The 40,519-nt window shown below is 66.6% G+C and carries 32 protein-coding genes; 27 read left to right on the top strand and 5 right to left on the bottom strand.

All coding sequences use genetic code 11. From position 1 onward, the window contains the following. Positions 1-118 precede the first annotated feature (118 nt). Positions 119-385: a DUF4148 domain-containing protein gene (locus H7U20_RS00490; protein WP_199517657.1), complete on the bottom strand. Its 267-nt coding sequence runs from the start codon at positions 383-385 to the stop codon at positions 119-121. 328 nt (positions 386-713) lie between these two features. On the opposite strand from H7U20_RS00490, the gene H7U20_RS00495 reads away from it, so the two are divergent. From H7U20_RS00495 to H7U20_RS00510, 4 genes are all read left to right on the top strand, one after another. Then, on the top strand, positions 714-1,118 hold the full coding sequence (locus H7U20_RS00495; protein WP_233410400.1) for a hypothetical protein: 405 nt from the start codon (positions 714-716) through the stop codon (positions 1,116-1,118). A gap of 131 nt (positions 1,119-1,249) precedes the next feature. Next, positions 1,250-3,736, top strand: coding sequence for an ABC transporter permease (locus H7U20_RS00500; protein WP_199517658.1), 2,487 nt, complete (start codon positions 1,250-1,252; stop codon positions 3,734-3,736). 57 nt (positions 3,737-3,793) lie between these two features. Next, a complete protein-coding gene (locus tag H7U20_RS00505; RefSeq protein ID WP_199517659.1) occupies positions 3,794-4,504 on the top strand; it encodes an ABC transporter ATP-binding protein in 711 nt (236 codons plus the stop codon). A gap of 9 nt (positions 4,505-4,513) precedes the next feature. Further along, on the top strand, positions 4,514-5,272 hold the full coding sequence (locus tag H7U20_RS00510) for a hypothetical protein (RefSeq protein ID WP_199517660.1): 759 nt from the start codon (positions 4,514-4,516) through the stop codon (positions 5,270-5,272). 326 nt (positions 5,273-5,598) lie between these two features. Here H7U20_RS00510 and sodB read toward each other — a convergent pair whose 3' ends face one another. After that, on the bottom strand, positions 5,599-6,177 hold the full coding sequence (gene sodB, locus H7U20_RS00515; protein WP_199517661.1) for a superoxide dismutase: 579 nt from the start codon (positions 6,175-6,177) through the stop codon (positions 5,599-5,601). 154 nt (positions 6,178-6,331) lie between these two features. Continuing rightward, positions 6,332-7,312, bottom strand: a complete 981-nt coding sequence (locus tag H7U20_RS00520) for a LacI family DNA-binding transcriptional regulator (RefSeq protein ID WP_199517724.1) — start codon at positions 7,310-7,312, stop codon at positions 6,332-6,334. Positions 7,313-7,766: 454 nt separating this feature from the next. Here H7U20_RS00520 and H7U20_RS00525 point away from each other — a divergent pair, with 454 nt between their 5' ends. The 8 genes from H7U20_RS00525 to H7U20_RS00560 all read left to right on the top strand — a co-directional run bounded on the left by H7U20_RS00525 (position 7,767) and on the right by H7U20_RS00560 (position 17,434). After that, entirely contained in the window at positions 7,767-9,023 is a 1,257-nt protein-coding gene (locus tag H7U20_RS00525; protein WP_199517662.1) for an extracellular solute-binding protein, read from the top strand. A gap of 15 nt (positions 9,024-9,038) precedes the next feature. Next, entirely contained in the window at positions 9,039-9,995 is a 957-nt protein-coding gene (locus H7U20_RS00530) for a carbohydrate ABC transporter permease (RefSeq protein WP_199517663.1), read from the top strand. Further along, positions 9,992-10,891, top strand: a complete 900-nt coding sequence (locus tag H7U20_RS00535) for a carbohydrate ABC transporter permease (RefSeq protein ID WP_199517664.1) — start codon at positions 9,992-9,994, stop codon at positions 10,889-10,891. Before H7U20_RS00530 ends, H7U20_RS00535 begins: the two co-directional genes overlap by 4 nt. Before the next feature lie 186 nt (positions 10,892-11,077). After that, the gene (locus H7U20_RS00540) at positions 11,078-12,460 is read left to right on the top strand and encodes a GH1 family beta-glucosidase (RefSeq protein WP_199517665.1); all 1,383 of its coding nucleotides are present in this window, start codon (positions 11,078-11,080) and stop codon (positions 12,458-12,460) included. 2 nt (positions 12,461-12,462) lie between these two features. Beyond that, positions 12,463-13,509 carry an ABC transporter ATP-binding protein gene (locus tag H7U20_RS00545; RefSeq protein WP_199517666.1) on the top strand — a complete coding sequence of 349 codons (1,047 nt, stop codon included), beginning with the start codon at positions 12,463-12,465 and terminating at the stop codon, positions 13,507-13,509. Positions 13,510-13,635: 126 nt separating this feature from the next. Then, the gene (locus H7U20_RS00550; RefSeq protein WP_199517667.1) at positions 13,636-16,092 is read left to right on the top strand and encodes a TonB-dependent receptor; all 2,457 of its coding nucleotides are present in this window, start codon (positions 13,636-13,638) and stop codon (positions 16,090-16,092) included. A 64-nt stretch (positions 16,093-16,156) separates the two neighbouring features. Further along, positions 16,157-17,149, top strand: coding sequence for a glucokinase (locus H7U20_RS00555; RefSeq protein WP_199517668.1), 993 nt, complete (start codon positions 16,157-16,159; stop codon positions 17,147-17,149). Positions 17,150-17,236: 87 nt separating this feature from the next. Beyond that, positions 17,237-17,434, top strand: coding sequence for a type II toxin-antitoxin system MqsA family antitoxin (locus H7U20_RS00560; protein ID WP_370593040.1), 198 nt, complete (start codon positions 17,237-17,239; stop codon positions 17,432-17,434). Between the two features lie 60 nt (positions 17,435-17,494). Here the strand turns inward: H7U20_RS00560 and H7U20_RS00565 are convergent, their stop codons facing one another. Both H7U20_RS00565 and xseA read right to left on the bottom strand, forming a co-directional pair. After that, positions 17,495-18,532, bottom strand: a complete 1,038-nt coding sequence (locus H7U20_RS00565) for a PDDEXK nuclease domain-containing protein (RefSeq protein ID WP_199517670.1) — start codon at positions 18,530-18,532, stop codon at positions 17,495-17,497. A gap of 144 nt (positions 18,533-18,676) precedes the next feature. Beyond that, positions 18,677-20,038, bottom strand: coding sequence for an exodeoxyribonuclease VII large subunit (xseA, locus tag H7U20_RS00570; protein WP_199517671.1), 1,362 nt, complete (start codon positions 20,036-20,038; stop codon positions 18,677-18,679). A 712-nt stretch (positions 20,039-20,750) separates the two neighbouring features. On the opposite strand from xseA, the gene H7U20_RS00575 reads away from it, so the two are divergent. From H7U20_RS00575 to H7U20_RS00645, 15 genes are all read left to right on the top strand, one after another. After that, positions 20,751-21,083 carry a hypothetical protein gene (locus H7U20_RS00575; RefSeq protein WP_199517672.1) on the top strand — a complete coding sequence of 111 codons (333 nt, stop codon included), beginning with the start codon at positions 20,751-20,753 and terminating at the stop codon, positions 21,081-21,083. Positions 21,084-21,744: 661 nt separating this feature from the next. After that, the gene (locus H7U20_RS00580) at positions 21,745-22,350 is read left to right on the top strand and encodes a MotA/TolQ/ExbB proton channel family protein (RefSeq protein WP_199517673.1); all 606 of its coding nucleotides are present in this window, start codon (positions 21,745-21,747) and stop codon (positions 22,348-22,350) included. A gap of 12 nt (positions 22,351-22,362) precedes the next feature. After that, on the top strand, positions 22,363-22,800 hold the full coding sequence (locus tag H7U20_RS00585) for an ExbD/TolR family protein (protein WP_199517674.1): 438 nt from the start codon (positions 22,363-22,365) through the stop codon (positions 22,798-22,800). Between the two features lie 11 nt (positions 22,801-22,811). Continuing rightward, a complete protein-coding gene (gene lpxK / locus H7U20_RS00590; RefSeq protein WP_199517675.1) occupies positions 22,812-23,852 on the top strand; it encodes a tetraacyldisaccharide 4'-kinase in 1,041 nt (346 codons plus the stop codon). Beyond that, positions 23,833-24,009 (top strand): Trm112 family protein, encoded by a 177-nt coding sequence (locus H7U20_RS00595; RefSeq protein WP_082219489.1) that lies wholly within the window; start codon positions 23,833-23,835, stop codon positions 24,007-24,009. Before lpxK ends, H7U20_RS00595 begins: the two co-directional genes overlap by 20 nt. 1 nt (position 24,010) lies before the next feature. Continuing rightward, positions 24,011-24,790: a 3-deoxy-manno-octulosonate cytidylyltransferase gene (gene kdsB, locus H7U20_RS00600; RefSeq protein ID WP_199517676.1), complete on the top strand. Its 780-nt coding sequence runs from the start codon at positions 24,011-24,013 to the stop codon at positions 24,788-24,790. Between the two features lie 200 nt (positions 24,791-24,990). Continuing rightward, complete coding sequence (gene adk, locus H7U20_RS00605) at positions 24,991-25,647, top strand: adenylate kinase (protein ID WP_199517677.1); 657 nt, start codon at positions 24,991-24,993, stop codon at positions 25,645-25,647. A 233-nt stretch (positions 25,648-25,880) separates the two neighbouring features. After that, a complete protein-coding gene (locus tag H7U20_RS00610; RefSeq protein WP_199517678.1) occupies positions 25,881-28,025 on the top strand; it encodes a sodium-translocating pyrophosphatase in 2,145 nt (714 codons plus the stop codon). A gap of 219 nt (positions 28,026-28,244) precedes the next feature. Beyond that, positions 28,245-29,390 (top strand): acyltransferase family protein, encoded by a 1,146-nt coding sequence (locus H7U20_RS00615; RefSeq protein ID WP_199517679.1) that lies wholly within the window; start codon positions 28,245-28,247, stop codon positions 29,388-29,390. Between the two features lie 126 nt (positions 29,391-29,516). After that, complete coding sequence (locus H7U20_RS00620; RefSeq protein ID WP_199517680.1) at positions 29,517-29,981, top strand: hypothetical protein; 465 nt, start codon at positions 29,517-29,519, stop codon at positions 29,979-29,981. Between the two features lie 317 nt (positions 29,982-30,298). Further along, complete coding sequence (locus tag H7U20_RS00625; RefSeq protein ID WP_199517681.1) at positions 30,299-31,057, top strand: SDR family NAD(P)-dependent oxidoreductase; 759 nt, start codon at positions 30,299-30,301, stop codon at positions 31,055-31,057. A gap of 213 nt (positions 31,058-31,270) precedes the next feature. Beyond that, positions 31,271-33,061, top strand: coding sequence for a gamma-glutamyltransferase (gene ggt, locus H7U20_RS00630; protein WP_199517682.1), 1,791 nt, complete (start codon positions 31,271-31,273; stop codon positions 33,059-33,061). Positions 33,062-33,130: 69 nt separating this feature from the next. Further along, positions 33,131-34,300 (top strand): patatin-like phospholipase family protein, encoded by a 1,170-nt coding sequence (locus H7U20_RS00635; protein ID WP_199517683.1) that lies wholly within the window; start codon positions 33,131-33,133, stop codon positions 34,298-34,300. A 223-nt stretch (positions 34,301-34,523) separates the two neighbouring features. Next, positions 34,524-39,452, top strand: coding sequence for a two-component regulator propeller domain-containing protein (locus tag H7U20_RS00640; RefSeq protein ID WP_199517684.1), 4,929 nt, complete (start codon positions 34,524-34,526; stop codon positions 39,450-39,452). 181 nt (positions 39,453-39,633) lie between these two features. After that, positions 39,634-40,431, top strand: a complete 798-nt coding sequence (locus H7U20_RS00645; RefSeq protein ID WP_199517685.1) for a response regulator — start codon at positions 39,634-39,636, stop codon at positions 40,429-40,431. The last annotated feature ends 88 nt before the right edge of the window (positions 40,432-40,519 follow it).

Below are 40,519 nucleotides of genomic sequence, written 5' to 3' on the forward strand. Positions count from 1 at the left end.
AACCCCAGCGGCAAAGAGCCGGGGTCGGACCCGCGGGGTCCGACCCCAGTTTGTGCCGCTGGGTTTTGCCGGCATCCCGGTACTCGGCGAAGAACCTCGCTGCGCCGGAGCGTGCCGCTTACTTGGCGAAGTGCTTCTTGGTCTGGGCGACGTCGTAGTCGGCCTCGGTTTCCGGGATGCTGCCGTTCTTGCGCGCTTCGAGCAGCTCGGCGATCACCTGGGCGCGGGTCACGCCGCTGTTGGCCGCCTTTGGATACTCGACCTGGTTGCCGTTGCTGGCTTTTACATCGTTGGCGCTCTTGTCGCCGGCGGGCGCCGACTGGGCGAAGACGCTGCCGGCGGCGGCGAGGGTGACGAGGGCGGCGATGATGTGTTTGCTGTTCATGGTGTTGCTCCTGATGAGGTAAGGGCGGCGCCCGCAAGTTGCGGAACGGCCTGCCTAAGGCTTTGTGGCGCTACAGACTTGCTGGCCGGACTGCCACTTACCGGTCGTCGAACTTGCTTCCGACCCGATCCCAAGGGCGCTGTGCGCTCTGTATCGCGTTCGGATGTAAGTACTATATCTATGAATAGTACATTTGTAAAATAAAAAATTACTATCGGGCACATAGCAATCGACATGAAGCGGCTAGGCGAAGTGGCGCACCGACGGCGGCGACCGGGCTTGTTCCAATGAGGCTTCGCAATGTTACGACGCATACAAGGAGGTTTTCATGTCCGGCAGCACACTAGACCCCGCCAACATCCCCGTTGGCACCGACCGCACGCTGGGGCGCGGTCACGGCACGGGCGCGCTCGGACCGAGCGATAGTTCCGACAGCGGCAGCGATGTGCATGGCGGCGCCGGCCTGGCGCCGCAGCTCGACCCGGCGCTGGGACGCGGCAGCGACGACGACACGGAAGTCGGCGGCGTGGTGGCCGATGTCTATCTCGACAGCGACACCGACGCCGCCGGCACCGGCGAGCGCGCCAGCGCCGGCGGCGACATCCTGGCGCCGGTCGGCGCCGACATCGACGTCGACCACATCGAGTCGATTCCGCTGTTGGATATCGACGTCGACCTCGACCTCGACCTCGACCTCGACGCGGCGGCCGAGGGCGGCAAGCACCGTCGTTGAGGCGGCGGTCGGCGGCTATCCACTCCCCGAAACCTGCAGTCCGTCGCGCCAAGTCGCGTTCCGTCGCACGGCCGGGATGACGGGCGGCGGGCGCTGACATACTGCGGGCTTATGTCATCATTTGGATAAGCATGTTCCGACTCTCGCTGAGAATGACCCTGCGCGACTGGCGCGCCGGAGAATTGCGCTTCCTGCTGGCGGCGCTGACGCTGTCGGTGGCGGCGCTGTCGGCCGTCAACTTTTTCGTCGACCGCATGGGCGCCGGCTTCAACCGCGACGCCCACCAGACGCTGGCGGCCGACCTGCGGCTGGAGTCGGAGCAGCCGCTGGCGCCGGAATGGCGCGCCGAGGCGCTGCGGCGCGGCCTGCGCGCGGCCGACACCGTCACCATGTTGAGCATGGCGGTGGCGGGCGAGGGCGAGCAGGCCGAGTCGCTGTTGGTGGCGCTGAAGGCGGTGGGCGAGGGCTATCCGCTGCGCGGCAAGCTGAGCTTGGCGCGCGGCGACGCCGCCGTGGCCACCGCCGCGCTGCCCACCGCCGGCACCGTCTGGGTCGACCAGGCGCTGATGTCGAACCTGAACCTGCGCGTCGGCGCGCGCCTGCGCATCGGCGACAGCCAGCTGCTGGTGGCCGAGCGCATCGCCGCCGAGCCGGACGCCGGCATCGCCTTCATGAACCTGGCGCCGCGCGTGCTGATGGCGCGCGCCGACCTGGACGCGGCCCATCTGCTGCAACAGCACGCGCTGGCCACCCACCGCCTGCTGCTGGCCGGTGAACCGGCCGCCGTCGCCGGCTTTGAACAATGGGCCAGGGCGCGCAGCGCCACGCCGCAGGGCGGCGGCGTGCAGATCGAATCGTTCGAGTCGCGCCGCTCCGAGGCCAACACCATGCTGGAACAGGCGCAGCAGTTTTTGTCGTTGGTCGGTCTGCTGTCGGCGCTGCTGGCCGCCGTCGCGGTGGCCATGGCGGCGCGCCGTTTCATGCTGCGCCACGTCGACGCCTGCGCCATGCTGCGCTGCCTGGGCATGGCGCAGGCGCAGGTGCTGCGCCTGTACCTGATCGAGTTCCTGCTGCTTGCCCTGGCCGGCAGCGTGGCCGGCGTGCTGTGCGGCTTCGCCGCCCACTTCGTGCTGATCGAGTGGCTCGGCAAGCTGGTCGCCGCCGACCTGCCGGCCGCCGGCTGGCGCCCCGCGCTGCAGGGGCTGGCCACCGGCCTGGTGCTGTTGGTCGGCTTCGCCCTGCCGCCGCTGCTCCAGCTGCGCAACACCTCGCACGTGCGCCTGCTGCGCGGCGACGCCGGCGCGCCCAAGGCGCTGAGTCTGGCCGGCTACGGCCTCGGCCTGGGCATGTTCACCGCACTGCTGCTGTGGCAGACCGGCGATGTCATGCTCGGCCTGGCCGGCGCCGCCGCCTTCCTGCTCGGCGGCCTGTTGTTCGGCCTGTTGGCCTGGCTGGCGCTGCGTCTGTTGCGGCGCGTGCGGCCGCTGCTGCGCCAACCGGCCTGGCGCTTCGCCATCACCGACCTGCTGCGCCGTCCCGCCGCCACCGTCAGCCAGATCGTCGCGCTGGCGCTGGGCCTGACCGCCTTGCTGCTGTTGACCGTGGTGCGCGCCGACCTGCTGGCGTCATGGCGCCTGGCCACGCCGGCCGGCGCGGCCAACCACTTCGTCATCAATATCCAGCCGGAGCAGAAGGACGCGGTCGAGGCGCGCCTGCGCGCGGTGGGCCAGCCCGAGCTGCGCGCCAGCACGCGCGGCCGGCTGACGCTGATCAACGGCCGCGCCTCGGTCGACGCCGCCACCGCCACCGAGGCCAAGCAGAACCTGGAGCGCGAGTTCGACATCGGCCAGGCCAGCGTGTTGGATGCCGCCAGCAGCGTCACGGCGGGCGCGTGGTACGGCCAGCGGCACGGCGAGGTCTCGGTCGAGGAGAAAACCGCGCAAAGGTTGAAGCTCAAGCTGGGTGACCAGCTGAGCTTCGACGTCGCCGGCCAGGATTTGACGGTGCGGGTGAGCAGCCTGCGCAAGGTCAACTGGCGCCTGCGCCGCGCCAGCATGGTGTTCGAGGTCCATCCGGACACGCTGGCCGGCCTGCCGCTGTCGTTTGTCTCGGCGCTGTACGTGCCGCCGCAGGACAAGCGCTTCGCCCACCAGCTGGCGCGCGATTTCCCCAACCTGAGCGTGTTCGACGTGGCCGCCTTCATCGAACAGATGCAGCGCACCCTGGACCAGGTCAGCCGCGCGGTGGAGTTCCTCTTCCTGTTCACACTGGCCTCCGGCCTGATGGTGCTGTACGCCGCGCTGGCCGGCGGACAGGACCAACGCAGCCGCCAGGCGGCGCTGCTGCGCGCGCTGGGCGCCACCCGGCGCCAGCTGGCCCGCGCCCAGTGGGTCGAGCACGGCCTGACCGGCGCGCTGGCCGGCCTGCTGGCCGCCGCCGGCGCCAGCGCCGCCAGCTGGGCGTTGGCGCGCTACGCCTTCCACCTGGAGTGGCAGTGGTCGGCGCCGCTGTGGCTGGGCGGCTTGCTGGCCGGCGCCGTCTGCGCCATGGCCGGCGGCTGGCTGGGCCTGCGCCATGTGCTGAAGCTGCCGCCCCTGCACAGCCTGCGCCAGGCCTGAACCGATTACGCGTGACCAAACGAAGCAAACCAATTTGAACCAGAACGAGGGACACCCATGACGAATATGAACCTGGATCGAACCGCGCTGCGGCCGGCCATCGCGGTCGGCAAGCTGTCCAAGCGGGTGGCCGACGCCACCGGCGAGCTGACCATCCTGCACGAGGTCGACTTCGCCGTGCAGTCCGGCGAGACCCTGGCCATCGTCGGCGCCTCCGGCTCCGGCAAATCGACCCTGCTGGGCATCCTGGCCGGCCTCGACACGCCCAGCGACGGCACGGTGGCGCTGGACGGCGTCGACATCTTCGGCCTCGACGAGGACGGCCGCGCCGTCTTCCGGCAGAACAACCTGGGCTTCGTGTTCCAGTCCTTCCAGCTGCTGGCCCATTTGACGGCGCTGGAGAACGTCATGCTGCCGTTGGAGCTGCGCGGCTTCACCCATGCCAACGCCCAAGCCAGGGCCGAAGCGATGCTGGCGCGGGTCGGCTTGTCGAGCCGCCTGGGGCACTATCCCAAGTACCTGTCCGGCGGCGAGCAGCAGCGCGTCGCGCTGGCGCGCGCCTTCGTCACCGAGCCGCCGCTGCTGCTGGCCGACGAGCCCACCGGCAGCCTGGACGCGGCAACCGGCGCCGCCGTGGTCGAGCTGATGTTCGCCCTCAACCGCGAGCGTGGCTCGACGCTGGTGCTGGTCACCCACGACCTGAACATCGCCGCCCGCTGCGGCCGCACGCTGACGATGGCCGCCGGCCGTCTACACCAAGAAAACTAAGGACTCCCGATGCGCATCTCCCACACCATGTTGTTGGCGGCCCTGGCGCTGTGCGGCCACGCCGCCCGCGCCGACGGCCAGGCCGACCTGAAGACCGCGCTGGAGCGCTGCCAGGCGCAGACGCCCTTGAAAGCGCTGTTGGAAACCAAGACCTGGCGCCGCGCCGGCGAGGGCAAGGACGCCGAGGAGACGCAAGGCATGGCCAGCGTGTTGATCGACGACAGCGCACGCGGCATGCAACTGTCCTACGGCCGTGAAATCCTGGCGCGCATGGACGTCGAGGCGCACGCCCAGGCGAAGAATCCGAACGCCAAGACGCCGACCCTGATGGCGGCGCGCGAGTTCGCCCCCAACGACCTGCGGCCGATGATCTCGGCCGCCAGCGAGCTGCAGCGTGTGCTCGACAAGGCGGTGTGGAAGAGCGAGAAGGCCGACACCTACAACGGCAAGCCGGTGCGCCTGCTGACCTACGAAACCTCGATCGACACCTTGAGCGACCGTGACCGCAAATACGTCAAGGACTTCGAGGGCGTGCTGCACGTCTGGGTCGGCGCCGACGGCGTGCCGCTGGCCAGCCGGCTGACGCAGAACGCCTCGGGCCGCGCCTTCATCGTCATCAGTTTCGAGGCCAAGAACGAAGACCAGAGCGTCTACAGCCTGGTCGGCGACCGCCTGATCACGATCCGCAAGGAGAGCAAGAACAAGGCCTCCGGCGCCGGCGAGCGCGACGAATACAAGGTAACCAAGACCTTGCAGCTACAGTCCTAACGTAAAGATCCGGGGTCAGTAAAGATCCGGGGTCAGAGATCCGGGGTCAGTGCCGACATTCGGACACGACCTCAGCCATAACCCCATCCGGATCCGGGGTCAGTGCCGACATTCGGACACGACCTCAGCCATAACCCCATCCCACTGAACATCCGTACTGTTGTGCTCGTGTCCGAATGTCGGCACTGACCCCGGTGGTGCTGACCCCGGTGGTGCGGTGGTGGCTGACCGCGGTGGTCTCTGCGCTTCGACGAAAAAAAAGCCTGCGCCGCGAGGCACAGGCTTTGTCGCACCCGCCATGTCGGCGGGTATCAAGCTGAAATCGATCAGGCGAAGTTGGCGCCGGCGAATTCCCAGTTGACCAGTTTCCAGAACGTTTCGACGTATTTTGGACGGGCGTTGCGGTAGTCGACGTAGTAGGCGTGTTCCCACACGTCGCAGGTCAGCAGCGGCTTGTCGGTGGTGGTCAAAGGGGTCAGGGCGTTCGAGGTGTTGACGATGTCAACCGAACCGTCGGCCTTTTTCACCAGCCAGGTCCAGCCGGAACCGAAGTTGCCGACGCAGGACTTGGTGAACTCCGCCTTGAAGGCGTCGAACGAACCCCATTTGGCGTTGATCGCGTCGGCCAGCGCGCCGGCTGGTGCGCCGCTGCCGGTCGGGGTCAGGCCGTTCCAGTAGAATGTGTGGTTCCATACCTGGGCGGCGTTGTTGAAGATGCCGCCGGAGGATTTTTTGATGATCTCTTCGAGCGACAGGTTCTCGAACTCGGTGCCCTTGATCAGGTTGTTCAGATTGGTGACATACGCTTGGTGGTGCTTACCGTAGTGGTATTCCAGCGTTTCTTGCGAGATGTGCGGCGCCAGGGCGTCGATTGCATACGGCAGAGGAGGCAGGGTATGTTCCATTTGTTATTCCTTAGTGGTTTGAGACAGAAGATGATTTTTGCCGAAACGACCATCATTGTAAAGCGGATGCGCGAACGGTGCAGGAGTGCTTGCGATTGTCGCGCCGTGGGAACAGCGCCCCGGCCACGTCCAAAAACGCCGGCTTGGCGCCGGCTTAGCGCACCCGCCGGGTGGTCTCGCGCACGATCAACTCCAATGGCGGCACCTGGCTGTCGACCGTCTCGCCGTTGATCAAACGCAGCAGCGCGTTGGTGCTGAGCAAGCCGATCTCGTATAGCGGCTGGCGAATAGTGGTCAGCGGCGGCGTCGTATAGGAGGAGCCGGGCAGATCGTCGAAGCCGACCAGCGAGATGTCGTCCGGCACGCGGATGCCCTTGCGGTACAGGCACAGGCGCACGCCGTAGGCGCTCTGGTCGTTGGCGGCGAAGATGGCGGAGAATTGCTGCTGGGTTTCGAACAGGTGGTTGATCGCCAGCAGGCCGCCGCTTTCGATGAAGTTGCCTTCGACCACCAGCTTGGGGTCGAACGGCAGGTCGGCCTCGCGCAGCGCGCGGCGGTAGCCGGCCAGGCGCTCCTCGCCGTCGATGTTGTTGGGCGGGCCGGCGATGAAGGCGATGCGGCGGTGGCCCAGCTCGATCAGGTGGTGGGTCGCCATCCAGGCGCCGTGTTCGTTGTCGAGCTTGATGCCGAGCGCGCTGCGGGTGTGCAGCTCGCGCCCGGTCGAGACGATGGGGCGCTGCAGCGAGAAGGCGCGCACGGCCTCGTCGGACATGCGGCCCGACAGCAGGATGATGCCGTCGACCTTGCGCCCCAGCAGCAGGCGGATGCGCTCGGCCTCCTCCTCGGCGTTCCAGTGGCCGCTGACGATCACCGAGGCGTAGCCGGTGCCCTTCAGGCCGTCGTCGATGCCGCGCAGGTTTTCATCGAAGAAGGCGCTGGAGATGTCCTGCACGACGATGCCGATGGTCATCGAGCGGCCCTTCTTCAGGGCCTGGGCCATCTGGTTGGGGGCGAAGTTCATCTGCGCGATGGCGGCCAGCACGGCCAGGCGCTTGTCCTCGGAAACGCGGGCGGTGCCGTTGAGGATGCGCGACACCGTGCTCGGCGACACCCCCGCCAGGCGTGCGACATCCATCAGGGTCGATGGCGGGGTGGGCTGGTCGTCGTGGGTCAAAGTGGTTCCTGTCAAAGCTGGGCGCGGTCTCAGGTCGGGCCTGAAAACCTTTTCAGCGAAAGGGTAACATACATCCCCACAGTCCTGGCCGAAATGCATCGCAGAGGGCGGTTTTGGCCCATTTCGGATATCGCTGGGCATATTCGTGAAAACGGTTTCAAGTATTGTTGCATATTTTTCACAACCGGGCGAGCGCCCATGGCGCGCCGTGCGCGCCGCCGTCGGGCGGCTTTTCATAGGGCCGGCCGGCGCCAATGGGCGGGCGGGCGCGCTGGCCGGACTTGCGGCGCTTTAATGCGCCATTCCGGCGATCCGGATTGGCGATTGACTTCCAACAAAAAGCGGTATTTAATGAGCGCATGATGTGAAAACGTTTTCAAGATAGAAAACGCAAACAATAATTGGAGACAAAGCAATGACCTTAAGGATATCCAGCGCCCTGGCCGCCACGGCGGCCTGCTGCGCCCTGAGCGCCTTGGACGCCGCCGCCGCCCCGGCGACGATCACCGTGGCGTCTTTCCCCGACCTTGATCGGGCGGTGAAGGTAGCGCTACCTATGTGGGACAAGCTGCACCCGGAAATCAAGATCAAGCTGGTCAGCCTGCAGATCGAAGACCACCACAATTCCATGACCACCGCGCTGGCGGCCGGCGCCCACCTGCCCGACGTGGTGGCGGTCGACTTCGGCTACATCGGCATCTTCGCCGAGTCGAAGGGGCTGGAGGACCTGCTGGCGCCGCCCTACGCGGCCGAGCAGTACCGCAAGCAGTTCGTCTCCTACACCTATCCGCAGGCCACCAACTCGCGCGGCAACCTGGCGGCGATGCCGGCCGACATAGGCCCGGGCATGCTGTTTTACCGCAAGGACTTGATGGACAAGGCCGGCATCAAGGAGGAGGAGCTGACCCGCTCGTGGGAGTCCTACATCGAGTCCGGCAAAAAGCTCAAGGCCGCCACCGGCGCCATGCTGCTGGCCCGCGCCGGCGATTTGAAGGACATCTACATCCGCGCCAATTTGAAGGACGGCGAGGGCATCTACTTCGGCGACAAGGGCAGGGTGCTGGTCGATTCGCCGCGTTTCGTGCGCGCCTTCGAGCTGGCCAAGGCGGCCCGCGTGGCCGGCATCGACACCAAGACCGTGGCCTGGACCAGCGAATGGTCGGAGGGCTTCAAGCGCGGCAAGGTGGCCAGCCAGATGAGCGGCTTCTGGTTCGGCGGCCACCTGGTCAAATGGCTGGCGCCGGACTACAAGGGGCAGTGGCGCAGCAGCGGCCTGCCGGGTGGCGCGCTGGCCTCCTACGGCGGCTCCTTCTACGCGATTCCGAAGAAGGCCGCCAACAAGGCCGAGGCCTGGGAGTTCATCAAGTTCATGACCGCCAACAAGGACGTCCAGCTCAGCGCGCTGCGCGAGATCAGCGCCTATCCGTCGTTGATCGCGGCGCACGCCGATCCGGCGATGGACGAGGCACAGCCTTATTTCGGCGGCCAGAAAACGCGCCAGCTGGCGCGCGACACCGCCGTCAAGATCCCGGTGATCCGCGTCGACAAATACGACTGGATGGCCAATGAGGTGGTCAACAGCGAGCTGGAAAACGTCCTGGAGCAGAACAAGGACATCAAGACCGCGCTGCGCGACGCCAAGGCGCTGATCGAGCGCCGCGCCCGCCGCTGATGAACGGAGACCAGCATGCACCAGATCACACCAGGGACCATCGCACGGCGCCGTTTCGACTCGAAGAAGTGGGCGCCGTATCTGTTCATCAGCCCCTTCTTCATTTTGTTCGGCGCCTTCAGCCTGTTCCCGCTGCTGTTTTCGATCTACCTGTCGTTCAACCAGTGGGACGCCGCCAGCGGCATCACGGCCATGCAGTGGGTCGGGCTGGACAACTACATCTTCGCGCTGAACGACCCGTGGTTGCTCAAGTCGCTCGGCAACACGCTGTGGCTGGCGCTGGCCTCCGGCGTGCCGCAGCACTTGGTGGCGATCCCGCTGGCGGCCTACATCCACAACACCTTCAAGCGTTCGCGCAACCTAGTGATCGGCGCCTACTTCCTGCCCTTCATCACCTCCAGCGTGGCCATCGCGATGGTGTTCAACACCTTGTTCTCGCGCCAGTACGGCGAGATCAACCTGCTGCTCAAGGCGCTGGGCGAGCTGCCGCTGCTCGGCGCGCTGATGCCGGCCGAGCCCATCGACTGGCTCAACAACTCGCAGTTCATCAAGCCGGCCGTGGCCTTCGTGATCTTCTGGCGCTACCTGGGCTGGAACCTGGTGCTGTACATCTCGGCGTTGCAGGTGATCCCGCGCGACCTGTATGAGGCGGCCACGCTGGACGGCGCCAGCAAGCGCCAGCAGTTCTGGCACATCACGCTGCCGCAGCTGCGGCCGATGATGTACCTGGCCGTGACCATGACCATCATGGGCAATCTGCAAACCTTCGAGGAACCCTTCATCCTGGTCGGCGAGTCCGGCGGGGCGGGGCAGGCGGCGCTGACCACCGCCATGTTCGTCTACAAGACGGCCTTCTCGTCGGGCGACTTCGGCACCGCGTCGGCCATCTCCTGGCTGCTGTTCCTGCTGATCGCCAGCAGCACCTGGGTCAACAACCGCATCTTCAGTCGCAATGAAAGGGGCACGGCATGAGCAGCGCATCGGCAGCATCGGCGGCATCGGTAATATCGGCCGCGCCGCGTTCGGGCGGCGGTCTGGGCGCCGCCACCGCGTGGGGCGCCAGGTTCGGCGCCTACGCCATCGTCGGCGTCGGCGCACTGATCATGTTCACGCCGTTCTACTTCATGTTCGTCTTCGCCACCCACACCAGCGCGGAGATCTTCAGCTTCCCGCCGCCGGCCTGGTTCGGCGCCTCGGCGCTGGACAACCTTAAGCTGCTGGAGGAGCGTCTGCCGTTCTGGCGCAACATCGGCGTCAGCCTGTATGTGGCGCTGATGCAGACCGCGCTGACTTTGTTTTTCTGCTCGCTGGGTGGCTACGCTTTCGCCGTCTACGAGTTCCGCTTCAAGCAGCCGCTGTTCGCCGTCGTCATGGGCTCGATGATCATCCCCGCCTTCATGGGCATGGTGCCGACCTTCATGCTGATGGACTTCATCGGCTGGCTCGACCAGCCGCGCGCCCTTTACGTGCCGGGCGCCTCGGGCGCGTTGGGCATCTTCCTGATGCGCCAGTACATCGGCACGGCGATCCCGCGTGAACTGGTCGAGGCGGCGCGCATCGACGGCTGCGGCGAGTTCGCCATCTACTGGCGTGTGGTGCTGCCGCTGATCGGCCCGGCCATGGGCACGCTCGGCCTGATCACCTTCATCAACTCGTGGAACAACTTCATCACGCCGCTGGTGGTGATGCGCTCGGTGGAGAACTACACGATACCGGTGGCGCTGCGCAGCATCCAGGCGCCCAACAACACCGAGTGGGGCGCCTTGATGGTGGGCGCCGCGATCGCCGTGCTGCCGCTGCTGCTGATGTTCTTCGTCGCCGCGAAGCGCTTGATCGAGGGCTTGACCCAGGGCGCAGTCAAAGGCTGATGCCGCCAGCAAATTGCGTAAACCCAGCGGCAAGACCTGGGGTCAGACCCGAGGGTCTGACCCCGGCTCTCCGCCTTTGGGTGGTGTTGTGGCCGCCAGCGCCCCAACCGGGGGAGGCGCGCGCCGGCGCAACGCCAACCCGATAGATCCAACAACCTTTAACCGACCTTTTTCGACTCGACGACCATGCCAAACCACACCGACAAGCTTGATTTCCCCGCCTCCTTCACCTGGGGCGTGGCCACCAGCGCCTTCCAGATCGAAGGCGCCGCCGCCGAGGATGGCAAAGGCCCCTCGATCTGGGACACCTTCAGCCACACGCCCGGCAAGGTCATCGACGGCAGCAACGGCGACATCGCCTGCGACCACTACCACCGCTACGCCGAGGACGTCGACCTGATCGCCTCGCTCAACGTCAACGCCTACCGCTTCTCGGTCGCCTGGTCGCGCGTGCAGCCGGCCGGCCACGGCGCTTGGAACGAGCAGGGCTTCGACTTTTATTCGCGCCTGCTCGACAAGCTGCGCGAGAAGAACATCACCGCCCACCTGACCTTGTACCACTGGGACCTGCCGCAGGGCCTGCAGGATCTGGGCGGTTGGCTGAACCGCGACACCGCCCACCACTTCGCCGCCTACGCCGCCGAGGTGGCGCGCCGCTTCGGTGCCCGCGTCGCCACCATCGCCACCCACAACGAGCCGTGGTGCAGCGCCAACCTCGGCTACGGCAACGGCCAGTTCGCCCCCGGTGTGGCCGATCCGGTCGCCGCGCTGCAGGTCTCGCACCACCTGCTGCTGTCGCACGGCCTGGCCATGCAGGCGATGCGCGCCGTCAAAGCGCCGGCCAAGCTGGGCATCGTGCTGAACCAGTGGACCGCCACGCCGGCCACCGATTCGGCCGCCGACCGGGCCGCCGCCGCACTCGAATACGCCCGCTCGGTGCAGTGGTTCATGGACCCGATCTTCAAGGGCCGCTACCCGGAGCTGGCCCTGAAAGCCATCGACAGCACGCGTTTGTCCATCTTTGAAAACGATTTCAAGGACATCCAGCAGCCGCTCGACTTCCTCGGCGTGAACTACTACTTCCGCGCCTTCGTCAGCACCGAGACGCCGCCGCGCCAGCCCGAGGCCAAGCTGGGCCTGACCGACATGGGTTGGGAGATCTACCCGCAGGGCATGAGCGAGTTGCTGCTGGCGCTGCACCGCGAGTACCAACTGCCGCCGGTCTACATCACCGAGAACGGCATGGCCGAGGCGGACCAACTGGTCGGCGGCCGCATCGACGACGCCCGCCGCATCGACTACGTGCGCAGCCACCTGCAGGCGATTGCGGCGGCGATGGCGCAGGGCGTCGACGTGCGTGGCTACTTTTACTGGAGCCTGCTCGACAACTTCGAATGGAACTCGGGCTACGCCAAGCGCTTCGGCCTGGTGTATGTCGACTACGCCACCCAGCAACGGACCTTGAAGGACAGCGCGCTGTGGTATCGCAGCTTCATCGCCCGGCAGCGTGCCGCCAACAACGCCAACAACGCCAACAAGGCGGTCAACGCCAGCGGCGCGGGGGAGTGAGCATGGCCAGCATCTCTTTACGCGGCATCCGCAAATCCTACGGCGACGGTCCGGAGGTGGTCAAAGGGCTGGACCTGGAGATCGCCAACGGCGAGTTCATGGTCTTCGTCGGACCGTCCGGCTGCGGCAAGTCGACCCTGCTGCGCATGATCGCCGGGCTGGAGGACATCAGCGCCGGCCAGATGCTGATCGGCGACACGCTGGCCAACGAGGTGCCGCCGGCTGAGCGCGGCATCGCCATGGTGTTCCAGAGTTACGCGCTGTATCCGCACATGTCGGTGCGCGACAACATGGGCTTCGCGCTGAAGATGGCCAAGGTGCCGGAGGCGCAGGTGCGCGAGTCGGTCAACAAGGTCGCCGAGATCCTGCAAATCAGCCACCACCTGGACCACAAGCCGAAGGCCCTGTCCGGCGGCGAACGGCAGCGCGTGGCGATCGGCCGCGCCATCGTGCGCCAACCCAAGGTGTTCCTGTTCGACGAACCGCTGTCCAACCTGGACGCCTCGCTGCGCGTGCAGACCCGCATCGAACTGGCCAAGCTGCACCAGGAGCTGGGCACGACGATGGTCTACGTGACGCACGACCAGGTCGAGGCGATGACCCTGGGCGACCGCGTCGCCGTCTTCAACGGCGGCCATATGGAGCAGGTCGGCGCGCCGCTGGAGCTGTACCAGAACCCGGCCAGCCGCTTCGTCGCCGGCTTCATCGGCGCGCTGCGCATGAACTTCCTGCCTTGCGTGGAGGTGGTCGGCCGCTTCGCCCTGCCGCACGTCACCGACCTGAGCGAACTGACCCTGGGCATCCGTCCCGAGCACCTGAGCATCGTCGGGCCGGAGCAGGGCTGCCCGGCGCGCATCAGCCTGATCGAGCAGCTGGGCGACGCGCAGATCGTCCACGCCACGCTGGACGGCGGTGAGCACACGGTGGCCATCAAGCTGCACGGCGACCAGGCCCACCAGCTGCGGTCGGAACAGCGCATCGGTTTTGTACCGCAGCAGAACAAGGCGTTTTTATTCGACCCGGCCGGCCGCGCCGTGGCCGCACATTGAACACAAAAATGAAGAAAGCTAAACGGGGGCCAGCCATGAACTCAACTTGAGCACAGCAATGCATGTGCAGCAGTAGCCAAAGAGCTATGTGACATCATTCAATCAACGGAAATAGAGGATAGACAAATGAATCATCTGAAAATGACCAAGCTGGCGCTGGCCATCGCGCTGCTGGCTAGCGGCGGCGCTTTCGCCCAACAGGCCGCCACCGAAGCCACCGCCACCGCCACGGCCGCACCGGCATCCGCCGCACCGGCCGCCGCCGACAGCGTCGACCGCATCGTCGTCACCGCGACGCGCCGCAACACCTTCGTGCAGGAGACCCCGCTGGCGATCACCGCCTACAGCCAGGACACGCTGGCCAACAACCAGGTCAAGGATCTGGCCTCGCTGACGGCGATGGTGCCCAGCCTGGTGGTCGAACAGCACGGCGACTCGGGCGGCGTGCACGTCTACATGCGCGGCGTCGGCTCGGCCAACCACACCGAGCTGGGCGACCCGGCCGTGGCCTTCTATGTCGACGGCATCTACTCGCCGCGTCCGCAGGGCGCCACCGCGTTGATGTACGACTTGAGCCACGTCGAGGTGGCGCGCGGCCCGCAGGGCACGCTGAACGGCCGCAACTCGACCGCCGGCGCGGTCAACCTGGTGTCCGGCGCGCCCAGCACCGACAAGTTCTTCGGCACCGCCGGCATGACCGTCGGCGACCGCCACCACCTGCAGACGCAGGCGATGGTCAACATCCCGCTGAGCGACACGCTGGGCCTGCGCATCGCCGCCATCAAGGACAGCCAGGACGGCACCGTCGCCTTCCGCCAGGGCTCCAACGTGCTGCCCGGCTCGAAGAAGTATGGCGCCAACGACCAGATGGGCGTGCGCGCCTCGCTGCTGTGGAAGATCACGCCCGAGCTGCGCGGCACCTTCATCGCCGACTACTTCCACGACCAGGGCGCCGGCAACGTCTACCTGGCGGCCGAGCCGAAGGCCGGCCAGGAGCTGCGCTCGGCGTTGATCGACACGCCGGGCATGCTGGACCAGTCCATCATGACCTACAAGGGCCGCCTCAATTACAAGCCGACCGAGTCGCTCGACCTGACCTACCTGGGCAGCTGGAGCCGCTACCAGCGCACCAACGCCAACGACGCCGACGCCGGCGTCTTCCCCGGCTTCAAATCGGAGAACCGCACCGAGTGGGCCAAGTTCGACAGCTACTCGCACGAGCTGCAGGCGCGTTCCGACAACGACGCGCCGTTCCAGTGGGTCGGCGGCCTGTTCGTCTTCGGCGAGAAAAACAAGGTGCGCTTCGACATCGACCGCAGCCAGATCTCGCAGGCCACGGTGGCGCAGGACATCGCCGCCGGCTCGGTGATCTTCGTCCAGCCGACGGTCGGCCAGTACGCCTCGGCGATGTCGTTCAACCAGGGCAACCGCCAGTTGAAATCGAACGCCGCCTTCGCCCAGATCAGCCAGCAGCTCACCGAGCAGATCAAGCTGACCGGCGGCGCGCGCTACACCAAGGATCACAAGTTCGACATCGGCGGCCAGAATTGGGCCTGCCCGAACTGGCCGGCCAACGTCCCGCTGGGCACCAGCGTGCTGACCGCCGACCAGATCCGCCAACTGGTCACGCCCGGTTCGGGCCTGATCAACAGCCACAACATCGGCCCCGGCGGCGCGGTGACGGCGGCCGGCTGCGGCAACACCGCCGGCGACAACTCGGCCGACCTGAAGTACAGCCAGTCGACCTGGCTCGGCCGCGTCGAGTACAAGCTGGCGCCGCAGATCCTGCTGTTCGGTTCCGTCACCACCGGCTTCCACTCGCCGGCCATCGGCGACGGCGGCGCCACCACCAAGCCGGAAAAACTGACCAGCTACGAGATCGGCTTCAAGTCCGACCTGTTCAACCGCGAGCTGACCTTGAACCTGGACGCCTTCTGGATGAAGTACAAGGACAAGCTGGAGTCGCAGGTGGTCAACAGCGTGCTGGCCAACTTCAACGCGGCCGGCGCCACCGTCAAGGGCGTCGAGGCGGAATGGACCTGGCGTCCGACCCGCCTCGACCGCCTGACCGGCAACGCCACCTACCTGAAGGCCGTGTACGACGACTTCCTGTCCTGCGACGTCGATGCGGCGCGCGCCAACGGCCAGTCCTGCGGCTCGACCGCGCCGCTGGTCAACGTCGGCGGCGCCACCATGAAGCACGCGCCCAAGTTCGCCACCACCATCCAGTACGAGCACGACTTCGCGCTCGGCGGCGGCCAACTGACCCCGCGCGCCTCGCTGCATTACGAGGGCGATTCCTTCATCGGCAGCGGCGCCTTCAACGGCGACGTGCCGGGCCACGCCGGCGTGAAACGGCAGGACGCCTACACCACGTTGGACCTGAGCCTGCGCTACCAGCCGACCAACAAGGCCTACACCGCCGAGCTGTTCGTGCAGAACGCCACCGACAAGGCGGTCAAGCTGGACGTGACGGAGCTGTGCACCGACACCGGCATGCCTTGCCAACCGACCCAGCAAATCTACGGCGCGTTCTATAATCAGCCCCGTACGTTCGGTGCGCGCGTGTCGATGAAGTTCTGATCGTCGGGCGCGGCGGTCAGTGGGACCGCCCGCCGCGCCCGCACCCGGAACCTCAAGGACAACCATGCAACGCGACAGCTTCCCCGATTTCAGCAACGGCCCGCGCCTGCTGGCCGACATCGGCGGCACCAACGCCCGCTTCGGCCTGGAGACGGCGCCCAAACGCATAGAGGCGATCTGGACGGCCGACTGCGCCACCTACCCGACCTTGGGCGCGGCGCTGGTGCACTACCTGGCGCAGCCGGCCACGGTGGCCGCCGGCGGCTACCAGGCGCGCCTGGCCGGCATCGCCATCGCCAATCCCATCGACGGCGACTGGGTGCGCATGACCAACCACCACTGGTCGTTCTCGATCGAGGCGGTGTGTTCGCAGTTCAGCCTGAAGTCGCTGGTGGTGGTCAACGACTTCACCGCGCTGGCCAGCGCCTTGCCGCACCTGGATGCCAGCCACATGCGGCAGATCGGCGGCGGCACGGCGCGCGCCGGCGAGGTGGTCGGGCTGGTGGGGGCGGGCACGGGACTCGGCGTGTCCGGCCTGGTGCCGGCCGGCGAGCGCTGGATCGCCCTCGACAGCGAGGGCGGCCACAGCACCTTCGCGCCGATGAGCGAGCGCGAGATCGACATCCTGCGCTACGCCCGCCGCTTCCACGAGCACGTGTCGAGCGAGCGGCTGGTGTCGGGCATCGGCCTGGGGCTGGTGTATCGCGCGCTGGCCGAACGCGGCCGCGTCGAGGCCGAGCACCTTGGCGCGCCGGAGATCGTCGAGCGCGGCCTGCGCGGCAACTGCCCGCTGTGCGTCGAGACGCTGGAGACTTTTTGCGAGATGCTCGGCACGGTCGCCGGCAACGTCGCGCTGACGCTGGGCGCCAAGGGCGGCGTGTATATCGGCGGCGGCATCGTGCCGCGCATGGGCGACTTTTTCGCCCGCTCAGGCTTTCGCGCCCGCTTCGAGCAGAAGGGCCGCTTCTCCGATTACCTGGCGCACATCGCCACCTTCGTCATCACCGACGACTATCCGGCGCTGATCGGCATGGCGGCCATGCTGTCGGCGGAGTAGCATTAACCGGGCACGCCAGCGTGCGGCTTTGATCGTTTCGTTCAAGGAACTATGAAAATGAAATGTCCAGCCTGTGGCGCTGCCGAGATGATGCACGACACACGAGATGTGCCGTTCAGCTATAAGGGAGCAGTCACGATCGTTGCGTCAGTAACTGGTGAATTTTGTCCCGCTTGTGCCGAATCCCTTCTGGATATGGCGGAGTCGCGGCGCGTCGGGGCGCAATTCGGTCACTTCATCGAAGAAGTGGATGCTCATCTGTTGACCGCGCTAAAGGCAAACTGAGCTGCACTTAGTCCAGCGTCGGCTGTACCGCCGCCAAGTCGATCTGCGCGCTGTCCTCGCTCAGTCCAAATTGCCCGTCAATTCCGCCTCGATCTCCGCAATGCTAGGCAGGCTGTGCTCCAGCGACTCCGGTAAATTGCGTAGCAATTGGTACTCGGCTATGCCTATCGGCTTTTCGATACCGGACAGTGCATATTCCGCCACCAGCCGGTTTTGCTGCTTGCACAGTAGCAATCCAATGGTGGGCTTGTCATCCTCGGCTTTGATCTGGGCATCGACAGTGGAAAGATAGAAATTAAGTTGGCCGGCGTGTTCGGGCTTGAAGGCGCCGGCTTTCAGGTCAACCACCACGTAGCACTTCAGGCGCGTGTGATAAAACAGCAGGTCGATGAAAAATTCGTCGCCGGCCACGTCAAGCCGGAACTGCCGTCCAACGAAGGCAAAGCCGGCGCCAAGTTCCAGCAGGAAGCGGGTGATGTGGTGGATCAATCCGCCTTCGATTTCCCGTTCTTGCGCATCGTTGCCCAAGCCGAGAAAATCGAACAGATAGGGGTCTTTCAGCGCTTCGTGCGCCAGGGCTGACGCGGATGCCGGCAAGCGGGCCGTGAAATTACTCACTGCCGCCCCCTGACGTTGCTGCAAAAGGTTCTTGATGTTCAATTCCAAGGTCGTGCGCGACCAGCCATGCTGCACGGCCTGCGACGCGTACCATTCACGCTCGGCGGCGGTGTGCAGCTTGGTCAGCAGCGTGACGATATGGAACCACGGCAATTGGGCAGCAGGCTGCTGCCCAAATTGGCTATCCGGGCAATGCTGCGCGAAAAATGCCATGTATTTCAGGTTGCGTGTTGAAAAGCCGCGCATATCTGGGAAAGTATCGGTCAAATCCTGCGCCAGCCGGTCGATGACCTTCGAACCCCAGGCCTGGCTTTGTTGCCTTTGCAGGATGTCATGCCCAATACGACCGTAAAGCCGGACCAGTTCGGCATTGACGGCCAGTACGGCGCGTTGTCGAGCGCTGGTGATGTCGGTTTTAAGTTGCCTGAGCCAATCGGAGTAACCGTCGGGCATGGCTGGCGGGAGCGGGGCAGTTGTCATGCGGAGACCTCTTTCAGGATGGTTTCGGCGACGGCTCCGTGCAAATAGCAATGCGTTGTTGCTGGCCTGCAGTACCACAGCGCAGAGAGACCATTGGATATGTTAGCGAAGCTATCCAAATGCTATCTGCCTTTTCTCAATAAATCAGTCCAGCGTAGGTTGCACCGCCGCCAAGTCGATCTGCGCGCTGCCTTCGGCCAGGCGCACGGTCAGCGTCTGGCGCGGCTTGAGCTGGGCCGGCGAGCGCAGCACGGCGCCCTTGGCGTCGGTGACGATGGCATAACCGCGCTCCAGCGTGCGCTGCGGATTGAGCAGCTCCAGCTGCGCCGCCAGCGCGGCCAGCGCGTCGCGCCGCTGTCCCAGCAAACTCCCCATGCACAAGGCGCCGCGGTGCTGCAAGCCGGCCAGTTGCTGGCGCGCCGCGCGGACGTCCGGCCGCCGCGCCGCCAGCCGGCCACTCAAACGATCCAAGGTACTGCGCGCCTGCGCCAGCGGCGCGCGGTTGGCGTGCGTCATGGCGGTCGACAGCGCCAGCAGCTTCAAACGCTGCTGGCGGATCTGCGCGGCGGGGCTGAGCAGGCGGCGCGTGTAGTTGTCCAGCGTCTGCGCCGCCTCGCCGATGCTGCGGCGCATGGCGCGGCGCAGGTCGGTGGCGTCGGCGCGCAGCGAACCGAGCCAGTCGGCGCGCGGCGTGGCGGCCAGCTCGGCGGCCGCCGTCGGCGTCGCCGCGCGCAGGTCGGCGGCGAAGTCGCTGATGGTGAAGTCGGTCTCGTGGCCGACGCCGGAGATCACCGGCATGTCGCAATTGGCGATGGCGTAGGCCACCGCCTCGTCGTTGAACGACCACAGGTCTTCGATGCTGCCGCCGCCACGGCAGACGATCAGCACGTCGCACTCGGCGCGCGCCGAGGCGGTGTTGATGGCGCGGGCGATCTGCTCGGGCGCTTGCTGGCCCTGCACCGGCGTGGGGTACAGCACGACGCGGATGTGCGGCGCGCGGCGCTTGAGCGCGGTCAGCACGTCGCGCAGCGCCGCCGCCTGCGGGCTGGTGACGATGCCGATGGTGCGGGCGAACATCGGCAGGGCGCGCTTGCGCTCCGGGTCGAACAGGCCGGCCGCGCCGAGCCGCTCCTTGAGCCGCTGGAAGGCCTCGAACAGCGCGCCGACGCCGGCGCGGCGGATCGCCTCCACATTGATCTGGTAGTCGCCACGGGCGCCGTACAGCGTCACCAGGGCGCGCACCTCGACCTTGTCGCCCTCGCGCGGGATGAATCCGGCGTGCTGGGAGCGGCCACGGAACATCACGGCGCGCACCTGGGCCGCGTCGTCCTTCAAGGTGAAGTACCAGTGGCCCGAGCTGGCGCGGGTGAAGTTGGACACCTCGCCGGCGATCCAGCTGAGCGGGAACGAGCGTTCCAGCAGCCGGGCGACGGCCTGGTTGAGCGCCGTGACGGTCATCACGGGCGGTGGGGGAGGGCTGCAATCGGTGTCGTCGCTGTGGTTCATGGTGTCGAAAATATAAGCTATCCACAAAAATTTGTGGCGGTCATGCTTATGTCACATATCAAGCAAAACGGCAAGGTCTTATTGTAAACATTTGATTATTAAGGATAAATTTTTCTGCCGCATTTACATGCAGAGGCAAAAAAGCCTTACGGATCAAGCACTTTGGGTTTGCTACCGGCAGTTACGCACAAAGTTATCCACAGAAGATGTGCGGAACTTTGTGTGAGCGATAGCCTTTTTCATATTGTGAATTTGCTACTGCCTAAAATTTACGCAAGGAAAGTATATTATTAAAAATCAATGACTTAAGCTTATATGCGCCGCCTTGCACACAATTTTATCCACAGAAGATGTGCAGAACTCAGGACTTGCCCCCAGGCGGCGAATAGGACGAAATATCTGCCCAGATGGCGGCGCGAACGTTTTTGCCCCGGCAAGCAGCCTGCTTGGTTTTTACTCAGGGCAATAAATACTATATAAATCAAAGACTTCACGGGTCAACACCGGCCTTGCGCACAATCTTATCCACATAAAATGTGCAGAAGTGCGGTGTTGCTGTCGATAGCCAGACTAAATCGTCTATCCGGCCCCGTCCGCTAGCCGAGAACGACACCGGCGGTGCATAAGTCGGCGAATATTGCCGATCTGCCACATTTTTGCGCATGGATTAAATATCGTTTAAAATCAATGGCTTGCGTATTGGTGATGATGATTGCTAACAATCTTATCCACATTTAATGTGCAGAACCCTGGCCGGGCGGGCTGGGCCGGCATGGCGGCCGCGCGCGTATCCATTCCGATTTTGCCGTGCGTCATTTTTGCGCATGATAAAAATATCCATATAAATCAAATACTTGATGATTGCGCCTGCGCCTTGCTAACAATCTTATCCACAGTTTGTGTGCAGAACTGTGAGTTTTGCCACTTTTGGTGGCGCACGTCGGCCTGGATGCGGGAAAACAGCCTGTTCGGTGGATATCTGCCGCCCAGGAAGGGCGATTGCCCTATTTTTGCGCAGCAAAATAATATTGATAAATATCAATGACTTAGCGGTTGATGCTCACCCTTGCACACAATCTTATCAACAGAATGTGTGCAGAAGTGGGCACAACTCTTGCTGAGTATATTCCGCCAACATGAGGGACCTGCCCGTGCTGCGCTGCGACTTTTTTAGGCTGAGTAATTATATCCTTATAAAACAAAGGTTTAGGTGCACATTAAGGGCATTGCGCACAATTTTGTCCACAGAAAATGTGCAGAACTTCATAAGGCATCTTCAACAGTTTGTTTGATGCAGCGCAATGGTCACGTCGCCAGCTTGTGGAAAAAGGTCAACGGAGCAACTTATTGCCACGGAAGCAATCCGGCGCGCGGTTTCCCCCGCTTTTGTCGCCGCCGGGTCCGCCGGGGAAGGCGTTTGGTCGGGTTTCTTGCATCCTGCTATCTTTTTGCGCAGAGACATTTTTCCCTTTGAAATCAACGACCTTTCCGAGTGTCAATTGGCTTGCGCACAATCTTATCCACAGAACATGTGCAAAACCCGCTGGCGGGCGCGCGCCGCCGCCCTTTGCCTGCCGAATCGCCACTTGCCGAGCGCGGCCCAACAAGTTACATTGCGCCTTTGGGTTGCGCCCTTGTCGCCGCCCTCGCGCCTTGCCAGGCCGGTGGACTCGATCCCGGCCGATTTATCCACACAGGAGTTCGTTTTGCTCGCCATTCTTCAAGCTGCAGGTTGGCCTATCTGGCTGTTGTTGATCGCTTCCATCGTTGCCACCGCGTTGATCATCGAGCGCCTGCTGTATCTGCGGCGCCGCAAGATCCTGCCGCGCAAGCTGCTCGACGAGGTGGTGCAGGTCTACCGCAACGGCAACATCACCCCCGACATCATCGACAAGCTGGAGAAGAATTCGCCGCTCGGCGTGGTGCTGTCGGCCGCGCTGCGCAACATCGATTCGCCGCGCGAGGTGATGAAGGAGTCGATCGAGGAGGCCGGCAGCGGCGTCGCCCACATGCTGGAACGCTTCCTGACCACGCTGGGCACCATCGCCACCCTGGCGCCGTTGATGGGCTTGTTCGGCACGGTGGTCGGCATGATCGAGATCTTCGGTTCGCAAAACGCCAGCGGCGCCAATCCGGCCCAGCTGGCGCACGGCATCTCGGTGGCGCTGTACAACACCGGCTTCGGCCTGGCCATCGCCATGCCGGCGCTGGTGTTCTACCGCCACTTCCGCGCCCTGGTCGACAGCTTCATCATCGAGATGGAGCAGCAGGCGGTGAAGTTCGTCGACATCGTCCACTGCAAGCGGAAGTAGAACGCGATGGGCATGAACTTCCGCAAAGGGCAGGGCCGCGAGCATCCCGAGATCAATCTGATCCCCTTCATCGACGTGCTGCTGGTGATCCTGATCTTCCTGATGGTCACCACCACCTACAGCAAGTTCACCGAGCTGCAGATCACCCTGCCGACGGCCGACGCGGCCAAGGCGGTCGAGCGGCCCCACGAGTTGAACATCACCGTCGACGCCAAGGGCAACTACACCATCAACAAGCAGCCGGTGTCCTTCCATGACGTGGCCGGCCTGGCCGCCGCCATGCAGGAGGCCGCCAAGAGCGGCGCCCAGGCGGGCGACAAGAGCCCGGTGGTGGTCATCAACGCCGACCAGTTCGCGATGCACCAGATGGTCATCAACGTGATGGAGGCGGCGCGCATGGCCGGCTACGACAAGCTGACCTTCGCCGCGCAAACCGGCGGCGCCAAGTAAGGCCAGCCGGTTTGTCCTCCCTCGAATCCACGCTGACGCGCGCCTGGCTGCGCCGTGGCCCGCTCGCTTGCGCGCTGTGGCCCGTGTCGCTGTTGTTCCGCGCCCTCAGCGGGCTGCGCGCGCGCTTGTACCGCGCCGGCCTGCTGGCCTCGTCGCGGCTGCCGGTGCCGGTGGTCGTGGTCGGCAATATCTTCATCGGCGGCACCGGCAAGACGCCGCTGACGATCTGGCTGGTGCAGGCGCTGCAGCGCGCCGGCATGCGGCCGGGCGTGATCTCGCGCGGCCACGGCGGCGCCACCGCCACGCCGCGCGCGGTGGACGCCGGCGCGTCGCCGCAGCAGGTCGGCGACGAGCCGCTGCTGATCTTCCAGCGCACCGGCTGTCCGGTGATGGTGGGACGCGACCGCGCCTCCACCGGCCGCGCGCTGCTGGCGGCCCATCCCGAGATCGACATCCTGCTCACCGACGACGGCCTGCAGCACTACGCGCTGCAACGCGACGTCGAGATCGTCCTGTTCGACGGCCGCGGCGCCGGCAACGGCTGGCTGCTGCCGGCCGGGCCGCTGCGCGAGCCGCCGTCGCGGCGGCGCGACTTCACCGTCGTCAACGCGGCCGAGCTGACGCCGGCGCTACTGGCCGGCACCGGCGCCGCCGAGGGCCGGGCGGTGCGCATGCAACTGGTCGGCGAACTGGCCGAGCGGCTGGGCGACCGCCGCCAGCAACGCCCGCTCAGCAGCTTGGGCCAGCCCGGCCTGCGCCTCGTCGCGGCCGCCGGCATCGGCAATCCGGGGCGCTTTTTCGCCATGCTGCGGGCCGCCGGCTTGCAGTTCGAGGAGCTGGCGCTGCCCGACCATCACGATTTCCTCGACCAGCCGTTCGCCGGGGTGCGGGCCGATATGATCTTGATGACCGAGAAGGATGCAGTAAAATGTGCGCGAATTGAAGATCTCAAAGACGACCCGAGACTGTGGGTCGTCCCGGTGACAGCGCGCATCGACGCGGCGCTGGCCGAACAAATTGTGGAGAAATGCCGTGGATGCTCGCCTGCTTGATATTCTGGTCTGCCCTGTTTGCAAGGGCCCCCTGGAGTACGATAAAAAAGCCCAGGAAATGATTTGCCGCGGCGACCGCCTGGCCTACCCGATCCGCGATGGCATCCCCATCATGTGGGCCGACGAGGCGCGCACCCTGCAGGACGCGGTGGAATAAAGTGTCCTTCATCGTCATCATTCCGGCCCGCCTGGCCTCGACCCGCCTGCCCAACAAGCCCTTGGCCGACCTGGGCGGCAAACCGATGGTGGTGCGTGTCGCCGAGCGCGCGCGCGAGGCGGGCGCCGCCCGCATCATCGTCGCCACCGACCACGCCGACATCCGCGCCGCCTGCGAGCTGCACGGTGTCGAGGTGTGCATGACCCGCGCCGACCATCCGTCCGGCACCGACCGCATCGCCGAGGTGGCGCACGCGCTGGGCCTGGCGGCCGACGCCGTGGTGGTCAACCTGCAGGGCGACGAGCCGCTGATCGACCCGGCGCTGCTGCGCGCGGCGGCCGACCGCATCTCCGCCACGGTGCCGATGGCCACCTGCGCCCATCCGCTGCACGACGCCGCCGACGCCTTCAACCCGAACGTGGTCAAGGTGGTGTTGGACAAGGCGGGCCGGGCGTTGTATTTCTCGCGCGCGACCATACCGTGGCACCGCGACGGCTTCGCCCAAGGGAAGGATGCACTGCGGGACACGCTGCCGGCCGGTTATGTGCCGCTGCGCCACATCGGCCTGTACGCCTACCGCAACGACTTCCTGCAGGCCTATCCGCAACTGGAGGCGTCGCCGCTGGAGGCCGTCGAGGCGCTCGAACAGCTGCGCGTGCTGTGGCACGGCCACGCCATCGCGGTCCACGTCACCGACGCGGCGCCGGCCGCCGGCGTCGACACGCCGGAGGATTTGGCGCGCGTGCGGCGGCATTACGATTCAGCTGGCAGTAAGGAATAAACGATATAACTGAAGTCGCAGTGCGGTATTCACCAGAACATCACTTTCCCCACGCCCATCGACGATATGCCATGTCGTTTTGGTCATAAACTGGCGTGTCGATGGAGTTCTGTGGTAAGTTTCGTACCAAGATAGTCAGATTTGCAGCATTTCCACATTTTCCAATACCACCCATCCAAACATTGTTTTAGGAATTTTTCATGCGTCTTATTCTTTTAGGAGCACCAGGTGCCGGCAAGGGCACCCAGGCTAATTTCATCAAAGAAAAATACAATATCCCGCAAATCTCGACCGGCGACATGCTGCGCGCCGCGATCAAGGCCGGCACCGAGTTGGGCATGGCCGCCAAGAAGGTGATGGACGCGGGTGGACTGGTGTCGGACGACATCATGATCGGTCTGGTCAAGGACCGCCTGACCCAGGCCGATTGCGCCAACGGCTATCTGTTCGACGGCTTCCCGCGCACCATCAAGCAGGCCGACGCGATGAAGGACAACGGCATCGACGTCGACTACGTGCTGGAAATCGCCGTGCCCGACGAATCGATCATCGAACGCATGGACGGCCGCCGTTCGCACCCGGCCTCGGGCCGCGTCTACCACGTCAAGTTCAACCCGCCCAAGGTGGCCGGCAAGGACGACCTGACCGGCGAAGACCTGGTGCAGCGCGACGACGACAAGGCGGAAACCGTCAAGAAGCGTCTGGACGTGTATCACAACCAGACCGAAGTCCTGCTCGGCTACTACAACAACTGGGCCCAGTCGGGCACGCCGGGCGCGCCGAAATACCGCCGCATCGCCGGCGTCGGTCCGGTGGAAGAAATTCGCGACGCCGCGTTTGCCGCGCTGGCCGAATAAGCGTTACAGTAGAGCGGACCGAGCGTCCGCTTTTTTTGCGCCGGCTTTTCGTCCGCCGCGGCGCGCGTCCCAAGCTCGATGCCATCCCGTTTTCGTTCCATGCCCGCGCCCGCGCGGGCGGCGTATCAAAGTGTTGCAGTTCGCAGGTTGGTTGGCTGCGCGTGCCTATCCGGCGCGTTGGCGGTTATCTGAGTGTGGTTTGTATGCTTGATCCATAAAAAGAAGGGGACAATATGGCAGCTAGTCTTTGGTTGGCGGTAGCGTGCGGCGTGATCGCCGTGGTTTATGGTTTATGGTCGCGTAGCTGGATCCTGCGGCAGGATGCCGGCAACGCGCGGATGCAGGAAATCGCCCTGGCCATCCAGCAGGGCGCGGCGGCCTATCTGGCGCGCCAGTACCGCACCATCGCCATCGTCGGCGTGGTGCTCCTCGTGCTCATCTTCGCCCTGCTCGGTTGGCAGACCGCGCTCGGTTTCCTGATCGGCGCCGTGCTGTCGGGCGCCTGCGGCTTCATCGGCATGAACGTCTCGGTGCGCGCCAACGTGCGCACGGCGCAGGCGGCCACCAAGGGCATCAACGAGGCGCTCGACGTCGCCTTCAAGGGCGGCGCCATCACCGGCATGCTGGTGGTCGGCCTGGGCCTGCTCGGCGTGGTGCTGTTCTACATGCTGCTGGTCGCCCAGCAAAGCTCGGCCGGCGTGCCGCTCAGCCCGCACGACGTCATCAAGCCGCTGATCGGCCTGGCCTTCGGCGCCTCGCTGATCTCCATCTTCGCCCGCCTCGGCGGCGGCATCTTCACCAAGGGCGCCGACGTCGGCGCCGACCTGGTCGGCAAGGTCGAAGCCGGCATCCCCGAGGACGACCCGCGCAACCCGGCGGTGATCGCCGACAACGTCGGCGACAACGTCGGCGACTGCGCCGGCATGGCCGCCGACCTGTTCGAAACCTATGTGGTGACCCTGATCGCCACCATGCTGCTGGGCGCCCTGATGATCGCCAACGCGCCGACATCGGCCATCATCTACCCGCTGCTGCTGGGCGCCGTCTCGATCATCGCCTCGATCATCGGCTGCTCGATGGTCAAGGCCAAGCCGGGCAAGAAGATCATGTCGGCGCTGTACACCGGCTTGTGGTGGGCCGCCGGCCTGTCGCTGCTCGGCTTCGCCGTGGTCACCTGGCAGATCTGGCCCGAGCAGGCCATGCGCAACAGCATGATGGGCTGCACCGTGGTCGGCATCGTGCTGACCGGGCTGATGGTCTACATCACCGAGTACTACACCGGCACCGACTTCCATCCGGTGCGCCACATCGCCGAGGCCTCGACCACCGGCCACGGCACCAACATCATCGCCGGCCTGGGCGTGTCGATGAAGTCGACCGCCTATCCGGTGCTGGCGGTCTGCGCCGCCATCCTGGTGGCCTACCAGCTGGGCCAGTTGTACGGCATCGCCATCGCCGCCACCTCGATGCTGTCGATGGCCGGCATCGTCGTCGCGCTCGACGCCTACGGCCCGATCACCGACAACGCCGGCGGCATCGCCGAGATGTCCGGCATGCCCGAGTCGGTGCGCGCCATCACCGATCCGCTCGACGCCGTCGGCAACACCACCAAGGCCGTCACCAAGGGCTACGCCATCGGTTCGGCCGGGCTGGCCGCGCTGGTGCTGTTCGCCGACTACACCCACGCGCTCGAATCGGTTGGCAAGAGCGTCAGCTTCGACCTGTCGAATCCGATGGTGATCGTCGGCCTGTTCATCGGCGGCCTGATCCCCTACCTGTTCGGCGCCATGGCGATGGAGGCGGTCGGCCGCGCCGCCGGCGCCGTGGTGGTCGAGGTGCGCCGCCAGTTCCGCGACATCAAGGGCATCATGGACGGCAGCGGCAAGCCGGAGTACGACAAGGCGGTCGACATGCTGACCGCCTCGGCGATCCGCGAAATGATCCTGCCGTCGCTGCTGCCGGTGGTGGTGCCGATCGTGGTCGGCATGCTGCTCGGCCCGGCCGCGTTGGGCGGCATGCTGATGGGGACCATCGTCACCGGCCTGTTCGTGGCGATTTCCATGACCACCGGCGGCGGCGCCTGGGACAACGCCAAGAAGTACATCGAGGACGGCAATTTCGGCGGCAAGGGCTCGGACGCGCACAAGGCCGCCGTCACCGGCGACACCGTCGGCGACCCGTACAAGGACACCGCCGGCCCGGCCGTCAATCCGTTGATCAAGATCATCAACATCGTCGCGCTGCTGCTGGTGCCGCTGCTGCCGGCCACCGGCTGGCTGGCCGTGTCGGCGCCGGCCGCGCCGGTGGCGCTGCACGCGCCGGCGCCGGTGCAGATGGCGCCGGCCGTCCCGGTCGTCACGGTGGCGGAGGAAAAATAAGCCGCCGATGGACGACCTGGTTCGTCAGCCTACTGGAAAATGCCGGCTAGCCAAGCGGCATTTTCCGCAGGTACGAAATGGATTACTCGTCTGATATGATGCACGCTGTTTTCAAGATGATGAATTGCAATTTCTTCTTGTTACCGCCCACATGGGGTGACGCAGTCTGACCGCCGGCCGAGTCGGGCGCGTTGCGCGCCTCTCTTCCAGGACTGCAGCATGGTTAAATCTTTTGAGGGGGCTCGTGGCTTCGCGGCGCTGATCGTCGCGCTGTTTCACTTCAAGCTCATCGTCACCGGCCCGTTCACCGCCGTCGTCACCGGCTGGTCGCTGGTGCGCAATGGCTATTTGATGGTCGACCTGTTTTTCGTGCTGAGCGGCTTCCTGATGGCGGCGAACTACGCGCAGCGCCTGGAGAGCAAGCAGGCTTTCCGGCCCTTCCTGCTGCGCCGTCTCGGCCGGCTGTTCCCGCTGCTGGTGTTTGCCACCGTGCTGTACGTGCTGGTGCAGAACGCCGACCACTTCATCCGCAACCAGATCGTCGCGCTGGACCTCGCCAAACTCGCCAGCGGCACCGCCCACCTGCCGTATGTGCTGCCGACACTGGCCGAGATCCTGGCGACGTTGACCATGACGCACAGCCTGGGCCTGTTCGACAAGCTGATCCTGAACTTTGCCAGCTGGAGCATCAGCGTCGAGTTCTACACCTACATCCTGTTCGCCGCGGTTTGTTTCATGCTGCGCGGCCGCGCGCGCCTGTTCGCCTTCGGCTTGCTGGCGCTGGCGGCATCGGTCTTGATCGCCTGGCTGGCCATCGTCCCGCGCGACTGCCGCGTGCAACTGCATTGTCTCGACATCACCTACGATTTCGGCTTCTTCCGCAGCGTCGCCGCCTTCTTCCTGGGCGCCCTGGCCAGCTCGCTGAGCAAGCATTGGCGGTGCAGTGCCAACCTGGGGCAGGCCGGCGCGTTGTCGCTGTTGCTGCTGCTGTTCCTGTTGGTCGACCGCTTCCCCTTGTTGGATTTCCTCTGTCCGCCGCTGTTTGTGCTGCTGGTGCTGTCGATTCGCCAGGACGAGGGGATGCTGGCGCCGCTGTTGGGCAGCCAGCCATTCCAGACGCTTGGGCGCAACTCCTATTCCATCTACATGATGCACCCGCCGATGCTGTGGGTGGTGTGGCCCGGACTGAAAGCGGCGCAGGGGCATTTGTGGCTGGAACTGGCCCTGCTGCTGGCGTATATCGTGCTGGTGTTGCTGGTGTCGGGCTGGACCTACCAATACATCGAGGATCCGGCGCGCAAATGGATCAACGGTCTGGCCTCGGCCAAGTCGGACAAGTTGTCGCCCCGGGTCCGGCCGGTTTGACGAAAAGGCCGTCCCGTCGCCTGCCGGGGCGTGTGTTCAGCATTGGTATCTAGCCCTTGGCTTGCGGGCGCCGGCTGTCCATAATGAGGACAGCGAGCAACGCGGTTCGCCCTGCGAGGTGCCATCATGAAACAGCGGAAAATTGCATTGATCGCGGCCGTGCTGCTCGGCCTGCTTGCCGGCGGCCATGGCCGCGCCGGCGCGCCGGACGGCGAGGGCGCCGCGCCGGTCCCGGCCGAGGCGCAAGCCTACGCCGGCCTGCCGTTCTGCACCCTGAGCGCCGATGGCAAGCACCTGGCGCGGCAACCCTGCCGCACCGCGCCGGCGCAACGGCCCATGCCGCGCCGGCCGGTGACGCAGATCATCGAGCCGATGCCGTCCCGCGCCGCGCCGCCGCGCTTGGCGCCGCCGTCGTTGCCGCCGTCCGCGCCGTTGCGGACGCCGAGCCCGCCCCAGCCGCTGGGCAACTGCGGCGTCGGCGGCTGCTACGACGCCGGCGGCGTCTGGCAGGGCAACGGTGTCGGCAACACCAGCGTCGTGCCGAACGGCAAACTGTGCCAGCGCAACGGCATCTGGTTGCAGTGTTTTTGAGTTTTGTCCGCCAGCGGCTACAAAACCACCCAATGGCACAGAGCCGGGGTCAGACCCCCGCGGGGTCTGACCCCAGATTGGCGCCTGTGGGTGGTTTTGACTTCGCGGCGGGCGGGATACACCGTTTCCTGCTCATCGGCGAACAAGTTTTTTGCTGTGGCGCGCGGAAATTCGCTACAATTGCCAGCGACTTGACGTTTACGTAAACGTTACATGCCAGGTTTCCGCGCCGTCTTCAGGCCGCGCCTGGCGTTCCGGTCGGCCAAGGTCCGTGCAGAGACCGCGCCCTTCCATCTATTTTCGAATTGAGGACAGACATGCAGATTCAGAACAATGTATTCATCATCACCGGCGGCGCCTCGGGCTTGGGCGCGGCCACCGCGCGCATGCTCGTCGAGGCCGGCGGCAAGGTCGTGCTGGCCGACGTGCAGGTCGAGGCCGGCGAGCAGCTGGCGGCCGAACTGAAGTGCGTGTTCGTCAAATGCGACGTCAGCTCCGAGGCGGACGGCCTGGCCGTCGTCGCGGCGGCGCTGGCGCAGGGCACCCTGCGCGGCCTGGTCAACTGCGCCGGCGTGGCGCCGGCCGTCAAGACCGTCGGCAAGGACGGCCCGCACCCGCTCGACGTGTTCCAGCGCACCGTCAACATCAACCTGGTGGGCACCTTCAACATGGCCCGCCTGGCGGCCGACGCGATGGGCAAGACCGAGGCGGCCGAGCACGGCGAGCGCGGCATCATCATCAACACCGCCTCGGTGGCGGCCTACGACGGCCAGATCGGCCAGGCGGCCTATGCCGCTTCGAAGGCGGCCGTGGTCGGCCTGACCCTGCCGATGGCGCGCGACCTGTCGCGCAGCGGCATCCGCGTGATGACCATCGCGCCGGGCATCTTCGAAACGCCGATGCTGATGGGCATGCCGACCGAGGTGCAGGACGCGCTGGGCAAGATGGTGCCGTTCCCGCCGCGTCTGGGCAAGCCGTCCGAGTACGCGCAACTGGCCCGCGCCATCATCGAGAACGTCATGCTGAACGGCGAGACCATCCGTCTGGACGGCGCCATCCGCATGCAACCCAAATAAGGTGTAAATGGTTTTTGGTGTAGGATGCCAGAGTCATCGGCGCGCGGCCCAGGTCGCGCGTTTTTCTTTTGGGGCTGCAAGGCGCCGGGGACGCTGGCGTAACCCAGGGGCGTGGAGCCGGGGTCGGACCCGCCGGGTCCGACCCCAGTTTGCGCCCCTGGGTTTTGTCGGCATTCCCCTGGACCTTGAGGACCCCTTTTATCGGGAGACTTCATGCTGCAACTGAAACGCCGCGCGCTCGCCGCCGCGCTGCTGGCCCTGTCCGGCGCGGCCTTGTTCGCCACGCCCGTCCTGGCCCAGGAGGCGCCGCAGCGCGCCCCCGAGATCGCCACCGGCTACGCCGAAAAGGCCGGCTGGTCGGCGCGGAAGTACATGGTGGCGGCGGCCAATCCGCTGGCGGCCGACGCCGGCTATCAAATGCTCAAGCGCGGCGGCGGCGCGGTCGACGCGGCCATCGCCACCCAACTGGTGCTGACCCTGGTCGAGCCGCAATCGTCGGGCATCGGCGGCGGCGCCTTCCTGCTGTACGCCGACGCCAAACAGATCCAGGCCTTCGACGGCCGCGAGACGGCGCCGGCCAGCGCCGACGAGCACCTGTTCCAGGACGCCGACGGCAAGCCGGTCTCGCGCGAGGCCGGCGTCATCGGCGGCCGCTCGGTCGGCGCGCCCGGCGTGCTGCGCATGCTGGAGCTGGCGCACCGCCAGCACGGCCGGCTGCCGTGGGCGACCTTGTTCGGCCCGGCCATCAAGCTGGCCGAGGGCGGTTTCGCCGTCAGCCCGCGCCTGTACGCGCTGCTGTCGTGGGACAAATACCTGGTGCGCGACCCGGTCGCCGCCGCCTATTTTTTTGATGCCGACAAGCGGCCCTGGCCGGTCGGCCATGTGCTGAAAAACCCGGCGCTGGCGCAGACCCTGCACGAGATCGCCAAGGGCGGCGCCGACGCCTTCTACACCGGCCGCATCGCCCGCGACATCGTCGCCAAGGTGGCCGGCCACGCCAGCAATCCCGGCAAGCTGAGCCTGGCCGACATCGCCGGCTACCAGGCCAAGGTGCGCGCGCCGATCTGCAGCGACTACAAGGCCTGGACCGTGTGCGGCATGCCGCCGCCGTCGTCGGGCGGCATCGCCATCGCGCAGATGCTGGGCATCCTGGAGAACAAGAACCTGGCCGCCTATCCGCCGGTGAAGGGCAGTTACGGCGCCGAGGCGATCCACCTGTTCAGCGAGGCCGGCCGGCTGGCCTACGCCGACCGCAACCGCTACGTCGCCGACACCGACTTCGTGCCGCTGCCGGGACGCGGCGTCGAGGCCCTGCTCGACAAGGGCTACCTGGCGCAGCGCGCCGGGTTGATCGGCGAGCGCTCGATGGGCCGCGCCAAGTACGGCACGCCGCCCGGCATGACGGTGGCCTGGGGCGCCGACAGCGAGACGGCGCGGCCGGCCACCTCGCACCTGGTGGCGGTCGACGCCTTCGGCGGTTCGCTGTCGATGACCACCTCGGTGGAGGACGCCTTCGGCTCGCGCCAGATGGTCGACGGCTTCATGCTCAACAACCAGCTGACCGACTTCTCCTTCGACTCGGCCGACGCCGACGGCCCGATCGCCAACCGGGTCCAGGCCGGCAAGCGGCCGCGCAGCGCCATGGCGCCGACCTTGGTGTTCGACAAGGGCACGCGCAAGCTGGTGCTGGCCACCGGCTCGCCGGGCGGTTCGGCGATCATCAACTATGTCGCCAAGGTGCTGGTCGGGACGATGGACTGGGGCCTCGACGTGCAGCAGGCGATCAGCCTGCCCAACCTGGGCAGCCGCAACGGCCCGACCGAGCTGGAGGCCGGCCGCGTGCCGGCCGAGGTGCTCGCCGCGCTGCGCGCCCGCGGCCACGAGGTGCGCGAGACGGAGCAGAACTCCGGCCTGCAGGGCATCATGCGGCGCAAGACGGACGGCGCCGAGCACTGGTTCGGCGGCGCCGACCCGCGGCGCGAGGGGGCGGTGCGCGGCGACTGACTGTGGTAAGGAGGCTCTAAAGGCGGGGCCGGCCTCCCCAAACGGCGCAGACCCTGCTAATCTTGTCGCATGGGAATTCAAAAGAAAACAGGCCTGATCCTCACCGGCGGCGGCGCCCGCGCCGCCTACCAGGTGGGGGTGTTGCAGGCCATCTCGGAGATCTTGTGGGAAGCCGGCTGGCCGCCGGCGCGCAACCCCTTCGACATCATCTGCGGCACCTCGGCCGGCGCCATCAACGCCACCGCGCTGGCCTGCCGCGCCGACAATTTCGGCGAGGGCGTGCAGAAGCTGCTCGACGTCTGGCAGCACATCACCGTCGAGCAGGTCTACCGCGCCGACTCGCTCGGCGTGATCCGCTCCGGCGCGCGCTGGCTGTCGCTGCTGTCGTTCGGCTGGCTGCTGCGCAAATGGCGCGCCGCGCCGCCCCAGTCGCTGCTCGACAACACGCCGCTGGCCAGCCTGCTGCACCGCATGCTCGACCTGCCGCGGCTCGACACCGCCTTGTCCGAGGGCCTGCTGCACGCGCTGGCGGTGACCGCCTCGTCCTACACCGGCGGCCAGCACATCACCTTCTACCAGACCGCCGCCGAGATCGCGCCGTGGGTCCGCATGCAGCGCGTCGCGCTGCAGGACCAGATCGGCATCGAGCATTTGCTGGCCTCGTCGGCGATCCCCTTCATCTTCCCGGCCACGCCGCTGTACCTGGGCGGCCACCGCGAATACTGCGGCGACGGCTCGATGCGCCAGCTGGCGCCGATCTCGCCGGCCATCCACCTGGGCGCCAGCAAGGTGCTCGTCGTCGGCGCCGGCCGCCTGACCGAGCCGGCGCGCGACGCCAGCGAGTCGGCGCGCTACCCGAGCCTGGCGCAGATCGCCGGCCACGCCATGTCCTCGATCTTCCTCGACAGCCTGGCGGTCGACATCGAGCGGCTCGAACGGATCAACCGCACCTTGTCGATGCTGCCGCCGGAGCTGCTCGAGAACACGCCGCTCAAGCCGGTCGAGCTGCTGGTGATCGCGCCGTCCGAGCGGCTCGACGACATCGCCAGCCGCCACATCGCCAGCCTGCCGCCGCCGATCCGCACCATGTTGTCGGGCATCGGCGCGACCGAAACGCGCGGCTCGGCGCTGGCCTCCTACCTGTTGTTCGAATCGTCGTATACTTGCGAGTTGATCCGTCTCGGCCAGCGCGACACCCAGGCCCGCAAGGCCGACGTGCTGGCCTTCTTCGGTTCGTGAGCATGCCGCGCAACGGCAACCCACAGGCGTGGGGGGGGGGGGGGGGGGGGGGGGNNNATCTGCGGACCCGGCGCGCCAAGGCGGGGAGTCCGACCCCGGCTCCACGCCTTTGGGTGGTTTTGGAGCCAACGGCGCCCAAACCTGGCCGCCCCCTCAAGGTTTAAATTATCGTGAACGAGTCACCCTAGTGCAGTCATTCAGACGTCTCTGTTGCCATTTGCTGATGCCGGCCCTGCTGCTGTGGGGCCTCGGCACGGTCGCGGCGTGGGCGGTGGCGCCGCCGCGCACCTTGCGCTTCGAGCAGCTCGGCGTCGAGCACGGCCTGGCGCAGGAGTCGGTGCTGGCGATCGCCCAGGACAAGCAGGGCTTCATGTGGTTCGGCAGCCAGGCCGGCCTGAGCCGCTTCGACGGCTACCGCGTCACCACCTACAAGAGCGCCGTGTCGGACCCGCGCAGCCTGGGCGACAACTGGGTGCGCGTGCTGCACCTGGACGGCGCCGGCCGGCTGTGGGTGGGCACCGACGGCGGCCTCGACCTGTTCGACCCGCGCAGCCAGAGCTTCAACCACTTCCTGCCGCGCGAGTCGGCCAAGCGCGGCAACGGCAACCGGCATATCCGCGCCATCCTCGACGACGGCCTGGGCGGCCTGTGGCTGGCCAGCGGCGACGGCCTGCACCACTTCGACCCGGCCAGCGCGCGCTTCACCAGCTGGCACCACGATCCGGCCGACGCCGGCAGCCTGGTCGACGACCAGGTGCTGGCGCTGGCGCGCGACGCCGCCGGCCGCCTGTGGGTCGGCACCGCCACCGGCCTGGACATGCTGGCGCCGGGCGCGGCGCGCTTCCAGCACTTCCGCGTCGACAGCCGGCCCGACTCCAGGTTCAACTCGATCGCCGCGCTGCAGGTCGACAGCGCGCAAACGCTGTGGGTCGGCACCATGGCCGGCCTGGAGCAGTGGAATCTGCTCGGCGCCGAGCCGCAGCGGCGCCGCCTGGGCGAGGCCGAGGGCCTGGCGCCGGGCGCCATCACCGCGCTGTACCAGGACGGCGAGGGCCACTTCTGGGTCGGCAGCAACGCCGACGGGCTGTATCGCTGGCTGCCGGCGGAGAACCGCCTGGTGCCGTATCGCCACCAGTTCAGCGACCGCCACAGCGTGGCCGACAACCAGATCTCGGCGCTGTTCCGCGACCGCGTCGGCACCTTCTGGGTCGGCACCTGGAACAACGGCGTCAGCCGGGTCGACCTGGGCAGCGGCGGCTTCGCCCGCGTGGTGCGCCAGGCCGACCAGCTGCGCACGCTGTCGGACAACAAGGTGCGCGCCATCGTGCCGGACGGGCGCGGCTGGCTGTGGCTGGGCACCAGCAGCGGCTTGAACCACTTCGATCCGCTCAGCGGCGAGGGCCGGCTGTACCGCCACGAGCCGGGCCGCCCGGGCGGCCTGTCCGACGACCTGGTCAACGCGCTGTGGCGCGACCCGGCCGGCAATCTGTGGATCGGCGGGCGCAGCGGCATCAACCGGCTCGACGCCGCCAGCGGCCAGTTCAGCAACGTCAGCTTCGCCCGCGGCGACCCGGGCAGCGACACCATCCGCAACATCGTCGGCGACCGCGGCGGCGTGCTGTGGGTGGCCTCGCGCGGCGGCCTGCACCGCTACGACCCGCGCACGCGGCAGACGCAGAGCTACCGCCACGACCCGGCCGACAGCAACAGCCTGGCCGACAACGTGGTGCGGCCGATCCTGGAGGACCGCCGTGGCCAGCTGTGGGTGGGCACCTTCAACGGCCTCGATCTGCTGGACCGCAAGAGCGGCCGCTTCCGCCACTTCCGCCGCGACCCGAAGGACCCGTTCAGCCTCAGTCACGACGAGGTGCACTACCTGTACGAGGACGCGCGCGGCGCGATCTGGGTCGGCACGGCGGCCGGCCTGAACAAGATGGAGACGGCGGCCGACGGCAGCGTGCGTTTCCGCCGCTACCTGCGCCGCGACGGCATCGCCGACGACGCCATCGCCTCGATCCTGCCGGACGGCGTCGGCAACCTCTGGCTGAGCACCAACAGCGGCATCTCGCGGCTCAACGTCGAGACCGGCCTGTTCCGCAACTACAACGGCGCCGACGGCACCATCGAGGGCGCCTACTTCGACGGCTCGGCGCTGCGCACGCCGGACGGCACCTTGTATTTCGGCGGCTTCAACGGCATCACCGCTTTCGCCCCGCAGGAGGTGCGCGAGAACAGTGTGGCGCCGACCGTGGCGATCACCGATCTCCAGATCTTCAACAAGTCGGTGCGCGCCGGCCAGGGCGAGCACGGTGCCGTGCTGCAGGCCGCCATCGAGCACACCAGCGCCCTGACCCTGCAGGAGAACGACTCGGTGTTCTCGCTCGAATTCGCCGCGCTGCACTACGCCGCGCCGCAGCGCAACCGCTTCGCCTACCAGCTGCAGGGCTTCGACGAGGACTGGGTGGTGACCGATTCGACCAAGCGCTTCGCCACCTACACCAACCTCGATCCGGGCCGCTACACCTTCCGCGTCAAGGCGGCCAACAAGGACGGCATCTGGAACGACAACGCCGCCACCCTGGAGATCACCATCCTGCCGCCGTTCTGGAAGACCTGGTGGTTCCGCCTGCTGGTGGCGCTGCTGCTGCTGGGCGCCGGCTACGCCGCCTACCAGGCGCGCATGCGCGGCATGCGCCGGCAAAAGAGCCTGCTGGAGCAGCAGGTCGGCCTGCGCACCGCCGAGGTGGAGCAGAAGAACCAGCTGCTGCAGCAGCAGAAGGGCGAGCTGGAACAGCGCCGCCTGGAGGCGGAGAGCCAGCGCGCCGAGGCCGAGCAGCGCCGCATGGACGCCGAGCGGCAGAAGCAGGAGGTCGAGCGGCAGAAGGAGAACGTCGAGCAGGCCCACCGCAACATCTCGGTGCTCAGCGAATTGGGCCGCGAGATGAACGCCACGCTGGACATGGAGACGGCGATGGGCACGCTGTACCGCCACGTCCACCACCTGATGGACGCGCAGATGTTCGGCATCGGCTTCCTGCGCGAGGAGCGGGGCGTCATCGAGTTCCCCTTCGCGCTGGAGGGCGGCGTGCGCGCGCCGGCCTACAGCCGCGACCTGGACCAGCCGAACCAGCTGGCCGTCTGGTGCCTGCGCAACCGGCGCGAAGTGTTCATCAACGACTTCTACGCCGAGTACGCCGACTACATCGGCGAGCAGGGCCTGGATCTGCTGACCCGCACGGCGCTGGAGAACGGCGCCATGCCGGAGATCCCGCTGGCCATGCTGTACACGCCGCTGCTGGCCAACGACAAGGTGATCGGCGTGCTGTGCGTGCAGAGCACGCAGCGCAACGCCTACCAGCGCGTGCACATGGACATGCTGCAGACGCTGGCGGCGCACGCCGCCGCCGGCCTGGAGAACGCGCGCGCCTACCAGCAGTTGGAGGACGCCTTGCAGGCGCTGCGCCGCACCCAGGAACAGCTGCTGGCGCAGGAGCGCCAGGTGCGGCTGAACACCGAGGAGCTGGCGCGCGCCAACCGCGCGTTGCAGGAGAACGACGAGCGGCTGCGCCTGGCCAAGCAGAAGGCGGAGGACGCGACGCGGCAGAAGTCCGAGTTCCTGGCCAACATGAGCCACGAGATGCGCACCCCGCTGGCCGGCGTGATCGGCATGCTCGGCTTCGCCCTGCGCGACGGCCAGCTGCAGGACAGCACGCGCGAGCAGATCCTGCGCGGCCAGGCCAACGCCCAGTCGCTGCTGGCCATCATCAACGACCTGCTCGACTTCTCGAAGATCGAGGCCGGCAAGCTTAGCATCGAAAATATCGACTTCGCCCTGTCGACGACGGTGGAGAACGTGGTCAGCCTGTTCGAGGAGCAGGCCGCCGCCCACAGCGTCGAGTTCGACCTGGCGTTCGGCGAGGGTCTGCCGCAGTTCGTCGTCGGCGACCCGACCCGGCTGCGCCAGGTGCTGGTCAACCTGGTCGGCAACGCCTTCAAATTCACCCAGCGCGGCGCGGTGCAGATGCGGGTCGAGCGCATGCCCGACGCGCCGTCGGCGCCGGCCGGGCACAACCTGATCCGCTTCACGGTCGAGGACTCCGGCATCGGCATCGAGGCCGACGCCATGCCGCGCCTGTTCCAGAAGTTCGAGCAGGCCGACAGCACCACCACGCGGCGCTACGGCGGCACCGGGTTGGGGCTGGCGATCTGCCGCCAGCTGGTCGAGCTGATGGGCGGCGCCATCAGCGTGGTCAGCACGCCCGGCGTGGGCAGCGTGTTCGCCTTCGAGCTGCCGCTGGCCGACGGCGTGGCGCCGCCGCTGGTGCCGCACGTGCCGCGCGAGCCGCACAGCCACCAGCTGCGCATCCTGTGCGCCGAGGACTTCCCGACCAACCAGATCATCATCCGCATGATGTTGGAGGACCTGGGCCACAAGGTCGACATCGCCGCCAACGGCGCGCTGGCGGTCAAGGCCTGCGCCATGACGCGCTACGATTTGATCCTGATGGACGGCCGCATGCCGGAGATGGACGGCGCCAGCGCCACCCGCCTGATCCGCTCGGGCGGCAGCGAGGAGGCGCCGGTGCGCGACCAGGAGCTGATGATCATCGCGCTGACCGCCAACGCCAGCGAGGAGGACCGCAGCCGCTACCTGGGCTCGGGCATGGACGACTTCCTGACCAAGCCGATCGACGAGGCGGCGCTGCACTTCCAGCTGAGCCGGGCGATCGAGCGCCAGTTGCAGCGCGGCGTGGCGCTGCCGCGCATGGCGCCGCGCCTGGTGGCGCCCGACATGCCCAGCGTGTCCGAGCTGGACGCGATGTTCGGCGTGACGGCCGAGCCGGAGCCGGAGCCTGGCAAGGGGCACTACAGCGGCAGCGGCGCCGGCCTGCGCGCGCGGCTGCGCGCCGCCTTCAACGCCGACGTGCCGGCCCGCTTGGCGGAGCTGGACCGCGCCCTGGCCGATCAGGACGGCGACGGCGCGGCGCGTCTGCTGCATGGCATCAAGGGCAGCGCGGCCTACTTGGAGGAGCAGGAATTACAAACCTTGTGCGCCGAACTAGAACGCGCCGCCGACGCCGCCGACTGGCCGCGCGTGGTGGCCGGCCTAGTGCCGCTGCGCGGCCTGCTGGGCCATCCGCTGCCGGCCTGAGTGCCGGCCCGAGTGTCGGTTCACGCTTCGCTCTGCGTCGATGGCGGCGACGCGACGACGCGGCGGCGCCCTGTTCGGCGCCGTCGTTTGTCTGTAAGATTGGCGCGAATGCCATATTGATAGCCTTGCCTGGTGAGGCGGGAAGCCGCGCAGCATGGTGCTTGCGGTACTGGAGAGATGAATGAAAGTACTGGTGGTCGATGATGATGTGGTGTCGCGCATGGTGCTGATGCACCTGGTCGACAGCTGCGGCAGTTTCGAAATCGTCGAAGCGGAGGACGGCGCCGACGCCTGGCGTCAGCTGGAAGAGGGACTGAGTCCGGCGATCTGCTTCTGCGACCTGCGCATGCCGCACCTGTCCGGCATGGAGCTGTTGCAGCGGGTGCGGGCCGAACCGGCATTCGACGTCATGCCCTTCGTGCTGGTCACCTCGGCCAACGACGACGATACCGTGCAAATGGCCAGCAAGGCTGGCGCCGCCGGCTTCATCGTCAAGCCTTTCCAGGCTGAGCAGGTGCGCCAGCATCTGGACGGTTTGCTCAAACCGGGCGAAGACGGCGCGCAGCAGCGGCCGCGCGGGCATGGGCATGGGCAAGAGCGCGGACAGGAAGGCGGACAGGAGCCGGCCGTGGCGCACGAGGCCGAGGCGCCGGCGGCGACGCTGCAACGCCTGGGCATCAACCACGAGCGTCTGCTGGCCTATCTGAGCGGCTTCCACAAGCAGTTGGACGCCGCCGGCGGCGACATCGCCGCGTTGCTGGCGCGCGGCGAGCAGCGCGAGGCCCTGGTCCGCCTGGAGCGGCTGCGCACCGGCTGCGCCACCCTGGGCTTGGGTGGCGCCGCCGCCGCGCTGGCCGACCTGGCGGCGACGGGCGCCAACGCCGCGTTGAACAGCGCCGCCGTGCAGGCCGCGCTGGCCGGCGTGGTGCGCGCCGTGCTGCGGCAATCCGGCCTGGTGCGCCAGACCGGCGCCGCCTAATCGCCGCTCCGCCGTCCGCCAGCCGCCGGAATGAACCAACCGGCGGCTACCAAACCACCCTGCGGCGTAAAGCCGGGGGGGGGGGCCC

It is taken from the genome of Rugamonas violacea (assembly GCF_016461825.1).
Lineage (GTDB): Bacteria > Pseudomonadota > Gammaproteobacteria > Burkholderiales > Burkholderiaceae_D > Rugamonas.

What these genes read in the sequence shown, in the direction of transcription:
- H7U20_RS00490 (WP_199517657.1), bottom strand. Translation starts at nt 385, where the DNA reads ATGAACAGCAAACACATCATCGCCGCCCTCGTCACCCTCGCCGCCGCC.
- H7U20_RS00495 (WP_233410400.1), top strand. Translation starts at nt 714, where the DNA reads ATGTCCGGCAGCACACTAGACCCCGCCAACATCCCCGTTGGCACCGAC.
- H7U20_RS00500 (WP_199517658.1), top strand. Translation starts at nt 1,250, where the DNA reads ATGTTCCGACTCTCGCTGAGAATGACCCTGCGCGACTGGCGCGCCGGA.
- H7U20_RS00505 (WP_199517659.1), top strand. Translation starts at nt 3,794, where the DNA reads ATGACGAATATGAACCTGGATCGAACCGCGCTGCGGCCGGCCATCGCG.
- H7U20_RS00510 (WP_199517660.1), top strand. Translation starts at nt 4,514, where the DNA reads ATGCGCATCTCCCACACCATGTTGTTGGCGGCCCTGGCGCTGTGCGGC.
- sodB (WP_199517661.1), bottom strand. Translation starts at nt 6,177, where the DNA reads ATGGAACATACCCTGCCTCCTCTGCCGTATGCAATCGACGCCCTGGCG.
- H7U20_RS00520 (WP_199517724.1), bottom strand. Translation starts at nt 7,312, where the DNA reads ATGGATGTCGCACGCCTGGCGGGGGTGTCGCCGAGCACGGTGTCGCGC.
- H7U20_RS00525 (WP_199517662.1), top strand. Translation starts at nt 7,767, where the DNA reads ATGACCTTAAGGATATCCAGCGCCCTGGCCGCCACGGCGGCCTGCTGC.
- H7U20_RS00530 (WP_199517663.1), top strand. Translation starts at nt 9,039, where the DNA reads ATGCACCAGATCACACCAGGGACCATCGCACGGCGCCGTTTCGACTCG.
- H7U20_RS00535 (WP_199517664.1), top strand. Translation starts at nt 9,992, where the DNA reads ATGAGCAGCGCATCGGCAGCATCGGCGGCATCGGTAATATCGGCCGCG.
- H7U20_RS00540 (WP_199517665.1), top strand. Translation starts at nt 11,078, where the DNA reads ATGCCAAACCACACCGACAAGCTTGATTTCCCCGCCTCCTTCACCTGG.
- H7U20_RS00545 (WP_199517666.1), top strand. Translation starts at nt 12,463, where the DNA reads ATGGCCAGCATCTCTTTACGCGGCATCCGCAAATCCTACGGCGACGGT.
- H7U20_RS00550 (WP_199517667.1), top strand. Translation starts at nt 13,636, where the DNA reads ATGAATCATCTGAAAATGACCAAGCTGGCGCTGGCCATCGCGCTGCTG.
- H7U20_RS00555 (WP_199517668.1), top strand. Translation starts at nt 16,157, where the DNA reads ATGCAACGCGACAGCTTCCCCGATTTCAGCAACGGCCCGCGCCTGCTG.
- H7U20_RS00560 (WP_370593040.1), top strand. Translation starts at nt 17,237, where the DNA reads ATGATGCACGACACACGAGATGTGCCGTTCAGCTATAAGGGAGCAGTC.
- H7U20_RS00565 (WP_199517670.1), bottom strand. Translation starts at nt 18,532, where the DNA reads ATGACAACTGCCCCGCTCCCGCCAGCCATGCCCGACGGTTACTCCGAT.
- xseA (WP_199517671.1), bottom strand. Translation starts at nt 20,038, where the DNA reads ATGAACCACAGCGACGACACCGATTGCAGCCCTCCCCCACCGCCCGTG.
- H7U20_RS00585 (WP_199517674.1), top strand. Translation starts at nt 22,363, where the DNA reads ATGAACTTCCGCAAAGGGCAGGGCCGCGAGCATCCCGAGATCAATCTG.
- adk (WP_199517677.1), top strand. Translation starts at nt 24,991, where the DNA reads ATGCGTCTTATTCTTTTAGGAGCACCAGGTGCCGGCAAGGGCACCCAG.
- H7U20_RS00610 (WP_199517678.1), top strand. Translation starts at nt 25,881, where the DNA reads ATGGCAGCTAGTCTTTGGTTGGCGGTAGCGTGCGGCGTGATCGCCGTG.
- H7U20_RS00615 (WP_199517679.1), top strand. Translation starts at nt 28,245, where the DNA reads ATGGTTAAATCTTTTGAGGGGGCTCGTGGCTTCGCGGCGCTGATCGTC.
- H7U20_RS00620 (WP_199517680.1), top strand. Translation starts at nt 29,517, where the DNA reads ATGAAACAGCGGAAAATTGCATTGATCGCGGCCGTGCTGCTCGGCCTG.
- H7U20_RS00625 (WP_199517681.1), top strand. Translation starts at nt 30,299, where the DNA reads ATGCAGATTCAGAACAATGTATTCATCATCACCGGCGGCGCCTCGGGC.
- ggt (WP_199517682.1), top strand. Translation starts at nt 31,271, where the DNA reads ATGCTGCAACTGAAACGCCGCGCGCTCGCCGCCGCGCTGCTGGCCCTG.
- H7U20_RS00635 (WP_199517683.1), top strand. Translation starts at nt 33,131, where the DNA reads ATGGGAATTCAAAAGAAAACAGGCCTGATCCTCACCGGCGGCGGCGCC.
- H7U20_RS00640 (WP_199517684.1), top strand. Translation starts at nt 34,524, where the DNA reads ATGCCGGCCCTGCTGCTGTGGGGCCTCGGCACGGTCGCGGCGTGGGCG.
- H7U20_RS00645 (WP_199517685.1), top strand. Translation starts at nt 39,634, where the DNA reads ATGAAAGTACTGGTGGTCGATGATGATGTGGTGTCGCGCATGGTGCTG.